General features: G+C 63.5%; 43 protein-coding genes and 1 pseudogene. 12 read left to right on the forward strand and 32 right to left on the reverse strand.

Features of this window, described 5'->3' with window-relative positions:
- The 4 genes from infB to rimP form a co-directional block, all read right to left on the reverse strand.
- A partial coding sequence (gene infB / locus VKR55_RS21125) for a translation initiation factor IF-2 (protein ID WP_324406344.1) occupies positions 1–2,256 on the reverse strand: 2,256 nt, incomplete at its 3' end.
- A 55-nt stretch (positions 2,257–2,311) separates the two neighbouring features.
- Positions 2,312–3,034 (reverse strand): RNA-binding protein, encoded by a 723-nt coding sequence (locus VKR55_RS21130; RefSeq protein WP_324406346.1) that lies wholly within the window; start codon positions 3,032–3,034, stop codon positions 2,312–2,314.
- Between the two features lie 23 nt (positions 3,035–3,057).
- Positions 3,058–4,668, reverse strand: a complete 1,611-nt coding sequence (gene nusA / locus VKR55_RS21135) for a transcription termination factor NusA (RefSeq protein WP_324406347.1) — start codon at positions 4,666–4,668, stop codon at positions 3,058–3,060.
- Positions 4,669–4,670: 2 nt separating this feature from the next.
- Complete coding sequence (gene rimP / locus VKR55_RS21140; RefSeq protein ID WP_324406348.1) at positions 4,671–5,417, reverse strand: ribosome maturation factor RimP; 747 nt, start codon at positions 5,415–5,417, stop codon at positions 4,671–4,673.
- Between the two features lie 373 nt (positions 5,418–5,790).
- Here rimP and VKR55_RS21145 point away from each other — a divergent pair, with 373 nt between their 5' ends.
- Entirely contained in the window at positions 5,791–6,864 is a 1,074-nt protein-coding gene (locus tag VKR55_RS21145) for a DUF2336 domain-containing protein (RefSeq protein ID WP_324406349.1), read from the forward strand.
- Here VKR55_RS21145 and VKR55_RS21150 read toward each other — a convergent pair whose 3' ends face one another.
- The 15 genes from VKR55_RS21150 to murJ form a co-directional block, all read right to left on the reverse strand.
- A complete protein-coding gene (locus tag VKR55_RS21150) occupies positions 6,865–7,590 on the reverse strand; it encodes a tRNA (guanine(46)-N(7))-methyltransferase TrmB (protein WP_324406350.1) in 726 nt (241 codons plus the stop codon).
- Positions 7,587–8,714 carry a M20 family metallopeptidase gene (locus VKR55_RS21155; RefSeq protein ID WP_324406352.1) on the reverse strand — a complete coding sequence of 376 codons (1,128 nt, stop codon included), beginning with the start codon at positions 8,712–8,714 and terminating at the stop codon, positions 7,587–7,589. Before VKR55_RS21155 ends, VKR55_RS21150 begins: the two co-directional genes overlap by 4 nt.
- Before the next feature lie 76 nt (positions 8,715–8,790).
- Positions 8,791–9,207, reverse strand: coding sequence for a helix-turn-helix domain-containing protein (locus tag VKR55_RS21160; protein ID WP_324406353.1), 417 nt, complete (start codon positions 9,205–9,207; stop codon positions 8,791–8,793).
- A 410-nt stretch (positions 9,208–9,617) separates the two neighbouring features.
- Entirely contained in the window at positions 9,618–11,231 is a 1,614-nt protein-coding gene (gene lnt, locus VKR55_RS21165; RefSeq protein WP_324406355.1) for an apolipoprotein N-acyltransferase, read from the reverse strand.
- Positions 11,228–12,340: a hemolysin family protein gene (locus tag VKR55_RS21170; protein WP_324406356.1), complete on the reverse strand. Its 1,113-nt coding sequence runs from the start codon at positions 12,338–12,340 to the stop codon at positions 11,228–11,230. The genes lnt and VKR55_RS21170 overlap by 4 nt, the downstream gene beginning before the upstream one ends.
- A gap of 1 nt (position 12,341) precedes the next feature.
- Positions 12,342–12,851, reverse strand: coding sequence for an rRNA maturation RNase YbeY (ybeY, locus tag VKR55_RS21175; protein WP_324406357.1), 510 nt, complete (start codon positions 12,849–12,851; stop codon positions 12,342–12,344).
- A gap of 50 nt (positions 12,852–12,901) precedes the next feature.
- Complete coding sequence (locus tag VKR55_RS21180) at positions 12,902–13,894, reverse strand: PhoH family protein (protein ID WP_324406359.1); 993 nt, start codon at positions 13,892–13,894, stop codon at positions 12,902–12,904.
- Positions 13,895–13,958: 64 nt separating this feature from the next.
- Positions 13,959–15,359 (reverse strand): tRNA (N6-isopentenyl adenosine(37)-C2)-methylthiotransferase MiaB, encoded by a 1,401-nt coding sequence (gene miaB / locus VKR55_RS21185; RefSeq protein ID WP_324406360.1) that lies wholly within the window; start codon positions 15,357–15,359, stop codon positions 13,959–13,961.
- Between the two features lie 144 nt (positions 15,360–15,503).
- On the reverse strand, positions 15,504–16,211 hold the full coding sequence (locus tag VKR55_RS21190; RefSeq protein WP_324406361.1) for an HAD family hydrolase: 708 nt from the start codon (positions 16,209–16,211) through the stop codon (positions 15,504–15,506).
- Positions 16,212–16,241: 30 nt separating this feature from the next.
- The gene (locus tag VKR55_RS21195) at positions 16,242–16,697 is read right to left on the reverse strand and encodes a Fur family transcriptional regulator (protein WP_324406362.1); all 456 of its coding nucleotides are present in this window, start codon (positions 16,695–16,697) and stop codon (positions 16,242–16,244) included.
- A gap of 43 nt (positions 16,698–16,740) precedes the next feature.
- Positions 16,741–17,223, reverse strand: a complete 483-nt coding sequence (gene rimI, locus VKR55_RS21200; protein WP_324406363.1) for a ribosomal protein S18-alanine N-acetyltransferase — start codon at positions 17,221–17,223, stop codon at positions 16,741–16,743.
- Positions 17,223–17,945: a tRNA (adenosine(37)-N6)-threonylcarbamoyltransferase complex dimerization subunit type 1 TsaB gene (gene tsaB, locus VKR55_RS21205; RefSeq protein ID WP_324406365.1), complete on the reverse strand. Its 723-nt coding sequence runs from the start codon at positions 17,943–17,945 to the stop codon at positions 17,223–17,225. Before tsaB ends, rimI begins: the two co-directional genes overlap by 1 nt.
- A 170-nt stretch (positions 17,946–18,115) precedes the next feature.
- Entirely contained in the window at positions 18,116–18,685 is a 570-nt protein-coding gene (locus tag VKR55_RS21210; RefSeq protein ID WP_324406367.1) for a NifU family protein, read from the reverse strand.
- Positions 18,686–18,853: 168 nt separating this feature from the next.
- Complete coding sequence (gene trpS, locus VKR55_RS21215) at positions 18,854–19,906, reverse strand: tryptophan--tRNA ligase (RefSeq protein ID WP_324406369.1); 1,053 nt, start codon at positions 19,904–19,906, stop codon at positions 18,854–18,856.
- 51 nt (positions 19,907–19,957) lie between these two features.
- Positions 19,958–21,499, reverse strand: a complete 1,542-nt coding sequence (gene murJ, locus VKR55_RS21220) for a murein biosynthesis integral membrane protein MurJ (protein WP_324406371.1) — start codon at positions 21,497–21,499, stop codon at positions 19,958–19,960.
- A 71-nt stretch (positions 21,500–21,570) separates the two neighbouring features.
- Between murJ and VKR55_RS21225 the strand changes: the two genes are divergently transcribed.
- Positions 21,571–22,572 carry an adenosine kinase gene (locus tag VKR55_RS21225; protein WP_324406373.1) on the forward strand — a complete coding sequence of 334 codons (1,002 nt, stop codon included), beginning with the start codon at positions 21,571–21,573 and terminating at the stop codon, positions 22,570–22,572.
- A 103-nt stretch (positions 22,573–22,675) separates the two neighbouring features.
- Here VKR55_RS21225 and VKR55_RS21230 read toward each other — a convergent pair whose 3' ends face one another.
- The gene (locus VKR55_RS21230) at positions 22,676–24,370 is read right to left on the reverse strand and encodes an AMP-binding protein (protein ID WP_324406375.1); all 1,695 of its coding nucleotides are present in this window, start codon (positions 24,368–24,370) and stop codon (positions 22,676–22,678) included.
- 148 nt (positions 24,371–24,518) lie between these two features.
- Positions 24,519–25,712 carry a serine hydrolase domain-containing protein gene (locus VKR55_RS21235; protein WP_324406376.1) on the reverse strand — a complete coding sequence of 398 codons (1,194 nt, stop codon included), beginning with the start codon at positions 25,710–25,712 and terminating at the stop codon, positions 24,519–24,521.
- Between the two features lie 350 nt (positions 25,713–26,062).
- Between VKR55_RS21235 and VKR55_RS21240 the strand changes: the two genes are divergently transcribed.
- The 3 genes from VKR55_RS21240 to VKR55_RS21250 all read left to right on the forward strand — a co-directional run bounded on the left by VKR55_RS21240 (position 26,063) and on the right by VKR55_RS21250 (position 29,185).
- The gene (locus tag VKR55_RS21240; protein WP_324406377.1) at positions 26,063–26,383 is read left to right on the forward strand and encodes a hypothetical protein; all 321 of its coding nucleotides are present in this window, start codon (positions 26,063–26,065) and stop codon (positions 26,381–26,383) included.
- Between the two features lie 192 nt (positions 26,384–26,575).
- Positions 26,576–28,072, forward strand: a complete 1,497-nt coding sequence (locus VKR55_RS21245) for an NAD-dependent succinate-semialdehyde dehydrogenase (RefSeq protein WP_324406378.1) — start codon at positions 26,576–26,578, stop codon at positions 28,070–28,072.
- 474 nt (positions 28,073–28,546) lie between these two features.
- Positions 28,547–29,185, forward strand: a complete 639-nt coding sequence (locus VKR55_RS21250) for a response regulator transcription factor (RefSeq protein WP_324406379.1) — start codon at positions 28,547–28,549, stop codon at positions 29,183–29,185.
- A gap of 259 nt (positions 29,186–29,444) precedes the next feature.
- Here the strand turns inward: VKR55_RS21250 and VKR55_RS21255 are convergent, their stop codons facing one another.
- Together VKR55_RS21255 and VKR55_RS21260 are read right to left on the reverse strand one after the other, a co-directional pair.
- Complete coding sequence (locus tag VKR55_RS21255; protein WP_414642405.1) at positions 29,445–32,597, reverse strand: PAS domain S-box protein; 3,153 nt, start codon at positions 32,595–32,597, stop codon at positions 29,445–29,447.
- Complete coding sequence (locus tag VKR55_RS21260) at positions 32,578–32,985, reverse strand: response regulator (RefSeq protein WP_324406381.1); 408 nt, start codon at positions 32,983–32,985, stop codon at positions 32,578–32,580. The genes VKR55_RS21255 and VKR55_RS21260 overlap by 20 nt, the downstream gene beginning before the upstream one ends.
- A 237-nt stretch (positions 32,986–33,222) precedes the next feature.
- Between VKR55_RS21260 and araD the strand changes: the two genes are divergently transcribed.
- Both araD and VKR55_RS21270 read left to right on the forward strand, forming a co-directional pair.
- Complete coding sequence (gene araD / locus VKR55_RS21265) at positions 33,223–34,968, forward strand: L-arabinonate dehydratase (protein WP_324406383.1); 1,746 nt, start codon at positions 33,223–33,225, stop codon at positions 34,966–34,968.
- 110 nt (positions 34,969–35,078) lie between these two features.
- A complete protein-coding gene (locus VKR55_RS21270; RefSeq protein ID WP_324406385.1) occupies positions 35,079–35,798 on the forward strand; it encodes a ribonuclease activity regulator RraA in 720 nt (239 codons plus the stop codon).
- Between the two features lie 113 nt (positions 35,799–35,911).
- On the opposite strand, the gene VKR55_RS21275 is transcribed toward VKR55_RS21270, so the two are convergent.
- The 6 genes from VKR55_RS21275 to VKR55_RS21300 form a co-directional block, all read right to left on the reverse strand.
- Entirely contained in the window at positions 35,912–36,472 is a 561-nt protein-coding gene (locus tag VKR55_RS21275; protein ID WP_324406386.1) for a flavin reductase family protein, read from the reverse strand.
- 244 nt (positions 36,473–36,716) lie between these two features.
- Entirely contained in the window at positions 36,717–38,834 is a 2,118-nt protein-coding gene (locus VKR55_RS21280; RefSeq protein WP_324406387.1) for a S9 family peptidase, read from the reverse strand.
- A 330-nt stretch (positions 38,835–39,164) separates the two neighbouring features.
- Positions 39,165–40,352 (reverse strand): pyridoxal-phosphate-dependent aminotransferase family protein, encoded by a 1,188-nt coding sequence (locus VKR55_RS21285; RefSeq protein WP_324406388.1) that lies wholly within the window; start codon positions 40,350–40,352, stop codon positions 39,165–39,167.
- Positions 40,353–40,535: 183 nt separating this feature from the next.
- Positions 40,536–41,300 (reverse strand): LssY C-terminal domain-containing protein, encoded by a 765-nt coding sequence (locus tag VKR55_RS21290; protein ID WP_324406404.1) that lies wholly within the window; start codon positions 41,298–41,300, stop codon positions 40,536–40,538.
- A gap of 96 nt (positions 41,301–41,396) precedes the next feature.
- The gene (locus tag VKR55_RS21295; protein ID WP_324406390.1) at positions 41,397–42,122 is read right to left on the reverse strand and encodes a thermonuclease family protein; all 726 of its coding nucleotides are present in this window, start codon (positions 42,120–42,122) and stop codon (positions 41,397–41,399) included.
- Positions 42,123–42,212: 90 nt separating this feature from the next.
- Entirely contained in the window at positions 42,213–43,940 is a 1,728-nt protein-coding gene (locus VKR55_RS21300) for a hypothetical protein (protein WP_324406392.1), read from the reverse strand.
- A 478-nt stretch (positions 43,941–44,418) separates the two neighbouring features.
- On the opposite strand from VKR55_RS21300, the gene VKR55_RS21305 reads away from it, so the two are divergent.
- Complete coding sequence (locus VKR55_RS21305; RefSeq protein WP_324406393.1) at positions 44,419–45,276, forward strand: caspase family protein; 858 nt, start codon at positions 44,419–44,421, stop codon at positions 45,274–45,276.
- Between the two features lie 275 nt (positions 45,277–45,551).
- On the opposite strand, the gene VKR55_RS21310 is transcribed toward VKR55_RS21305, so the two are convergent.
- Complete coding sequence (locus VKR55_RS21310; protein ID WP_324406394.1) at positions 45,552–46,448, reverse strand: efflux RND transporter periplasmic adaptor subunit; 897 nt, start codon at positions 46,446–46,448, stop codon at positions 45,552–45,554.
- Between the two features lie 207 nt (positions 46,449–46,655).
- On the opposite strand from VKR55_RS21310, the gene VKR55_RS21315 reads away from it, so the two are divergent.
- The 4 genes from VKR55_RS21315 (at position 46,656) to VKR55_RS21330 (ending at position 53,233) form a co-directional block, all read left to right on the forward strand.
- A complete protein-coding gene (locus tag VKR55_RS21315; RefSeq protein WP_324406395.1) occupies positions 46,656–49,403 on the forward strand; it encodes a class I SAM-dependent DNA methyltransferase in 2,748 nt (915 codons plus the stop codon).
- 183 nt (positions 49,404–49,586) lie between these two features.
- Complete coding sequence (locus VKR55_RS21320; RefSeq protein ID WP_324406396.1) at positions 49,587–49,874, forward strand: BrnT family toxin; 288 nt, start codon at positions 49,587–49,589, stop codon at positions 49,872–49,874.
- On the forward strand, positions 49,846–52,050 hold the full coding sequence (locus tag VKR55_RS21325) for a DEAD/DEAH box helicase (protein ID WP_324406397.1): 2,205 nt from the start codon (positions 49,846–49,848) through the stop codon (positions 52,048–52,050). Before VKR55_RS21320 ends, VKR55_RS21325 begins: the two co-directional genes overlap by 29 nt.
- A complete protein-coding gene (locus VKR55_RS21330; protein ID WP_324406399.1) occupies positions 52,043–53,233 on the forward strand; it encodes a GIY-YIG nuclease family protein in 1,191 nt (396 codons plus the stop codon). The genes VKR55_RS21325 and VKR55_RS21330 overlap by 8 nt, the downstream gene beginning before the upstream one ends.
- A gap of 780 nt (positions 53,234–54,013) precedes the next feature.
- On the opposite strand, the gene VKR55_RS21335 is transcribed toward VKR55_RS21330, so the two are convergent.
- Positions 54,014–55,501, reverse strand: a complete 1,488-nt coding sequence (locus VKR55_RS21335; protein ID WP_324406400.1) for a murein L,D-transpeptidase family protein — start codon at positions 55,499–55,501, stop codon at positions 54,014–54,016.
- A gap of 440 nt (positions 55,502–55,941) precedes the next feature.
- Positions 55,942–56,226, reverse strand: a pseudogene (locus VKR55_RS21340) (acetyl-CoA carboxylase carboxyltransferase subunit alpha); the annotation flags it as partial.

Raw genomic sequence — 56,226 nt, forward strand, 5'->3', positions numbered from 1 at the left:
GCCGATGATCGCGGCACCTGACGAATGCGACAGCGTGACGTCGGATTCGGTGATGCCGCCGACGCCGGAGTGGATCACCCGCGCCGCCACCTCGTCGGTGCCGAGCTTTTCCAGCGAGCCGACGATGGCTTCGAGCGAGCCCTGTACGTCCGCCTTGATGATCAGCGGGAATTCCTTGCGGCCCGAAGTCTTGAGCTGCGACATCATCTGCTCGAGCGAACCGCGCATGCCGGAGGCGCGCGCCGCCTGCTTCTCGCGTTTCTGCCGCGCGCGGTAATCGGTGACCTGGCGCGCCCGCGCTTCGCTCTCGACCACCGCGAGGCGATCGCCTGCTTCCGGCGTGCCGTTGAAGCCGAGCACTTCGACCGGCACCGACGGGCCTGCGCTGTCGACGGTCTCACCGAGGTCGGAGATCAGCGCGCGAACGCGGCCCATCTCGGCGCCGGCGACGACGATGTCGCCGGTGCGCAGCGTGCCGCGCTGGACCAGTACGGTCGCCACCGGGCCGCGGCCGCGGTCGAGCTTGGCTTCGATCACGGTGCCTTCGGCCGGACGGTCCGGGTTGGTCTTGAGATCGAGGATTTCGGCCTGCAGCGAGATCATCTCGAGCAGCTTGTCGAGATTTGTCTTGTTCTTGGCCGACACTTCGACGTCGACGACCTCGCCGCCCATCGATTCGACCTGCACCTCGTGCTGCAGCAATTCGGTGCGCACCCGCTGCGGGTTCGCTTCCGGCTTGTCGATCTTGTTGATCGCAACGATCATCGGCACCTTCGCCGCCTTGGCGTGGTTGATCGCCTCGACCGTCTGCGGCATCACGCCGTCGTCAGCCGCAACGACCAGCACGACGAGATCGGTGACCTTGGCGCCGCGGGCGCGCATCGCGGTGAACGCGGCGTGGCCGGGCGTGTCGATGAAAGTGATCTTCTTGCCGCTCTCGGGCGAGGCCACCTGATAGGCGCCGATGTGCTGGGTGATGCCGCCGGCTTCGCCGGAGACCACGTTGGCGTGACGCAGCGCGTCGAGCAGCGAGGTCTTGCCGTGGTCGACATGGCCCATCACGGTCACGACCGGCGAGCGCGGCTCGGTGTCGGTGGAATCGTCGACGACGTCGAACAGGCCTTCCTCGACGTCGGATGCGGCCACGCGCTTCACGGTGTGGCCCATTTCTTCCGCGATGAGCTGCGCGGTGTCGGCGTCGATCACGTCGGTGATCTTGTGCATCGCGCCCTGCTTCATCAGCAGGCGGATCACGTCGACCGCGCGCTCGGACATGCGGTTGGCGAGTTCCTGGATGGTGATTGCCTCGGGGATGATCACTTCGCGGACCAGCTTTTCCTTCGGTTCGTTGGAAATATGTCCCTTCAGGCGCTGGGTGCGGCGGCGGAACGAGGCGATCGAGCGCTCGCGCACGTCGTCGACATCGAGAGCGGTGGTGACGGTGAGGCGGCCGCGCTGCTTTTGCGGCGCCGGCTTATGGGTGGTCTTCGGAGCCGCAGCTGGACGCAACGCGCCGCCGGGGCCGCGGCGAATCTGACGCGGACCTTCGTCTTCATCGGGCTCGGCAGCGATGCCGGGCGACCGTACGTTCGGTGCGGGTGTGCGCGCGCTTGGCGTGGGCGCACGCGTGCTGGGTGCCGGTGCCTTTGCCGTGGCGGGCGCAGCCGCCGCAGCCGGGCGCGCCGCCGCCGCGGCGGCTTCGGCTTCGCCAAAGCGCTTCTTGGCTTCGAGCTCGGCCTTGCGCTTGGCTTCTTCTTCCTGGCGATGGCGCTCTTCTTCCGCCTTGCGGCGCGCTTCAGCGGCCTCGCGCTCGGCCTGCTCGATGCCCTCGCGGCTGGCGCGGCGCTTGGCTTCTTCCTCGGCCTGACGGCGCTCCTCGATCTCGCGGGCGCGGGCGTCCGCCAGCGCGCTGACACGGGCGGCGTGCTCGTCCTCGGTCAGCGTCTGCAGCACCACGCCGGAAGGCTTGCGCGCCGGCGCAGCCGGCTGCGGGCTCGCGGCCGGACGGCCGCCGAGCGGGGCTTTTGCGGTTGCGGGTGCGCCGCCCTTGGCCGGCTCGGGCGCAGCGTGCTGGGCTTCCGTCATCGGCCCGTCGCCGCCGACCCTGCGCTTGCCGCGTTTTTCGACCACGACCTGCTTGGTGCGGCCATGCGGAAAACTCTGGCGCACGGTGCCGGTCTCGACGCGCGGCTTGAGCGTCAAGGTCTTGCCCTGGACACTCAATTTCTTGTCGCCGGGAGTATTCTGGTCGGCCATTCAGTCGTCCTAATCTGGTGGTGCGCGGACGCACCGTCGTTTGAAGCGATCGTTGTTAGCCCGAAAGCGAATTCGAATGCGAGTTCGTGTTCCCGGCTGCGGTTCCGGCAGTCTTGTCGGCGTCGGCCAGCCGGTATCGGACCAGAATCTGGCTGCGCGACAGGAATGTCTTGCTCGCCGGGCCCGCGAGCAGGGCAGCATGTACCACATTTGACCGGCCCAATGCCAAATCCAATTCTGCCGAACTCAGCACGGTGATGATCGGCAATTCCGTCATTTCAACCCTGTTCCCGGGATTTTGCCGTGCCAATGCGTTCAGTTTCCGGATTCCGTCCACCCCGCCTTCGGAGGCATGGATCAGGGCCTGAACCGCACCCCCGCTTCCCCGCGCCGCTAGCGCGGCCTCGACCTTGGCAAAGCCGGAGACGACCTGGCCCGCCTTGGCAGCGATGGCCAGCGCCTCGACCGCGCTTTGGGAGAGCAGGTTTTCGGTATCGGAGGCAAGCGTCGCCGCCACGCGGACGTCGCGCTTGAACCCCCTCGTGAAGTGGTAACGCCGGACGGCTTCCGCAACCATGTTGCGCGAGGCAGAGACCCAGAGGCCGCGGCCGGGAAGCTTGCGCTTGAGGTCCGGCACGACCTTGCCATCCGGCGAGACGACGAAGCGGATCAGCTCACTGGTCGGCCGCTGCTTCCGGCTGACCGCGCACATGCGCAACGTCGCGGACTTGCCGGTCCGCGGTCCGTTGTCGAGTTCGGGGTCAGCGAAAGCGAGCATGCGTGGGGCATCTCCTTCGAGCCTTAAGCGGCCTGGCCCTCGGAGGCCTCGGCCTCCGAGGTCTGCTTGGCGAGGTCGGCCTCGCTGATCCAGCCGGCCTTGACGCGCGCCTGCATGATCATTGCCTCGGCGTCGTCGCGGGAAATCTCGATGCCGTCGAGGATGCCGGCGTGCTTGGTCGGCTCGCCGCCTTCCTTGCGCTCGGTCCACCCGACCAAATCGTCGGTGGCGCAGCCGGCAAGGTCCTCGAGCGTCTTGATATCGTTCTCGCCGAACTTCACCAGCATCTTCGAGGTGACGCCGGGCACCGTCTTCACGGCGTCCTCGACGCCCAATTCCTTGCGCTTGGCCTCGAGCTCGGCTTCCTGCTGATCGAGATATTGCTTGGCGCGGTTCTGCAGCTCGTTCGCGGTGTCCTCGTCGAACCCTTCGATGCCGGCGAGGTCCTTGACGTCGACCAGCGCCAGCTCCTCGACCGAGGTGAAGCCTTCGGAGGCGAGCAATTGGCCGACCACCTCGTCGACATTGAGCGATTCCATGAACACACGAGTGGAGTTCTCGAAGTCGGCCTGGCGGCGCTCCGATTCCTCCTGCTCGGTCAGGATGTCGATGTCCCAGCCGGTAAGCTGGGAAGCGAGGCGCACATTCTGGCCGCGGCGGCCGATCGCCAGTGAAAGCTGGTTGTTGGTGTCGGGCACCACGACCTCGATGCGCTCGCGGTCTTCGTCGATGACGACCTTGGCGACTTCGGCGGGCGCCAGCGCGTTGACCACGAAGGTCGCGATATCGGGCGACCACGGAATGATGTCGATCTTCTCGCCCTGCAGCTCGTTGACCACCGCCTGCACGCGCGAGCCGCGCATGCCGACGCAGGCGCCGACCGGGTCGACGGAGGAATCGCGCGAGATCACGCCGATCTTGGCGCGCGAGCCGGGATCGCGGGCTACCGCCTTGATCTCGACGATACCGTCGTAGATTTCCGGCACTTCCTGCGCGAACAGCTTGGCCATGAACTGCGGATGGGTGCGGGAGAGGAAGATCTGCGGGCCCCTCGTCTCGCGCCGGACATCGAAGATATAAGCGCGGACGCGATCGCCGTTGCGGAACACCTCGCGCGGCAGCATCTCGTCGCGGCGGATGATGGCCTCGCCGCGACCGAGATCGACGATGACGCTGCCATATTCGACGCGCTTGACGATGCCGTTGACGATGTCGCCGATGCGGTCCTTGAACTCCTGATATTGCCGGTCGCGCTCGGCTTCGCGCACCTTCTGCACGATCACCTGCTTGGCGGATTGCGCGGCGATGCGGCCATATTCCAGAGGCGGCAGCGTGTCGGCGATGGTGTCGCCGATCTGCGCGCCCGGGTTGGCGCGGCGGGCGTCTTCCAGCGAAATCTGATTGGCGGAGTTTTCCACCTGCTCGACGACCAGCATGTGGCGCGACAGCCGCAGCTCACCTTTCTTGGCGTCGATCTCGGCGTGGACGTCGGTTTCGCTGCCGTAACGCGCCCGCGCCGCCTTGGCGATGGCATCTTCCATCGCCGCGATCACGATGCCGCGGTCGATCGATTTCTCGCGCGCGACAGCATCCGCAATCTGCAGCAGTTCGAGTTTGTTGGCGCTGACGGCCATGGCTAGTCTCCTTCGGGTGGATCGATCTCGCCCCTGCGCGCCCTTTCCGCGGCGAGGCGATGTTGCTTGGTATTCCTCGGGGCCGGTTTCTTGTGCGGCTTGTTTCTGGCCTTCTCGTTCTTCGCGTGCGGTGGTTGCGGCGGCTCGAGCCCAAGCTCTCGCTTGAGCTCGCGTTCCGCGGCCTTGCCGCGCCGCATCGATTCCGCGATCAGCTCGTCGGTCAAAACGAGGCGCGCGTCGGCGATGTCTTCCATCGTGAGCAGGATATCGGCGTCTTCGCCGGCCGGCACGTCGTCGCGGCGAATGCGGACCTTATCACCGTCGACGCCGGCGAGCACCCCACGAAAACGCTTGCGGCCCTGATGGGCGATCGCCATCTCGATCTTGGCGAGATGGCCGGCATGGCGCTCGAAATCCGAGCGGCGCACCAGCGGCCGGTCGATGCCCGGCGAAGAGATTTCCAGCCGATAGGCGCGGTCGATTGGGTCGGCGATGTCGAGCACGGGCGAGAGCGCCCGCGAAATCGCCTCGCAATCCTCGATCTGCATCGAGCCGTCGGGCCGTTCGGCCATGATCTGCACAGTGCAGCCGGCCTCACCCGAAATCCTGATCCGCACCAGCCGATACCCCATCTGCTGCAGGACCGGGCCAGCTACCGCCGACACGCGCGCCGCCACCCCGGGCTCGACCACAAGCCGCGGTTCGGCCAGAAGTTCGGCATCCATGGACGGCGCAATCGGATCAGTCATGTCCAGCGTCAAACGGGCTCTTGCTTGCTTTGAGTTGGCCGGGCCGCCACCGCGGTTCCGGATAAACCCTTGCCGGTCCTCACCAAAATGATGGGGGCGGCTCAGGTAATAAAAAAGAGCGGGTCCCGAGGGGCCCACTCTCAATACGCGTTTCGTATGAGACAGCTAAGTTGGCGTCGATATAGCCCTTTTCGGACCTAACGGCAAGGCCGGCACAGATGAATTTGCGCGTCTGGCGGCAGCCCAAAGTCCATAACCCTTCCTTCACCAAGACCCTTTAAATTGCCAGGCGCCGGCCCACCGCCGCTTCGGGACGGGCCTTTCGCGTAGCTCGGGCGCGGTCGATCGCGACGCGTCGGTTTGAGCCAACTGGATGACGGTCGCCACCACGCTAATTCCTGGACTTGATGACATCGTCAGGAATGGCGACCCGAAGCTCCGCGCCGAGGCGGCGCGCCGCATCGCCGAATTGTTCCTGCAGGACGCCGCGCATCTGCGGCCCAAGCATGTCGATCTGTTCGACGAAATCCTGGTCGACCTCGTTCCGCATGCCGAACTGGTCGCGCGTGCCGAGCTCGCCGAGCGGCTGTCGCTGATCGCGAACGCGCCCCCTGTGCTGATCGGAAGGCTCGCACGCGAGAACGAGATCCTGGTGGCGGGGCCGGTGTTGCGCCGCTCGCCGGTCCTCGGCGAAGATGCCCTGCTCGAGATCGCGCGGATCAAAGGGCAGGGCCATCTGCTGGCGATATCGGAGCGGCCAAAGCTCTCCGCCGATCTTACCGATGTCATCGTCGAGCGCGGCGATCGCGAGGTGGTGAGGCGCGCGGCCGGCAATGCCGGCGCGATGTTCTCCGAGAGCGGATACAACGAGCTGATCAAGCGTGCGAGCCAGGACGGGGTGCTGACCCTCGCCGTAGGTCAGCGCGGGGACCTTTCGGATGTGCGGCTGAAGCAGCTTCTGGCGGGATCGATCGACGTGGTTCGCCACCGCCTGCACGACGTGGTCAAGCCCGAGCGGCGGAACGCCATCAAGCTGGCGGTCGCGGAAATCACCGGCGTGCCCGAGCGATTCGAGAGCAAGCGCGATTTCGTGCCGGCCCAGCGCATCATCCTCGCGCTGCGCGAGGCCGGCAATCTCAATGAGGCGGCGCTGCTCGGCTTTGCCAAATCCCATCGCTACGAGGAATCGGTCGCCGCACTCGCGGCGATGTCCGGCGTGAAGATTTCCACCTTGGACAATCTCGTTTCCGGCGACCGTTTTGATCCGATCCTGATCGTCGGCAAGACCATCGGTCTCGAATGGGCAACCGTGCGCGCGCTGATCCTGATGCGGCTCGGCCCGAACCGCGTGCCGGCACCCTCGGACATCGAGAGCGCACGGGTGAATTTCGCCAGATTGATGCCCTCGACCGCCGAGCGCGTGGTCGGCTTCTGGAAAACGCGCTAGCTAACCGATCCTCTCAAACCTGAGATAATTCGCTACACGCCCTTCGCGCTCGGCTTTGCGGCCGTAGCGCGTCATGGTGTAGCCGTCCCATGGCAGGCGCCAGTCGTCGGCGCGCTCCGCCAGCCAGCGAAAATCCGGCGAGCGCAAGAGATGCGCCAGCGTCCAGGCGCAGTAATCATCGATGTCGCTGACAAAGCGGAATTCGCCGCCGCGCGTGAGCACGCGCGCCATCGCCGCAACGGTCGCGTCCTGCACAAAGCGCCGCTTCCAGTGCCGCCGCTTTGGCCACGGATCGGGATGGATCAGATCGATCCGCGCCAGCGACGCCTGCGGCAGCCACGCCAGGAGGTCGGCGGCGTCGCCTGCGAACAGGCGGATATTGCCGATATTGTGCGCCTCGATCTGCGCAAGGATTTTCGCCATCCCGTTCACGTAGGGCTCGCAGCCGATGAAGCCGGTGTGCGGAAGCTTTTGTGCTTCGGCGGCCAGATGCTCACCGCCGCCGAAGCCGATCTCGAGCCGGACCGCGTTCGGCGGCGGATCGAACAATTCCGTGAGCGACGAATGCACCCCCGCCCCAATATCGAGCACGAGTTGCGGCAGCAAATGCGTGATCAGATCGGCCTGGTGCGCCCGGAGCCTGTGACCCTTGCGTCGGCCGAAGAACGAGCCTTGCGCATGCCGCGCCGCCGCGCCGTCGCCGCGATCGCCGGAAGGCTGCTTCATCGCAGGGTCTGGAACAGCCGGTAGAGCAGCCGCGCGCGCGGTTCCAGCGAAGAGATATAGAGCTGCTCGTAGTGGGTATGCGCGCCCTTGCCGTCGACGCCGAGGCCGTCGAGGGTCGCGGTATGGCTCGCCGTGAAATTGCCGTCGGAGCCGCCGCCGGTAAACATGTCGACCAGCTCAAAGCCGAGCTCGGCGGCCAGCGTCCTGGCGTGCTCGTAAAGGGCCGCGCCGGCATTGCCCTTCTCATAGGGCGGCCGGTTCAAATCGCCGATGACCTTGATGCTGACGCCTTCGCCTCGTGATTTCAGACTCAGGATCTTCGGCACCAGCTCGTCGGCTTCCGCAATTCCCGGCACGCGGAGATCGACTTCGGCATAGGCCTCTTCGGCAATCACGTTCGGCCGTGTCCCGCCTTTGACCACGCCGACATTGACGGTAATGCCGCGCTTGGTGTCGTTCATCGCTTCTAGCGTCTGGATCACGTTGGCGAGCTCGCGCACGGCGCTGCGGCCGTCCTCGGGTCGCGAGCCGGCATGGGCCGGCACGCCCTTGATGAAGACTTCGAAGCGCCCGACACCCTTGCGACCTGTCACGATCTTGCCGCCGTCGCGCGCGGGCTCCGTTACCAGCACATATTTGGCCTTTTGCCCCTCGGCCTCGATCAGCGCGCGCGACGTCGGGCTGCCGATCTCCTCGTCGGAGGTGAAGATATGCGTGATGCCGAGCGGCGACTTTTGCCCCGTGGCACAAAGTTGCCGGAATGCGTGGTGCGCGATGTAGGCGCCGCCCTTCATGTCGTAGATGCCGGGACCGAAGGCGCTGTCGCCTTCGACCTTGAACGGCAGGCGCTGGATGAAACCCAGGGGATGCACGGTGTCGAGATGACTGAGCACCAGGATGCCAGGCGCATCCTGTCCCCATGACGATCGCGTCACCAGATGATCGCCGCAGCCATTCCTGCCGGCGATGCGCTCGACACTTGCCGGAAGGCTGGAATAGCGATCGGCGACGAGCGTCGCGAGCTTGTTGACCTGTGAGGGCGCCTCTGTCGGCGTCTCGATTTCCACCCAGCGGCGGATGCCGTCGAGGATGGTCGCGGAATCGAAGGGATTTTGTGTAGTCATTGCCATGCCAAGGTGAGATGAGCGCCCCTTGTCATGCGCTCGTCCCTTTGGCCCCGTCAATGGGAGAGGACGACCTTTACGGTTTCCCGGGCGCTTCGCGCGCGGCGATCTGCTCGACCAGGTCGACAATGCTGCGCCGGAGCTTGGTGTCGGCGATGCTGGTGAAGGCCCGCGTCAGCGCCAGTCCTTCCGAGGTCGCGAGAAAGTCGGAGATGTAGGAGGGCGAAGCCTCTTCGCTGAAGCCTTCGGCGTTTGCGGTCCCGGTCGGGCCACCGTCGAACAGAAAGGACACCGGGACCTGGAGGATTTCCGAGATCTGCTTGATGCGGCTGGCACCGACGCGGTTGGTGCCCTTCTCGTATTTCTGTATCTGCTGGAAGGTGAGGCCCAAGGCTTCGCCGAGCTTCTCCTGACTCATGCCCAGCATAATGCGGCGCATCCGCACCCGGCTGCCGACATATTTGTCAACAGGGTTCGGTGCTTTGGTCGACATTTCCGACACTCCTTGGGATCAGGCTGACGTCCCGGTCCTGAAACTCACAGTCTCCCGGCCAGCATCCGTCGTTTGACGCAGTGCCGAGAGGTCACCCGCAAATATGGCCAGCGTGCGCTTTTGATGTGACACTCGCGAGCCACGGTCAGCAAAGACGATCGAGGCGAATGCCAAGGCCAGCGCACAGGCGGGAAGAGACGAACGAAGGGCGTTCGTCCCGTGCGCCAACCCGTCAAATCCTGCCCGATATCCAGAGGCGGATAAACGGACATGAACTAACTGGTTCACTGATTTGTACAGAATGCGAAGTGACGCGCCGATCTGTCAACTGGCGGAAGCTCGCAACGCGGAATATTTCTGCCGGACATCGAAAACTGAATATGAATCCGCAATCGGAAAAATGGACGATATCATGCCGCCCATTTTGTCATGCGCCGGCGAACGACGAAGACCAACGCCACGGCGATCAGGATTGCGGCTGGAATGTCGCCGGTGCGCGCGTAAATCGTTGGCGGGATGGCCGACGGCAGCGGCGAATCGAGCACGCCCTCGAGGCCGAGACCGAGGCGCGCGACATCCCGCCCCAGCGGATCGATGACGGCGGAAATGCCGGTATTTGCGGCACGGACCAGGGGCAGCCCCTGCTCGATCGCGCGCAGCCGCGCCTGCTGCAGATGTTGATACGGTCCGGTGGAAATTCCGAACCAGCCATCATTGGTCAGGTTGACGATCCAGCCCGGCCGATCATCGCGCGTCGCAACGGCGTCGGGAAAGATCGCCTCATAGCAGATCAGCGGTAGCGCGCGCGGCGCGTTCGGAATTGCCATCGTGCGCCGCACCGTGCCCGGGATGAACCCGCCCACGACCTTGGTGAGCTGCTGGAATCCCAGACTCTCCATCCAGTTCTGGAATGGCAGGTATTCGCCAAACGGGACCAGGTGCAACTTGTCGTAGACGGAAAGCACGTTGCCATCGTGGTCGATGACATAGATCGAATTGTAGGCCCGCGTGATGCGGGTGCCGGGCGGTTGATCGGGTGCGCGCACCGAGCCCGTGATCAGCACGCTGCCCTTCGGCAGCAGAGCTGCGATCTGCGCCATCGCATCCGGCTCGCGCGTCAGGAAGAACGGGAAGGCGGATTCGGGCCAGATCAGCACCGAGACGTCGCGCACGCCGGTCGACTGCGGTCCCGAGGAGCGGTCGGACAAGGTCAGGTATTTCTGCATCACCGCCGCCTTGGCGGAATAGTTGAATTTCACGTCCTGCTGCAGGTTGGGCTGCATGATCCTGAGCTTGACCTTCGGCACCAGATGCGTCGGCGTGCGCGACAGGCGCACCGCGCCAAAAATTCCCATCGCGATCAGCACCGACAGCGCGGCGGCCGGCGCCCTCCACCGCTTGCGCCCGCGCGAGGTGCCCTCGATCAACACGGCTGGCGAGGCGAAGATCGCAACCGTGAGAAACGTCAGACCCCAGATGCCGATCAGCGAGGCGGTTTGCGCGAATGCGAGCGGCTCGGTGAGCGCGTAGCCGAACGTGTTCCAGGGAAAGCCTGTCAGCACCTTGCTGCGCAACCATTCGCCTGCCGTCAGGCTGATCGCGAGCGCAAGGATCCGCGACGCGTCGCGGGTCCAGAGCAGGCGGGCGAGCGCAAAGCCGATCGCGGTGAAGAGCGAGAGATAGGCGGGCAGGCCAAGCACGGCGAACGGCATCAGCCAGGCAAATGTATCCGCGTCCACCAGGAAGGCCTTGCCGATCCAGTAAAGTCCGACGACGAAATAGCCGAGCCCGAACCACCAGCCGGTCCAGGCCGCTGCCGGCACGCCGCGGAAGCGGCCGGCGCCTGCGCCGTCGATCAGCCAGACCGCGACCGGGAAGGTGAGAAACAGTACCGGCCAGGCATTGAATGGCGCCATGGCGAGCGTCGATAGCGCGCCGGCGACAAGGGCGATCGCGGCCCGTTTCCATCCCCATGCCAGGACGATTGCGAGGCCGGCTGCGCGAACTTTGTCGGTGATCTTCACTGCGGGCCGGCTCCGTCGGCGGGCGGCGGAGCCGTGTTGTCATTGGCCTGCGGCGGGTTGGGGTCGGACGCGGCTTCGCGGCGGCTGCGCTGGGTGCGTGGCGCCTGGCGTTCCTTTCGCGTGGTGATGCGCAGCCGCTTCACGCGGCGCGGGTCGGCATCGAGCACCTCGACCTCGAAATTGCCCGGGCCGGAAATGACCTCGCCGCGCACCGGCAGGCGGCCGACATGGCTGACCAGATAGCCGCCCAGCGTGTCGACGTCCTCGCCGGCCTCGCCGGTGACAAACTCGTTGCCGATCACCGCGCGGACATCGTCCAGCCTCGCGCGCGCATCCGCGATGAAGGAATTGTCCGCCTGGCGTACGATCGCCGGCGGCTCGTCGCTGTCATGCTCGTCGTCGATCTCGCCGACGATCTGCTCGACGATGTCCTCGATCGAAACCAGGCCGTCGGTGCCGCCATATTCGTCAACCACCAGCGCGAGATGAATGCGCGAGGCCTGCATCTGCGCCAACAGGTCGATCGCGCGCATCGAGGGCGGCACGTACAGCAGCTTGCGGATGATGTTGGCCTCCGACAGCGGCATGGCGAGGTCGATCGCGCGCAAATCGAGGCCGGCCGGCGGCGGCTTCTTGCGCCGCGTCTTTGCCGCGCTCGAAACCCGCGCGTTCGCGGTCATGAAGGCGAGCAGGTCGCGGATGTGGACCATGCCCTCGGGATCGTCGAGCGATTCGTTGTAGACCACGAGCCGCGAATGCCCCGCGCTCTCGAAGACATCCATCAACTCTCCGAGCGGAATGTCGCGCTTGACCGCGATCATGTCGGCGCGGTGCACCATCACGTCGGCGATGCGCCGCTCATGGAGCGAGAGGATGTTGCGCAGCATCGTGCGCTCGACCGCGGTGAAGCCGACCTCGTCGGGCTGCGAGGCATCGAGCACGACTTGCAGATCGTCGCGGACCGATCCGGCCTTCCAGCCGAACAGTGTGCGGATGATGCGCAACAGCCAACTGTCGGCTCCGGCACGCGTGACCTCGCCGGGTGGCACCACCGCGGGCAGGTTGCGCGTATTGCGCGGATTGTCGTGGATCGGTTCGGAGTCCGCCATCTCAGTCCATCCGTTCCCGGTCCGCATAGGGGGCGGGAATCCCGAGCTGGGCCAGAATCTCCGTCTCCAGGGATTCCATCGCTTCAGCGTCGTCGTCGTTTTCGTGATCGTAGCCGATCAGATGCAGGAAGCCATGCACCGCAAGGTGGCTCAAATGATGATCAAACGGCTTCTGCTCTTCGTCCGCCTCCCGCCGCATGGTCTCATAGGCGATCGCGATGTCGCCCAGCATGCGCGGCGCATCGCCCGGCTTCTGCGCACCCGACGGCTGCAGCGCCGGAAAGGAAAGCACATTGGTCGGCTTGTCGATACCGCGCCAATTGCAGTTCAGGGTGCGGATGCCGGAATCATCGGTCAGCATCACCGCGAGCTCGGCGTCCGCAACATCGGTATCGACGGCATCGGCCGCGGCCGCGATCGCGCGCTGGATCACGGCATCGGCTTCCGGCTCGTTCCGCCAGCAGTCGGCGACAACGAGAACCTCGGTGATGGGGTGGGTGAGCTGCGACATCGTCTTGAGAAACTTCCCGCGCCGGGCCGGCCCGCGCGCGATCATTGACTTCACTTGTTGCCGGCCGGCTTCTGCGGCGTGCCTTCGTAGGCCGCGACAATGCGTGCCACCAGCTCGTGACGGATCACGTCCTCGGCGGTGAACCACACCTGCGCTGTGCCCTCGACGCCGTTGAGCAGCCTGGTTGCCTCCGCAAGCCCCGACATCTGCCCGTTCGGCAGGTCGACCTGCGAGGGATCGCCGGTCACGATCATGCGGCTGTTCTCGCCGAGCCGGGTCAGGAACATCTTCATCTGTATCGACGTGGTGTTCTGCGCCTCGTCCAGGATGATCGCGGCATTGGTTAGCGTGCGGCCGCGCATGAAGGCAAGCGGCGCGACCTCGATCTCGCCGGTCTGCAGCGCGCGCTCGACGATACGCGCATCCATCACGTCGTAGAGCGCATCATAGATCGGGCGCAGATAGGGATCGACCTTTTCGCGCAGATCGCCCGGCAGGAAGCCGAGCCGCTCGCCGGCCTCGACCGCGGGCCGCGACACAATGATGCGGTCGACCTCCTTGCGCTCGAAGAGCTGGGCGGCATGCGCGACCGCAAGCCAGGTCTTGCCGGTGCCGGCGGGGCCGACGCCGAACACGAGCTCGTGGCGCTTCAGCGCGCGGATATAGGAGTCCTGCGCGGCGGTGCGCGCCCGTACCGGGCGCTTGCGCAGATTGATGATCTCGAACGCGGCCTTGGCCGCCTTGGCGTCATATTCGAACAGCGAGCCCTGCGCGATCACGGCGCGGATCGCGCCCTCGACGTCGCCCTGTGCGATTTCGTGCCCCTTCACGGCCTGGGCGTAGAGGGTCTCCAGCACGCGCCGACCGGCGTCGCAGCCGTCGCGCGAGCCGGCGATGGTGATGTGGTTGCCGCGCGAGTCCACGACGATGCCGAGCCGGCGCTCGATCTGCGCGAGATTCTGGCCGTAGGGGCCGACGAGGGCGGAAGCCGCGCGATTGTCGTCGAAATCGATGACGACCTGCGTCTCGGGCGGTACTTGCATGTCGCGGTCAAACTTGCGGCTGGGAGCGAGCGAGGGCGAATCCGATGCACTTTTTGGCAAGGGTTCAGGCTCCAATGGTCGTTTGAGAAGACGCCCGCGCTGCTCGCGCGGGCGCCGCCGCGGCGAGCTCGCCGAGCAGGCTGTAGCGTTCGAGGCCGTCGATCCGGACCGGCAACACCTGTCCGATGATGTCGGCCGAGGCCATCACATGCGCAGGCTGCAGATAGGCGGTGCGGCCGACGATCTGGCCGGGATTGCGCGCGGGCCGTTCGAACAGCACGTCGACCGTGGCGCCAATCGCAGCCCTGTTGAAGGCCGATTGCTGGCTATCGATCAAGTCCTGAAGCCGCGCCAATCGCTCGTCCATGTCCGAAGCTTGCACCATCTCCCGCATTTCCGCCGCCGGCGTTCCCGGCCGTGGCGAATATTTAAACGAATAGGCCGCAGCGTATCCGATTTGCATGACAAGTGCGAGTGTGGCGGAAAAATCGTCCTCGGTTTCGCCGGGGAAGCCGACGATAAAATCCGATGAAAATGCAATATCTTGGCGCGCCTGCCGGAAACGGTCGATGGCGTCGAGATAGTCGCGGACGGTATGCTTGCGGTTCATGGCCGCCAGAATCCGATCGGAACCGGATTGCACCGGCAGGTGCACAAACGGCATCAAAGCAGGGACATCGCGATGCGCCTCGATCAGGCTGTCCTCGACGTCCCGGGGATGGCTCGTCGAGTAGCGCAGCCGCGCGATGCCGGGAATGGCGGCGAGCCGCTGCAGCAATTTGCCGAGCGGCCAGGGGCGGCCATCGGGACCCTCGCCGTGATAGGCGTTGACGTTCTGCCCGATCAGCGTGAGCTCGCGCACGCCATTGTCGGCGAGCCGCTTCACGTCCTCGACGATCTTGTCGACCGGACGCGACACCTCGGCGCCGCGTGTGTACGGCACCACGCAGAACGTGCAGAACTTGTCGCAGCCTTCCTGCACGGTGACGAAAGCCGAGATGCCACGGGCGCGGATCGCGTCCGATTTCGGCTGCGGCAGGAACGCGAACTTGTCTTCCGCGGGAAACTCGGTCTCGATCGCCTTGCCGCCCTGCGCAGCGCGGGCGAGAAGTTTCGGCAAATGATGATAGCTCTGCGGGCCGACCACGACATCGACGACGGGCGCGCGGCGGATGATCTCGTCGCCCTCGGCCTGCGCGACGCAGCCCGCGACCGCGATACGCATATCGCGACCATTCCGCGCAGCTTCCTCCCGCGCCACGCGCAGGCGGCCGAGCTCGGAATAGACTTTCTCCGACGCCTTTTCGCGGATGTGGCAGGTATTGAGGATGACGAGATCCGCTTCGTCCGCATTCGCCGTCTCGACAAAGCCTTCACCCGCGAGCGTATCCACCATGCGCTGCGCATCGTAGACATTCATCTGGCAGCCATAGGATTTGATATGCAGCTTGCGCGGCGGTGACATGGATCCCTTGTTTGGTAGCGGCAACAGCGGCGCCAATGCGGCGCGGCACTCAATTGAGGCTCAGATATAGGCTAAAGGGGGGAAAATCCAGCGCGGCACCGGTCATTCCGGGGCGCATCGTTCCGGAATGACCACGCGGGAGGCTTAGTCCGCAAGGGTCTCAGTCCCGATCCGCTCAATTAACGCCGGCAACTGCCGCATGTCGTCGAAAGTCGCATGGGCGCCGGCGGATTTCAGCCTCGCCGCATGTTCCACGGTGCAGTGGCTGCCGCCGTGAAAGCCGAGCACGCGCATCCCGGCGGCACAGGCGCCGGTAATGCCGGCAACGCTGTCCTCGATCACGATGCAGCGCTCGGGGCGAACCTTCATTTGTTCCGCGGCGAACAGGAAGAGATCGGGCGCCGGCTTGCCGCGCTTGACCTGCACGGCCGAGAAAAGATGCGGCGCCAGCCGCTCGTAGAGCCCCGCGCAGGTCAACCCGTGGCGAATCTTCTCCGGCGTCCCGCTCGATGCCACGCATTTCGGCCAGGTGAGCGTCGCGACGGTCTCGGCGACATGCGGGATCAGGCGCAGATGATCCTCATAGAGGCGCAGCTCGGCGTGCTTCATCTGGACGTCGAAATCATCCGGCAGCCTGCGCCCCAGCTCGGCCTCGACGGCAAGCCGTGCCTCCCGGTCGGACACGCCAAGGAAGCGCTGCAGCACCTGGTCCGGCGTGATCGGATAGCCGTGACGCGTCAATGTCTCCGCGTGCGCACGTGACGAGATCACCTCGCTGTCGACGAGCACGCCGTCGCAGTCGAAGATAATGAGATCGACGGCCCGGACTTTGCTTGGATGCGTTTTCTTCACGCGAACCGGCGTCCCCTTCGCTCGAAAACGCTATCGGTCGCTTTTGTCATCGTCGAGCGGTACGCAATAGAGCTCGAGCCGGTGATCGACCAGCTTGTAGCCGAGCTTGCGCGCGATCTCGGCCTGCAGCTTCTCGATCTCCTCGGAGGTGAATTCGATCACCTTGCCGTCGCGCAGGTTGATCAGATGGTCATGATGGCTGTCGCGCATCTGCTCGTAGCGGGCGCGGCCCTCGCGGAAATCGTGCCGTTCGATGATGCCGGCGTCCTCGAACAATTTGACCGTGCGGTATACCGTCGAGATCGAGATCTTGTCGTCGACCGCGACGCAGCGCCGGTACAACTCCTCCACGTCCGGATGGTCCAAAGCTTCGGCGAGCACGCGCGCGATCACGCGGCGCTGCTCGGTCATGCGCATGCCGGTGGCGGCGCAGCGGGCTTCGATGCCGGTGGCCTTTGGCGCCGGCGGAGGTTTCAGGGCGGTCATGGGGTTCGTGCCTTGGGGTGCGCGGTCTGTCACCTCTTCCATGTTACGACAAGTCGCGGCGCATCAGAAGCGCATTCAACTGTTCCCCGTCTGGTGCGCGATAATAGCGTTCGCGGCGTCCGACCGCGGCGAAGCCGGCCCTTTCATAGAGCCGCCGTGCCGGCGCGTTGTTTTCCTCGACCTCCAGAAAGATGCGCCGCACGCCGTGGCCGGCGAGATGGCCGAGATGGGTGATGAGGAGTTCGCGCGAGAGCCCGCGGCCGCGATAGGCGGGGTCGATCGCAATCGAAAGGATCTCGGCCTCGTCCGCGCCCAACCGCGAGACCGCAAAGCCGATGGTCTTTCGTCCGAGCCGCAAGCGATGCACCAGCGTGTTGCGCTCGGCAATCATGCTTTCGAACTCGCCCTCGCCCCAGCCGCGATGAAAGGAGGCGCCGTGAAGCTCAGCGAGCCGCGGCGCGTCGCGCAAGGTCGCCGCTTCGATCGATGGCTTGCCGCCGGAGAACCAGGAGGTCCACCACGCCATCACGAGGCCGCGGGCTGCGAGCCGATCACGTCCTGCGACGGCTTTTCCTGCGAAGGCTTGTCTTGCGAAGGCTTGGCGTCAGGCGCGCGCAGATAAAACGGCTTTGCCGGCGCGGTGGGAGGATTGACCGCGGCGCCGAGCCACGCCACCCAGGTGATGTCGGGCGCGGGCAGCGCATCGACCTTGATCGGTGGGGCCGCATCTTTCGGCCAGCGCTCGGCGAGACTATTCGCGGCGTTGCCAACAAGGTGCGGTGCGCCGAAACGCGAGGCTTCGAGCGCTTCCAATATCGGCGCCACCTTCGGCCGCACCAGCGAAGAGCCATTGCCGCTGACGACCTGGAAATACACTTGGTCATGCCGCGCATCGATCGCCGAGATCACCGGCGGCTCACCGCCTTCGCTCACGATCGGCGCGGCATAGGCGGAAAGCGTGGTCAGTCCCACCACCGGCTTGCCGGCGGCGAGCCCAATGCCGCGCGCCGCCGAAAGCCCGACGCGCAGCCCCGTGAAGCTGCCGGGACCGGTGGTCACCGCGACGCGGTCGAGCGCGGCAAAGGGCAGGCCGGATTCCTTCATCACGCGCGCGATCAGCGGCATCAGCGCTTCGGCATGCCCGCGCTTCATCGCCTGCGACTCCGTCGCGATCAATTTGCTGGTGCCGGTGTCGAGCACGGCCGCAGCGCAGGCGTCGAGCGCCGTATCGATGGCAAGGATCAGCATCGGTGGAACGGCAAGTGGCGAACAGTGGGTGAAGTGTCAGACCCAATGGCCGTTTTCGCCGTCACCATTCGCCCCCTTGTAGGGTGGGCAAAGCGAAGCGTGCCCACCATCAAACTTTGCAAACCAGACCGTGGGCGCGGCGCTTTCGCGCCTTTGCCCACCCTACACCATCACATCGGCCGCACTTCGACCACGTCGGGCACGAAGTGGCGCAAGAGATTCTGGATGCCGTGCTGCAGCGTCGCGGTCGAGGACGGGCAGCCCGAGCAGGCGCCCTTCATGTTGAGATAGACGACCCCGTCCTTGAAGCCGCGGAAGGTGATGTCGCCGCCGTCATTGGCGACTGCGGGCCGCACCCGCGTCTCGATCAAATCCTTGATTTGCTCGACTGTCTCCGCATCGGCTTCGTCGAAGAACTCGCCTTGCTCGTCCGCAAGCTCGTCGCTCGCCGCAGAGCCGTCCGCGAGCAGCGACGCGCCGGACATGTAGTGCTCCATGATGGCGCCGAGGATCGCGGGCTTCAGGTGCTGCCAGTCGCTGCCGTCCTTGGTGACCGTGATGAAGTCTGAGCCGTAGAACACGCCGGTGACACCGGGCACGTCGAACAGCTTTTCGGCGAGCGGCGAGCGCGCGGCGGCTTCGCGGCTGGCAAACTCCATGGTGCCGCCGTCGAGCACGAGGCGGCCTGGAATGAACTTGAGCGTGGCAGGATTGGGGGTGGCTTCGGTCTGGATGAACATGGTTTTCTCCGGCGTCGCCGGTTCAAGGCCGGCGCGTTGGGTTCCCTTTAGCAGATGGCGACGAGAAACGCACCGTTCAAGCCGCAAATCGGTGGTTCCGGCTCCGCAAAGCGTCATCCCCGTCGCCGCAAGCCCCCTCCATTCGGGGAGGGCTTCGTGTTGCAGCAATTACGTCTTGCGGACATAGCCGACGATGTCCTTGGTCAGCTTCATGGTCTCGTCGGCGATCACCCGCGCCCGGTCGGCGCCGTCGACAAGGATCGCGTCGATGTGGCCGGGGTCGGCAACCAGCCGTTTCATCTCGCCGGCGATCGGCGAGAGCTTGGTGACGCACAATTCCACCAGCGAGTTCTTGAAACTCGAGAATTGCCCGCCGCCGAAATCCCGCAGCACCGCGGCCTTGCTCTTGTCCGCCAGCGCCGCATAGATGCCGACGAGATTGTCGGCCTCGGGCCGCGTCTCCAGTCCCTTCTCCTCGGTCGGCAGCGGCTCCGGATCGGTCTTCGCCTTGCGGATCTTCTGGGCGATGGTGTCGGCATCGTCGGTGAGATTGATGCGCGAATAGTCGGATGCGTCCGATTTCGACATCTTCTTGGTGCCGTCGCGCAGGCTCATGACCCGCGTCGCGGGCCCGGTGATGAATGGCTCCGGCAACGGGAAGAACATCCCGTCATTGGTGCCGTGCTTACGGATCGAGTCGCCGAAGTCGTTGTTGAACTTCTGCGCGATGTCGCGCGACAGCTCCAGATGCTGCTTCTGGTCCTCGCCGACCGGCACGTGGGTCGCGCGGTAGAGCAGGATGTCGGCCGCCATCAGCACCGGATAGTCGTAGAGACCGATCGATGCATTCTCGCGGTCCTTGCCGGCCTTCTCCTTGAACTGCGTCATGCGGTTCAGCCAGCCGATCCGCGCCACGCAATTGAAGACCCAGGTCAGCTCCGCATGTCCGGCCACCTGGCTCTGGTTGAACACGATGTGCTTCTTCGGATCGATGCCGCTGGCGATGAAGGCCGCGGTCACCTCGCGGGTGTTGCGCGCAAGCTCGGTCGGGCCGCCCCAGACGTCGAGCGGCATGGTGATAGCGTGCATGTCGACGACGCAATAGATGCAGTTGTGCGTCTTCTGCATCTTCACGAAGTTGACGATCGCGCCGAGGTAATTGCCAAGATGCAGATTGCCGGTCGGCTGGACGCCCGAAAAGACCCGTTCAACGAATGCCATCGTCCGTTCCCGCTAAGCTCGATTTTGGGGAAAGCGTTTGCCACGCAGGGCTTAACTGCGCAAGTCGCGAGGCGGCCTGATCGCGTTAACCAGCTCGCGCCAGGGCGTCACTTGAAGCGTCGCCAGAAGCCCGCCATAGGCCGCAATGGCGACGCCAATCAGCACAAGCAGGACGACGGCTTGCGCGAGCCGATGCGCGTGGCCGCCCGGCATGAATGGGGTTGCCAGCCATAGCAGGCAGCCCATGACCAGCGCGGCCGCGACGATGCGCGGCAGCCGCCGGCGCGCCGCCTGATCCAGCGAAAAGCCGAAAGCCGTGCTACCCAGCCGGATCAGGGAGAGCGCGTTGCTCCAGGCGCCGAGCGCGATGCTGGCTGCAATGCCGCTGGCGCCGAAGAAATGGCCAAGCAGCACCGCGAGGACGATCGCGACGAGGAAGGCGTTCAGCGTCGCGAGCAGCGGCGCCATGGTGTCTTCGCGCGCAAAGAAGGCCGGCGCCAGCGCCTTCACCAGCACGTGGGCCGGCAGGCCGATCGCAAGCCACATCAGCGCGCGCGAGGTCGACTGCGTGTCGGCCGCCGTGAACGCGCCATGCTCGAACAACAGCCGCACGATCGGTTCACGCAAAGCGATCAGCCCGAGCGTGGCGGGCAGGGCCAGTCCCACGGCGAGCTCCAGCGCGCGCGATTCGGCGCTTGCGATCAGGCTTTTGTCGCCGCCCTGCACTGCGCGCGTCAGTTCCGGGATCATCACCGTTCCCATGGCGACGCCGACAATGCCGAGCGGCAGCTCGATCAGGCGGTTGGCGAAATAGAGCCACGACACCGCAGACGGCGAGGACGAGGCGATGATCGCACCCGCGACGATCAGGAGCTGCGGTGCGGAGCTTGCGACCATGCCGGGGATCGCGCGCGCGAGAAAGCCACGCATCTCCGCATCGAAGCTGATGCGCAACGGCGCAGCGAGGTGTTCGCCACGGCTGAGCACCAGGATCGCGAGCTGCAGAAATCCCGCTGTCCCGACGGTCGCGGCCAATGCGAGCGCGACGATGCCCGGCTCCCTCGGCACGATGAAAAGCGCGGTCATCACCGCAATCAGTGTGATGTTGAACAACAGCGGCGAGAAGGCGGTGAGAAAGAATCGTCCCTGCGCGCTCGCCAGCGCCAGCAACACGGCGGCAGGACCGGCGAAGGCGAGATAAGGCAACATCAGCCGCGCGTTGGTCACGGCAAGGTGCACCGTCTCGCCGGCAAATCCCGGCGCGAGCAAGGCTATCACCAGCGGCATCAGGAAGCCGATCAGAATCGCGGCCGCAAACAAGGCTGCGCTGATGGTGCCGAGCACGCGCCCTGCGAAAGCCGCCGCTGCGGCAGCATCGGCCTCGCGCAGCCGCAGCCACGCCGGCACCAGCGCCGCGTTCAGCGCGCCTTCAGACAACAGCCGCCGTGCGATATTGACGAGCTGGAACGCGGCCAGGAAGGCGTCCGCGACCGGACCGGCGCCGAGCAGCGCCGCGATCATGGAATCGCGCAGGAAGCCCAGGAGACGCGAGGCCAGCGTGCCCGAAAAGACCGTGAGGAAGGAGCGGATCATCGGGCTTCTATAGCAGCGTTGGCTGTGTTAGGCCGCGTGCCTTGCAGTGATCCCAACAGGGTTTTGACGGAATGGCTGACGCAAAATACGACGTTCTCGGCATCGGCAACGCGCTTTTCGACGTGCTGGTCAGGACCGACGAGAAATTCCTCGCCAACCACGGCATGACCAAGGGCAGCATGGCGCTGATCGACGAGGCCCGCGCGGCCTCGATCTACCGCGACATGGGGCCGGCCACCATGATGTCCGGCGGGTCGGCCGCCAATACCATTGTCGGGATCGCAGGCTTCGGCGCCCGCGCCGCCTATGTGGGCAAGGTCAAGCAGGACGAGATCGGCGGGCTCTACATCCACGACATCCGCGCCGCCGGCGTTGCTTTCGACACCAGGCCTGCGGCCGATGGCCCGGCCACCGGCTGTTCCTACATCCTGGTCACGGGCGACGGCGAGCGCACGATGAACACCTATCTCGGCGCGGCGCAGGAGCTCGTTCCGTCCGACATCGATCCCGCCGAGATCGCGGCGGCGCAAATCGTCTATCTCGAGGGCTATCTCTGGGATCCGAAGGACGCCAAGGACGCCTTCGTGAAGGCGGCAACGATTGCGCATGGCGCCGGCCGGCAGGTCGCGCTGACGCTGTCGGATGCGTTCTGCGTCGATCGCTACCGCGATGAGTTCCTCGATCTGATGCGCAAGGGCACGGTCGATCTGGTGTTCGCCAACGAGGCCGAGCTGCACTCGCTGTACCGGACCTCGGACTTCGACGCCGCGCTGAAGGAGCTGCGCAAGGACGTCAAGCTTGGCGTCGTCACCCGCAGCGAAAAGGGCTGCGTGGTGGCGTCACGCGACGGCGTCGTCGCGGTGCCGGCCTCGCCGATCAACGAGCTGGTCGACACCACCGGTGCCGGCGATCTGTTCGCCGCAGGTTTCCTGTTCGGCCTCGTTCGCAATGCCGGCTACGAAAACGCCGGCCATCTTGGTGCGCTCGCCGCTGCCGAAGTGATCCAGCACATCGGCGCGCGACCGCAGGTGTCGCTGAAGGAGCTGGCGCAGCAAGCGGGACTGCCGGTGTAGAGTTCATTCGTCATTCCGGGGCGCGTCGAAGACGCGAACCCGGAATCTCGAGATTCCGGGTCTGGTCCTTCGGACCATCCCGGAATGACGGCGCAACAAGTCCTCACGCCGTCTTCGCGGCCTTCAGCCCGAGCCGCGCCTCGACCGCTTCGCGCATCAGGAATTTCTGGATCTTGCCGGTGACGGTCATCGGGAATTCGTCGACGAACTCCACATAGCGCGGGATCTTGTTGTGCGCGATCTGGCCGTCGCAGAATGCGCGCACCTCTTCGGCGGTGAGCGTTTCGCCTGGGCGCATCCGGACCCAGGCGCAGAGTTCCTCGCCGTAGCGGTCGTCGGCGACGCCGAACACCTGCACGTCCTGGATTTTCGGGTGGCGATACAGAAACTCCTCGATCTCTCGCGGATAGAGATTCTCGCCGCCGCGGATCACCATGTCCTTGATGCGGCCGACGATGTTGCAATAGCCCTCGGCGTCGATGACGCCGAGGTCGCCGGTATGCATCCAGCCGGCCTCGTCGAGCACCTCGGCGGTCTTTTCGCGCTCGTCCCAATAGCCGAGCATGATGCTGTAGCCGCGGGTGCAGAGCTCGCCGCGCTCGCCGCGCGGCACGATGCGGCCCTCGAGATCGACGACCTTGACCTCGACATGCGGATGAATGCGGCCAACCGTCGACACCCGCCGCTCCAGGGGATCGTCGACCGCACTCTGGAAGCTCACCGGGCTGGTCTCGGTCATGCCATAGGCGATCGTCACCTCGCGCATGTTCATCTCGCTGTTGACGCGCTTCATCACCTCGATCGGGCAGGGCGCGCCCGCCATGATGCCGGTGCGCAGCGATTTCAAATTGAAGCGCGAGAACTCGGGATGGTCGAGCTGGGCGATGAACATGGTCGGCACGCCGTAAAGCGTCGTGCACTTCTCCTGCTCGATCGTTTTCAGCGTGATCAGCGGATCGAAGCCTTCGCCCGGATAGACCATGGTTGAGCCGAGCGTGACGCAGGCAAGATTGCTCATGACCATGCCGAAGCAGTGATAAAGCGGCACCGGCGTGCAGATGCGATCCTGTTCGGTCAGCTTCATGGCACGGCCGGTGAAATAGCCATTGTTGAGGATGTTATGATGGGTCAGCGTCACGCCCTTGGGCGAGCCCGTGGTGCCGCTGGTGAATTGAATGTTGACCGCATCGTCGAATTGCAGGATCTCGCCGAGCGCGGCAAGCTGCTCGCGATGCCGCGCGCCGCCCATCCGCGTGACCTCTTCGAACGGAATGGCGCCCGGAGCGGCCGGCCCGCCGATCTGGATCACCGCGCGCAATTTCGGCAGTTTCGCCGAACGCAAATGCCCGGGCTCAGAGGCCGCGAGCTCCGGAATCAGCGTGTTCAGCATGCCCATGTAATTGCTGGTCTTGAACGCGGTCGCGGTGACGATCGCGGCGCAGCCGACCTTGTGAAGCGCAAATTCCAGCTCGCTCAGGCGATAAGCGGGATTGATGGTGACCAGGATCAGCCCGGCCCTGGCGGCGGCAAACTGGGTGAGCGTCCATTCGGGCCGGTTCAGCGACCAGATGCCGATCCGCTCGCCGCGCTGCAGCCCGAGCGCAAGGAAGCCCGCGGCCAGCGCATCGACACGCTCGGCAAATTCCTTCCAGGTCCAGCGCACATCGTGGCTGGGCGAGACCAAAGCTTCGCGATTGCCCCAGCGCTCCACCGCCTTGTCGAGACTGCGGCCGATCGTCTCGCCGAGCAGCGGCACATCGGAAATGCCGGAAACATAACTGTCGACCCTATTGGCCATCGCTGTCCTCCCTCTCGTGCGCGTGTGCTTGCGTTCGCGCCATCCTAGTGAATTGGCGCGCAGCCGGACAGGCCCGACTTAGGGCGAGGACGGGGGAACGTCCCTCCCCCGCAAAGGGGGAGGGAAGACCACTCACGGTGTCAGCGCGTTACGCCGCTTTCTGGCCGCTGCCGGCGTCGAGCCCGGCATAGACGCCGCGTTCGAAGCCCGCAAAGGCCTCGAGGCACTTGCCATCTGCGAACGGCAGGACCTGCATCAGGATCACACCGCAGACATCGCGCGACGGGTCGATCCAGAAATAGGTGTTGGCGAGCCCGGCCCAGGCGAGGCTGCCGGGGCTGCGGCCTTCCGGTGTCTTCGCGGTGTTGATCAGGAAGCTCAGACCCCACTTCTTCACCTGGTCCGGATAGAGATCGACGTCGTTGGTGTAAATCGGCGCCGCCGAGATCATCTTGGTCACGCTGAGCTCACCGATGTGGTTCTTGCTCATCATCTCGACTGTGTCGGCCTTGAGCACCTGGTTGCCGTTGCCTTTGCCCTTGTTCAGGATCATCTGGCAGAACTTGATATAATCGGCCGCGGTCGAATAGAGCCCGCCGCCGCCCATGTGGAACTCCGGATTCTGCTCCAGCTCGAACGGAAGCGGCGCGAGCTTGCCGTCCTCGCCGCGCACGTGCATGCCGACCAGGCGCTTGCGCATGTCATCGGTGATCTTGAAGCCGGTGTCGCTCATGCCAAGCGGCGTGAACAGTTGGTCGCGCAGATACGCATCGAGCCGCTTGCCGCTCACGGCTTCCACCGCCTTGCCGACGAAGTCGATATTGGTGCCGTATTCCCAGCGCGTGCCGGGATCGCTCGCGAGCGGCGCTTTCAGCGCAGCATTCTGGCAGGTGGTGATTCCGGGAGTGCCAGTTTTCTCCAGATAGGTCGCCTTGTCGCTGTTCCACAGCTCGTAGCAGAAGCCGGCGGTGTGGGTCATGAGCTGGCGCAGCGTGATCAGCTTCTTTGCCGGCCGCAGCTTCGGCTGGCCACTCGCATCAAAGCCTTCGAGCACCTGGGGCGTTGCCAGATCGGGCAACACCTTGCCGATCGGCTCGTCCAGGGAGAGCTTGCCCTGCTCGACGAGCTGCATCGCGCCGGCGACGGTGACCGCCTTTGTCATCGAGGCGATCCAGAACACACTGTCGGCGGTCATCGGATCGGGCTTGGACAGGTCGCGCTTGCCGAACGCGCCTTGGTAGATCACGTCCTTGCCGCTCGCGGCCATCGCGACCACGCCGGGGATTTCCTGCGCGTCGCTTTTTTGACGCAGAATCTGATCGATCTGAGCCTTGCTCTGCATGGGGTCTCCTCCCGCTTGTATTTTTGGAAGTGGCGCGATCATCCACCCGCGCGCGGCATCCCGCAAGCAAGCTCGAATGGTCGACTTGCTACGGTCGCGATGTCGTGATGGATGCCCGCGTGGGAAAAAGTCTTGAAACCGATACAGAATTGCAACACTTCGCCACAATTTCCGGTGAATAGCCGGCGGCGACGGTGACCCCCGAAATACCAGACGATATGCTTATTTTCGGCAGGGGCCTGTCGAACTATCTTTTCAGTAAAGCGTTGAGAACGCGGTCAAATCGGCGTTTGTCGATCGCATCTTTGATTCAAAATGTTTGCGGCCGACGATGCCGCTAGGGGAAGGCAATGATTTCGACCTGGAGTGAATGGAAGCGCTACCCCCGTTCGGGGCGCGGCGAAAATCTCGAAGCGCCGATCTCGCCCGGTATCTATGAAGTTCGCTTTGCCGGTACGGGCGCGCTGCACTCGTTCGGCGCGGTCGATAACGTCGCCCAGGCGCTCTCGCTGCTGCCGGTCGGCGCGAAGTCGTGGTTCGGCCGCCGCGATGCAGCCGAAACTCCGGATCTCGAATACCGCACTTGCGCCACCTCGACCAAGGCGGATGCCAAGGCGGCCGCCGAACGCATGATTGGCCGGCGTGAAACCTACATGAGCGGCGCGGCCTGAATTTGTCATTCCGGGGCGATGCTCGGCATCGAACCCGGAATCTCGAGATTCCGGGTCTGGTCTTTCGACCATCCCGGAATGACGAAGATCTCTCAAGATTGCTGAAGGCAGCCCAGCGTTAGCGCCCGGTGCATGGCGGGTGGATTGAGCCTATATTCGGCCCAACACCCGCAAAACCTTGGGAGCAATGCCATGACCCCGACCGCCGCCGCACGCGCTTCGCACGCCTCCGCCCCCTCGCTTCGTGATCGCCTCAAGGACGCCTCGCTGCTCCGCGACCGCTGCTACATCGATGGCGCTTGGGTCGGCACGCCGTCGCGGCCGGTGACCAATCCGGTCAATGGCGTCGAGCTTGCCAAGGTGCCGGTCATGAGCACCGCGGAGACGACGCAGGCGGTCGAAGCCGCCGAGCGCGCCTTTCCGGCCTGGGCCAAGCTCACGGCAAAGCAGCGCTCCAATACCTTACGCAAATGGTTCGAGCTGATCGCGGCCAACCGCGAGGACCTCGCGCTGATCCTCACCTCCGAGCAGGGCAAGCCTCTGACCGAGTCGCTCGGCGAGGTTGACATCAGCGGCGCCTATGTCGAGTTCTTCGCCGAGGAGGCGCGCCGCGTCTATGGCGAAACCATTCCGACCCAGCGTGCCGATGCGCGTCTGCTTGCGATCAAGCAGCCGATCGGCGTCTGCGGCGCGATCACGCCGTGGAATTTCCCGAGCTCGATGATCACCCGCAAAGTGTCGCCGGCGCTCGCGGCCGGCTGCACCGTGGTGCTCAAGCCCGCCAACGAGACGCCGCTCAGCGCGCTGGCGCTGGTTGCGCTCGCCGAGAAAGCCGGCGTGCCCAAGGGCGTGTTCAACGTGCTGACCGGCAATTCGTCGGCGATCGGCAAGGTCCTGTGCGAGCATCCCGCCGTGCGCTTCGTCGGCTTCACCGGCTCGACCGAGGTCGGCAAGATCCTCTATCAGCAGGCTTCCGTCGGCGTGAAGAAGCTCGGGCTCGAGCTCGGCGGCAACGCGCCCTTCGTCGTGTTCGACGATGCCGATATCGACGCGGCGGTCGAGGGCGCCATCGTCTCGAAATACCGCAACATGGGTCAGACCTGCGTCTGCGCCAACCGCATTTACGCGCAGGACAGGATCTACGACGAGTTCGTGGCAAAGCTCTCCAAGAAGGTCGCGGCGATGAAGGTCGGCGACGGCGCCGAGCAGGGCGTGGTGCAGGGGCCGTTGATCAACATGGACGCCGTGCTGAAAGTCGAAAAGCATATCGACGACGCCTTAAAGGGCGGCGCCAAGGTCATCACCGGCGGCAAGCGTCATTCCCTTGGCGGCACCTTCTTCGAGCCGACCGTGCTCGCCAATGTGAAACCAGATGCGCTGGTCGCCCATGAAGAAACATTTGGTCCGCTGGCGCCGGTGTTCCGCTTCAAGGACGAGGCCGAGGTGATCGCGTTGTGCAACAAATCGCCGTTCGGTCTCGCTTCGTATTTCTACGCGCGCGATCTCGGCCGCGTCTGGCGCGTCGCGGAAGCGCTGGAATCCGGCATGGTCGGCGTCAACACCGGTCTCATCACCACCGAAGTCGCGCCCTTCGGCGGCGTCAAGGAAAGCGGGCTGGGCCGCGAAGGCTCGCATCACGGCATGGAAGAATATGTCGAGATCAAATACGTGATGATGGCGGGCGTGTAGCCGTCGCGCGTCGTCGCGCGGCCTTGGAACCGTCGGTTCTCTTTCATAGGTGCGGGGGCCGGCGCGGGCGATGTGCGCGAGAAGCTGTGCGGCTCCGGAGCAATCGGAGGCGGTGGTCCGCTTGACGATGCGGCGAAGGTTCCGGTCGGACGGCAGGCGCGTCGGAACCCGGTGAGACCTGAACGTTTTGCGCTGCGGAAAGGCCAGAGATCGCGGCGTCGATGCGGCGCCGATCGGCGTGATGCCGGTCTGGACTTGCTCGACCATCGACTTCAGGTTTCATTTGCCATGATCTGTCGTCGGCTCCCGAGCGGCATCTTGCCTGGTTGTTCACCTTGTGAGTAGCCTAGGTATCACGCTACTTGTGGGTTAAGTGCTTGTCCCCTACAAATATGCGAGCGTCGATTCCGGGCCGGACATGCTTGGGGTCTGACGAGTGCGCGTCATGATCAACTTGGCTCGGGATGATGGCACATGACTGAAAAAAGTGCGCCGCGTGGCGAGATCTTTGTGGTCGACGATGATCCCGCAGTCCGCGATACGTTGTCCATGGTGCTGTCCGCGGGCGGCTATGAGGTGATCTGTTTCGCCGATGGCGCAGCGCTGCTTTCGGTGACGCGCAACCGCACGCCGGCGGCCATCCTGCTCGACGTGCACATTCCCGGAAAATCCGGTCTCGATATCCTGAAGGAACTGCATGGTGAGGATTATCCCGCGCCGATCTTCATGATCTCGGGACAGGGCGACATCGCGATGGCGGTCTCTGCCATCAAGAGCGGCGCGCTCGACTTCATCGAGAAGCCGTTCCGCGGCAGCGAGATCGTGGCGCGGCTGGATGAGGCGATCGGCGCCTATGCACGCCGGCAGAAGCAGAACCCCGGGTCGAATATCGCCACGTTGCACTTCCCCGGCCGTGAGCCGCTGACGCGCCGGGAGCGCGAGGTGCTGGAACAATTCACCTCGGGTGCTTCCAACAAGGAGGCGGGACGGACGCTGGGGATCAGCCCGCGCACGATCGAGGATCACCGCGCCAACATCATGAAGAAGCTGGGCGCGAAAAATGCCGCCGACCTCGTGCGCATCGTGATGACGGCGCAGCAGCGCGCGTCGTGATTTGATGCCGAATTAATTGAATCGCTCGCCGCGAATTCGGTTCACCTCTCCCCGGCGGGGAGAGGCATAGGCTGCCTCTGGCAGCCGTTCCCAAGAACGCCGAAGCGAAGCTTCGGCTATGTTGCGAAGCAATCCGGGTGAGGGGTTTTTGCTCTCACGATAGACCGTAACCCCTCACCCGATTTGCTGGCGCAAATCGACCTCTCCCAAAGGGAGAGGTGAGGACGTCCGATGCCGTACCAGGTGAACCTAATTTCACTCAGCCTTCGAGCGCCCTGCGGATCATTCGCGCGAGATCGGACTTGCGGTAGGGCTTGGCGAGCAGCAGCACGCCGGAATCCAGCCTGCCGTGATGCACGATGGCATCCTCGGTATAGCCTGACGTGTACAGCACTTTCAGATCCGGCCGATCCTTGCGGATCGCATCGGCGAGTTGCCGCCCGTTCATGGAGCCCGGCATGATCACGTCGGTGAACAACAGATCGAAGCCCGGGTTTTTCGCCACCAGCGCGAGTGCCTGGACGGCATTGGCTGCGTCGAGCGTGGCGTAGCCGAGCGTACGAAGCTGCGTCAGCACGTAGTCGCGCACCAGCCGGTCATCCTCAACCACGAGAATCGTTTCGTGACCGCCCTGGAGCTCGCCATCTGTTTCCGCGCCGGTTGCCGGTAACGTGCCGCTGCCCGGCGGCAAATACATGCGGATCGTCGTGCCCTGGCCTTCCTCGCTGTAGACCTTGATGTGGCCTGCCGACTGCTTGATGAAGCCGTAGACCATGGAAAGCCCGAGGCCGGTGCCCTTGCCCGGCCCCTTCGAGGTGAAGAACGGGTCGAACACGCGGTCGAGGATCGCCGCGGGAATGCCGTGGCCGGTGTCGCTCACGGCGATCATGGCATAGGCGCCGGGCCGAACATCCTCGTTCATGCTTGCATAAGCCTCGTCGAGATAGGCGAGCCCGGTTTCCAGGATGAGCTTGCCGCCGTCCGGCATCGCGTCGCGCGAGTTCAGCGCAAGATTGATAATGGCGGTCGCAAGCTGGTTGGGGTCGACGATGGCGATGCAGGGATCGTCCTTGAACAGCAATTCGATCTCGATGTGTTCGCCAAGCGTCGGCCGCAGCAGCTTTGCGGTGTCGACGATCAGGAGGTTGGTGTCGGTCTCGCGCGGCTGCAGCGGCTGGCGTCGCGCAAATGCAAGCAGATGCTGGGTCAGATCGGCGCCGCGTGCGGCGGCCTCGTCGATCATCTTCGTGATCGCAGTAAGCTGCGGCTGGTCGGCCACCGCGGTGGCGAGGATTTCGATGGTGCCGGTGATGACGGTCAGGATATTGTTGAAGTCGTGGGCGATGCCGCCGGTAAGCTGGCCGATCGCCTCCATCTTTTCCGACTGCCGGATGCGCTCCTCCGCGGCGATCTTGTCGGTCAGGTCGCGGACGAAGGCGTTGAACAGGAAGCCGTCGCGGCGCCTCAATTCGGTGATGCTGAGTTCGACCTTGATGTCCGTTCCGTCGCGGCGCAGTGCGTCGATCTCAACGCGGCGGCCGAGGATGGCGGCTTCACCGCTGCGCAGGAAGCGCTGCAGTCCGGCCGTGTGTGAGGTGCGGTGCCGCTCCGGAACGATCAGCGCGCCGAGCTTTTGCCCGATCGCCTCACTGCGGCTCCAGCCGAAGACCTTTTCGGCCTGCGAGTTCCAGTCAGTGATCGTCCCGCTGTCGTTCATCTGAATGAAGGCGTCGAGCGAGGTATTGATGATGCCGCGTGACAGCTCCGCGCTCTCGCGCAAGGTTTCCTGCGCGTACCGGCTTTCGGTCATGTCGCGACCGACGAAGAAATAGCGCTTGACCGGTTCGGACCAGGTGCCGAGCCACGACAGCCACACCTCGCGTCCGTCCTTGTGGATGCAGCGCGTATCCGACAGGTTGTTTCTTTGTCCGCGGCGCGCGGCGCGCATCTCCTCGCGCGCCTGCGCGAGATCGTCGGAGTGAATGAAGTCGACGCCGCCGCGGCCGGTCACCTCCTCCGGCCGATAACCCAGGATCGTCTCGCAGCTCGGGCTGATCTGCACGATATGGCCTCTGGCATCAAGCACCACGATCAGGTCCTGCGAGGTCTCGAAGATACGCCGGCGCTCTTCCAGCGCGGCTGCCTGGGCATTGGCTTCGCCGATCGCCCGCGCGAACGCGCGCGCAAGCACGCCGGTCTCGCCGCCGGCATCGACGGGGATCGCCGGCGCATTGCTCCGGCCGAGGCCCTCGACGGCTGCCGTCAGGCGCAGGATCGGCCGGGTCAGGGAGCGCGCGACGAACACGGCCACCACCCCCGCGAATAGCGTCGCCACCAGGCCGACGAGCAGCGCGGTATTCCGGATCGTCGTCTCCACCGCCGTGAACACCGAATTCGGCACCGTCTCGATGATGCCAAGCCACTGCTTGCCGGCGAGGACGGCGGGCGCCAGCGCGGCGCCGCCGGCGCGTCCATCCTGGTCCGCGACGATCCGCGCGCCGCCTCCAGCCGCATTGAGCAAATGAGCGAAGTAAGGAAAGTCCGCCTGCCAATGGGCGGGCTTGCCGAGCTGCGAGCCGAACTCGCGCCTCGGATCGGGATGAACGAGATAGTCGCCGGTCGGGCTGACGACATAGACCTGCTCGCCGGGACGCGCCGGCACGCGGATACGGGCAAACACCGGTCGCATGTCGACATTGATGACGACAATGCCAAACAACTTGCCGTCGGGCGCATAGAACGGCGCGGCGATGCGCAGAGTCGGCACATGCGGGGTTTCGAGGACGCCGTTCTCCCGGTTGAGCTCGACGGGCGAAACATAGATGTCGTTGGCGGGTGCCTTGAGCGTCTCGTTGAAGTAGCGCTCGTTGGCGGTCTGCTTGAGTTCCGAATCGGGAGCGACGCGGACCGCGCCGTTTGGTCCGGAACGGTCGATGCGGATGATCTCACGGCCGCCGTCCTCGATGCCGATGAAGCGGAATTCCGAATAAGCCGGCTTGGCGGCAACTTCAGCGGACATGCGCCTCTGCAGGCGCTGGCGCCACCGGGCTTCGCTGACGTGATCCACCGGATCGATCCCACCATTGAGATGGGCGGTGACAATGCCGTTAGCCGCGGCGCGCGAGCGGAAGGTCGTGACGTCGGCGCGCGCGCCACGCACATAGGATTGCAGATCGGCCGCCAGCAGCTTCGAATGGTTTTCGACGCGATCGAGGATGCGGGGCAGCAACGCCTGTTCAAGACTGCGGTAGCTGAGCCAGCCGACGGCGGACACCGCGATCACCACCAAAAGGATCATGGCGGTTGCGAGCCGGGTGGTGAGTGTCGGTGCGAAGGTGACGCCGTGATGCCCTACCGCATCGTCGGGCAAAGCCGGTAAAGCCGTCCTGGCGTCAACGTTGAGAGGCGACATTGCGATCCCGCGCGGCCAGGCAATTCCCGACCAATTCGAGCAGGGCTGCCGGCTTGAACGGTTTTGGCAGGCTGGAGACGGCGCCCAGCTTGATCGCCATAGCGAGAAAATCGGGCTCCTTGGCGGCGTCCTGAACCAGCGGCCGGCCCGAGATCACGATGATGGGAACCTCCGGCCGTTGCCGGTGGATGTGGCGCATGGTCTCGATCCCATCCATCCCCGGCATGAAGATGTCGAGGAACAGGAGATCGAAGTCGCCATTCTCGAACGCCGCAACGCCCTTCTGGCCGTCGCTTGCAACCACCACGCCGTGTCCGGCCCGCTCGAGCAAGAGGCGGATGGTTATCTGTACCGCGGGGTCGTCGTCGACGACCAGGATCCTAGCCAAGGCTCGTCCCCCACCCCGTCGTTCGAATCGCAGGCAACGGCAGGTTGCAGAACTAACGCTGAATCTCGCAATTTTCGCAAGCCTCGATTTCGCCGCGGTCTCTCCTCGTCTGGAACGCAATTCGACTTGTTCCATATGCCTATTTCCGGGCAGATAGCGGCATCGCCCGTCTTGGGCTTGCCCGCTTTGGATCGCCCGTGACATGTGGCCTGACGATGTCTCAACAGGTGCTTAAGGATGACAGTCAAAACCGACAGGAAGAAGCCGGAAACGCTCCGCAGCGCGCGCTGGTTTGCGCCGGATGATTTGCGCGCCTTCGGCCACCGCTCGCGCGCGATGCAGATGGGTTACGCGCCGGAGGAGTGGAAGGATCGTCCGGTGATTGCGATCCTCAACACCTGGTCGGACGCGCAGCCCTGTCACATGCATTTCAGGAGCCGCATCGACGACGTCAAGCGCGGCGTGCTGATGGCGGGCGGCTTTCCGATCGAGCTGCCGGCGCTGTCCCTGTCGGAGTCGCTGCTCAAGCCCACCACCATGCTCTACCGCAACCTGCTCGCGATGGATGCGGAAGAGCTGTTGCGCGGCCATCCGGTCGATGGCGTGGTGCTGATGGGCGGCTGCGACAAGACCACGCCGGCGCTTTTGCTGGGCGCCACCAGCATGAATCTGCCGGCGATCTATCTGCCGGCGGGTCCGATGCTGCGCGGCAACTGGAAGGGCAAAACGCTCGGCTCCGGTTCTGACGCCTGGAAATACTGGGACGAGCGGCGCGCCGGAAAGATCTCGGACAAGGACTGGATCGACATGGAGGCCGGCATCGCCCGCAGCTATGGCACCTGCATGACCATGGGCACGGCGTCCACCATGACCGCGATCGCGGAAGCGATCGGCATGACGCTGCCGGGCGCATCCTCGATACCGGCGGCCGATGCGAACCACATCCGCATGGCCTCCGAATGCGGCCGCCGCATCGTCGAGATGGTGTGGGAGGATCTGACGCCGAAACAGATCCAGACACGAAGAGCGTTCGAGAATGCGATCGCGGTCGCGATGGCGATGGGCTGCTCGACCAATGCGATCATCCATCTGATCGCACAGGCGCGCCGCGCCGGCCAGGACATCGGTCTCGACGATTTCGAGAAGGCGAGCCGCAAGGTGCCCGTAATCGCCAATGTCAGGCCAAGCGGGGACAAATACCTGATGGAGGATTTCTTCTATGCCGGCGGCCTGCCGGGCCTGATGGGCCGCATCAAGGACCATCTTCATCTCGATTGCCTCACGGTCTCCGGCAAGACGCTCGGCGAGACCATCGCGGGCGCCGAAGTCTACAATGACGACGTCATCCGCACCGTCCAAAACCCGATCTACAAGGAAGGCGCGCTGGCCGTGCTCAAGGGCAACCTCGCGCCCGACGGCTGCGTGATCAAGCCAAGCGCCTGCGACCCGCGCTTCCTCAAACACACCGGGCCGGCGCTGGTGTTCGACGATTATCCGGCGATGAAAAAGGCGGTCGACGATCCGAATCTCGAGGTCACCGCCGATCACGTGCTGATCCTGCGCAATGCCGGGCCGCAGGGCGGGCCGGGCATGCCGGAATGGGGCATGCTGCCGATTCCCACAAAACTCGTGAAACAGGGCGTGCGCGACATGGTGCGGCTGTCGGATGCGCGCATGAGCGGCACCAGCTATGGTGCGTGCATCCTGCACGTCTCGCCGGAATCCTTTGTCGGCGGGCCGCTCGCGCTCGTGCGCAATGGGGACATGATCACGCTCGATGTCGCCGCGCGCACCATCAATCTCGATGTGAGCGAGGCCGAGCTCGCCAGGCGCCGCGCCGCATGGAAGCAGCCCGCGCACCGCTTCGAGCGCGGCTATGGCTGGATGTTTTCGAAACACATCAGGCAGGCTCATGAAGGCTGCGATTTCGATTTCCTCGAGACCGGTTTTGGCAGGCCGGTCGATGAGCCTGCGATTTATTGATTCAACCCGTCGTTCCGGGGCGCCTCGAAGAGGCGAACCCGGAACCTCGAGATTCCGGGTCTGGTCCTTCGGACCATCCCGGAATGACGGTCAACCAGGACGAAGAGCAAATGCCCAAATTCAGCGACGCCAGCCGCAACAAGCTCAAGACCGTCTCCACCGCCACCGTTGCGACCGCGCTGTTCAAGCGCGGCTTTCGCATCCAGTGCATTCAGGACGTGCATCCCTTGAGCCCCAACCAGCCGACCATGGTCGGTGAAGCTTTCACGCTGCGCTACATGCCGGCGCGCGAGGATCTCAACAAGATCGACGTCTTTCGCGACCGCTCGCATCCCCAGCGCAAGGCGATCGAGGAATGTCCGCCGGGTGCCGTGCTGGTGATGGACAGCCGCAAGGATGCGCGCGCGGCCAGTGCCGGCGCGATCCTGGTGACACGCCTGATGCAGCGCGGCTGCGCCGGCGTCGTCACCGACGGCGGCTTCCGCGATTCCGGCGAGATCGCAAAACTCGGCTTTCCCGCCTTCCATCACCGCCCCAGCGCGCCGACGAATCTCACGCTGCATCAGGCGATCGAGATCAACGTCCCGATCGGTTGCGGCGACGCTCCGGTATTTCCAGGCGACGTCATCCTCGGCGATTGCGACGGCGTCATCGTCATCCCCGCGCATCTCGCCGATGAGATCGCCGACGAAACCTTCGAGATGACGGCGTTCGAGGATTTTGTCGCCGAAGAAGTGGGCAAAGGCCGCGGTATCTTCGGGCTATATCCGGCGACGGATGAGCAGACGCTGAAGGATTTTGCGATGTGGCGGAACATGAAGGGGAGGTAAGGTAAGAAAGGCCTCGTCATGCCCGGGCTTGACCCGGGCATCCATCAAAGCAAAAGACTCTTTGAAGTGATGGATTGCCGGGTCAAGCCCGGCAATGACGAACTACCTTAAGGTCATAGCATCCCCGGCCGGAACAGCCTGCGCCACTTCTTCGTCTCGCTGCCCGAGATCATGAACTCGCCGTCACCGCGATAATGGATCGTCTTCGGCAGTTTTGGCGATGTCGCCACATGAGCCTTCACCACCTCGAATACGAACACATTGTATTCCTTCGCCCAGCCGGCGTCCGCCAGCGTGCATTCGAAATTGGCGTAGCATTCGTCGATCAACGGCGCGCGCACATGCGTGCCGGGCTTCGGCGTCAGGCCGAACGCGAAGAATTTGTCGATTTCGCGCCCCGACGTATTGCCGATCTTCACCACGGTCTCTGCGATATCGACGGTGGGGATGTTGATCACGCATTGCCGGCTGTTGCGGATGAGGTCAAAACTGTGATTGCCGCTCGAGATCAGGCAGGCGATAAGTGCTGGTGAAAATTCCATCATCATGTGCCAGCCCATGGTCATGATGTTGACCTGATCCTTGTGGGCGGAGCTGACGAGGACGATCGGCCCGGGCTCGAGGAAACGGCGGATGTTGTGGGTCGGGAAGTCCTTCTTGGTGTAGCGGGGCATGGTTATCTCCGTCGTCCCCGGGCAAGGGAGCAAAGCGAGCGCGACCCGGGACCCATGAGCTCGTCATTGCGAGCCAACGGGTCCGCGCGAATGCGCGGCCCGATGACAGGCTCAATCCACGCCTCAGCCCGGAGCGCTATGGATTGCTTCGTCGCTTTCGCTCCTCGCAATGACGACAACATCGCTCCGTGGGTGCACGCGCGCGCGGGGACGACGGCGGAGCGTGTTCGCCGTCAGGGCAAGCTCAGACCCCAACCTTCTCCGCCATCCCCACCGCCCACAGCGCAAACGCATAGACGATCGCGACTTCATCGAGTCGCTTGAAGCGGCCCGACGCGCCGCCGTGGCCGGCGCCCATATTGGTGCGCAGCAGCACCGGGCCGCCACCGGTCATGGTGGCGCGCAGCCGGGCGACCCATTTCGCCGGCTCCCAATAGGTCACGCGCGGATCGGTCAGCCCGCCCATGGCGAGGATCGCCGGATAGTGCTTCGCCGCGACATTGTCGTAGGGCGAATAGGACAGGATGGTGCGAAAATCTTTTTCGCTCTCCGTCGGGTTGCCCCATTCGGGCCATTCCGGCGGCGTCAGCGGCAGCGAATGGTCGAGCATGGTGTTGAGCACGTCGACGAACGGCACTTCGGCCACGATGCCGGCAAACAAGTCGCCGGCGCGGTTGGCGACCGCGCCCATCAGCATGCCGCCGGCGCTGCCGCCATGGCCGACGATGCGCGTGGCGCTCGTGTATCTGGCGTCGATCAGCGCGCGGGCGCTGGCGGAGAAGTCATCAAAGCTGTTGGTCTTCCTCTCGCGCTTGCCGTCGAGATACCAGCCCCAGCCCTTGTCGGTGCCGCCGCGGATATGCGCGATCGCATAGACGAAGCCACGGTCGACCAGCGACAGCCGATTGGCGTTGAACGACGCCGGCATCGCCATGCCGTAGGAGCCGTAGCCATAGAGCAAGAGCGGCGCCTTGCCGTCGCGGACGAACTCGCGCCGATGCAGCAGCGAGATCGGCACCTCGGCGCCGTCATGCGACCTCGCCATGATGCGCGTCGTGACGTAATCGGCGGGGTTGTGGCCGGAGGGAATCTCCTGCCGCTTGCGCAAGGTCCGCGTGCGGCTCGCCATGTCGTAGTCATAGACTTCCGACGGCGTCGTCATCGACGAATAGGAAAAGCGCAAATTCGTCGTGTCGAACTCGTAAGCGCCCATGGTGTCGAGCGAGTACGCCGCCTCGTCGAAGGCGATCGCATGCTCCTCACCCGACTTGAGATCGCGGATGATGATCGCGGGCAGCGCATTGGCGCGCTCCAGCCGCACCAGATGGCCCGCGTAGAGATCATGCTCGAGGATGAAGACGCCGGCGCGGTGCGGAATCAGGTCGCGCCAGTTCTTGCGCTCCGGGGAAGCGAGCGGCGCGGTAACGATCTTGAAGTCGATCGCGCCGTCGGCATTGGTGAGGATGAATAATTCATCGCCGCGGTCGGCGATCGAATATTGCACGCCTTGCTCGCGCGCGGCGACGAGGCGCGGCGGCGCCTCGGGATTTTTGAGATCGATCAGCCGCTGCTCTGAGGTTTCGTGGTCGCCGCCGGCGATCACGCAATATCGTCCGCTGGTGCTCTCATGCAGATGCGTGAACCAGCCGGAATCCTGCTCCTCATAGATCAGGACATCGTCCGCCTGCTTGGTGCCGAGGCGATGCCGCCACACCTGCATCGGGCGATGGTTGTCGTCGAGCTTGACATAGAAGAAGCTCCTGGCGTCCTTGCTCCACACCACGCCGCCATCGGTCTCCTCGACGATGTCGTCAAAATCCTTGCCCGTCTCCCAGTCGCGCACGCGCAACGAGAAATATTCCGAGCCCTTGGTGTCGGCGCTCCAGGCCTGCAGTTTGTGATCGGGCGAATGCCGGCTGCCGCCGAACCGGAAATAGTCGCCTTGCTCCGCGAGCTGATCGCCGTCGAGCACGATCGTCTCCTCGCCGCCGTTGCGTGGCAAGCGGCCGAACATTTCGTGTTGCCCGCCCTCGCGGAACTTGCGGAAATAGGCGAAAGCGCCATCGGGCGACGGCACGCTGGAATCATCTTCCTTGATGCGCCCGCGCATCTCCTTGACGAGATTCTTCTGCAACGCGCCGGTATGGCCGAGCAGGCTCTCGGTGTAGGCATTTTCCGCTTCGAGATAGCGGCGAATGTCAGCATCCAGGATCAAGGGGTCGCGCAGCACCTCCTGCCAGTTCGCATCCTTGAGCCAGGCATAGTCGTCGGTGATGGTGACGCCATGAATCGTGAAGGTGTGCGGCCGTCTCGGTGCAACGGGTGGCAAAAGGGCGGAAGCTTTGGCGGCGGCTTGCGTCACGCGGTCCTCGCGGGGTTTGAAGGCTGACGCGTTATATCGGGATGGATCGGCGGATTGCCAGATGCAGCGAATCGCCGAATTGCCGCTGTCATTGCGAGCGAAGCGAAGCAATCCAGACTGCATCCGCGGATACAGCAAATGTGGGTGGGCAAAGCCAACGGGTCCGCGCGAGCGCGCGGCCCGATGACAGGCTCCGCGTGCCCACCATTCCGAGCTCGGTAGTGAATGGTGGGCACGGCGCTATGGCGCCTTTGCCCACCCTACGAATTCACTTCGCCCCGAACATCGCGACGTCGGGCGCGGCGATCGCAGCATGGTGCCGCTCTCAAATTACGCGCTCACATTCTCGCCGAGATAGGAGACCGCCGCCTCCAGGCCGCCCTTGCCATGCGGCATCTGGAGCGCGTTGAGGCCGACCTCGACGACGCCGAGCGTGCCCAGAATCATCGGCGCGTTGACATGGCCCATATGGGCGATGCGGAATGCCTGGCCTTGCAGATCGCCGATGCCCATGCCGAGCACGACGCCGCATTTCTCCTTGCAATAGTGCTGTAGCTTGAGCGGGTCGTAATCGCCGGACACGGTCACCGTGGTGACGGTGTCGGAGCGCTCGCCGGCTTCAGCGATGTTGAAGCCGAGCACCTGGCCCTCGGCCCACACCGCGACCGCGCGCCGCACCGCTTCCGCGAGCAGGCGATGGCGCTGGAACACGTTCTCGAGGCCCTCCGCAAACAGCATGTCGACCGCCTGGCGCATCGCGAACAACAGATGCACCGGCGCGGTGCCGGCATAGCGGCGGTAATGCTCGGTGCCCTCGCGCTCGGTCCAGTCCCAATAGGGCGTGCGCATGTTCGCCTTCTTGTGCACGGCCTGGGCACGATCATTCGCGGCGACAAAGCCGAGGCCCGGCGGCGTCATCAATCCCTTCTGCGAGCCGGACATCGCAACATCGATGCCCCATTTGTCCATCTCGAAGGGCATGCAGCCGAGAGAGGCCACCGCATCGACCATGTAGAGCGCGGGATGGCCGGCGGCGCGGATCGCCTTGCCGATCGCCTCGATGTCGTTGACGACGCCGGAGGCCGTGTCGACCTGCGCGATGACAATGGCCTTGATCTCGTGATTCTTGTCCTTGCGCAGCCGCGCTTCGACCTCGTCGGGGCGCACCGCGCGCCGCCAGTCGCCCTTCAAGACCTCGACCTCGGCGCCCATCAACTCCGCCGCGTGGCCCCAGCCGATCGCGAAGCGTCCACTCTCCAGCACGAGCAGCTTGTCGCCGCGCGAGAGCACGTTGGAGATCACGCTTTCCCAGGCGCCATGGCCGTTGGAGATGTGGATGTAGCATCTGCCTTTGGTCGCGAACAATGTGCCGAGATCGCGGTGCAGGCCGTCCGACAGCGCGATCATCTCGCGAGAGTAGATGTCGAGCGCCGGGCGATGCATCGCCTGCAACACTTCGTCGGGCATCACGGTGGGTCCGGGGATCGCCAGAAATTCCCGGCCGGCGCGAACGGTCATTGCTGATTGTCCTTGTTCCTAGAGCATGATCCGGAAAAAGCCCGCCCCGCACTTGATGCGGGGTGGATACCGGTTTTCCGATAAGATCATGCTCAAATCAAGAATCAGGAGCGCGGTGGTGTCATCGCGCTCCGCGCGTCATGGATGCAGGTTATTCGCGCGAATATCAAGCTCGCACCGGGCCTATTTCGGCAACGAAGTCGCGATCACATGCCAGATCTGATCTTTCAGTGCGGTGGCGGGCGGACTTGGCAGCATCCTGACAGGACCGGTCTGCTTCACGCAGTCCTGAACCAGGCGCAGGATCCAGACTTCGCCGTCGGTGTAATAGAGATCGCCGCCGCCATTGCGCCCCGTGAGCGTCAGCCCGACGCCGGTGACCTGATATCTGGCGGTCGCCATGCCGGCAGCCTCGATGTCGGTTGCGAGCAATTCGCGGTCGGCATCGAGATTGGCGTCGATGTGATGGGTGATGGCGCCGGTGAAATGGCTGACGCCGACGCCCTTGTCGAAGGTCACTGCCCCGAGCCACACCGGCCGCTGCTCCTCGCCCTTGTCCATCACCTTCCAGAAGCGCACGTGATGACGGCGGTCGGCGCTTTTGCCTGCGGGCTTCTCGAACGCCAGATCCTCGCGCCGGCCGAGATAGAACAGGTTGCTGACAGGCGCGTCGGGATAGGCGCGGTCGAGCAGCACGCTGCCGGCGATCTCGATCGAGGAGCGGAACGTCACGGGATCGGCGGGGAGCCACTTTGCCGCGTTCATCGCGCACAAGACTTCCTTCTCGCTGCCGATCAGCCCGACATTGATGGGATCGCCGGGAATGCCCTGCGCGGTGCGCGTCACCATCGGCAGATTCGCAAGGCGTTTCTGGTGCTCATAATGCGTCCAGAACGCCGGCAGCACGATATAGGCGAGCGCCGTGTAAGCCAGCACGATCGCCAGCATCGTGAGCAGCACGCGCTCCAGCCGCGCATGATGATGGGCATCGGGATGCGGAGTGATGGGGTGGCCGCTCACGGCGCTGCGCGCTTATCCACGAGCCTACCGCCTTGTTTCGCGGCAGCCGGCGGCTTCGGCTTCTTCCACCGAGCAGAACCAGCGCGTGCCCTTGGAAATCTTCATCTTGATCTGCGCGTACCAGCGGCTGGTCGGCTTGTGATAGATGCATTCGCCGGCGGAGTTGACGTTGCCCTTGATGGTGCAGTCGGGCGAAGGCGCGACCGGTCCGGAGGCCGACGCGAGCAGGATCGCATGCGCGTTCGGCGGCGGCTTGGTCGCGCCGAGGATTTGCGTCTTCTTGTTGCGGATGCGCCAGTCCCAGGGCGCGATGAAGGCGCCCTGCCACATGCCTGCCTTGGCGTCGCGCGCGACCTTCTGGTCGGCGTCGTAGTCATGCGAGACGCGGGCGACCGCCAGCGCCCAGCCGCTCGACACCATCCATTTCTGGATGTCCTCGCCGTCGACCTCGCAGCGCGCCACGGTGCGGCCATGTCGATCGGTCGAGCGGGCGTGGCAGGTCCAGCTTCGGTTGCCGGCCTGCTTGATCAGCGCGTCGCGCGACGCAACGCCGCAGGTCCAGCGCTCGCCCTTGGTGTTGAGGCAAAGCTGGTCGGTCGAGGGCGCGTCGATGCCGCCCAGGCGGATACGGCTGTTGCCGATCTGGACGATGTCGCCCTGGCGGATCTTCGGCACGCCGGTGATGTCGGCGGCGCGGGCCAGCGCGGGCAGCGCGAGCAGCAGGACAGCAGCGGTGAAAGTGCGGATCATTGCAAAGGCCTAACCGGAATCAAACGATCAATGTTCCGATTGTGGGCGGAAATTGCGACGCAGGCCAGCGGCGAAATCCGCATTGAATCCTCAACTTTGCGCTATCGCCCGCCGCGCCAGCGCAAGCCCCATCAGCACGAAGGCGGAGGTGACTTCGCTGCCGCCGACCAGGATCCGCGTCGGCGTCTTCATCTTGTTCCATTCATAGGCGCGGTAGGGGCCGCGGCGGCCGCCTTCGCCAAGCGAGCTCATGATACAATGCAGTGCGGGGACGAAGGCCGTAGCATCGGCGCCGAGATGGCCGAGCGCGATCAGCGCCAGCGCCGCGTCGAACGCGTTCATCTCGCAAGCGATCAACTCGCCCTCGACATAGCCGAGCACGCGCGCGCGGATGAGTTCGAACGCGCCCGATGGATCGATCGCCTTCCGCGCGGGCTCCGGCAGCGCCATGAACGCCGCATAGCAGCGGCCGAAATAGGCGCAGTACAATTCCGGCAGATAATAGATATGCGAGCGCGGATTGGCGAACGCGCCGCTCTCTGCGAGCTTCCGCTGGAAGCCGATGATGCGCTGGAGCGTTTCCAGCCGCGACGGCGTCTCCAGAATTGTCCAGCGCTTGAGATTGCGGAAGCTCACCTCCAGAATATCGAGATTGAGCGTCGGGTCGAGATCGTTGCCATAGGGGCGCTGGCCCGCGAGGTTGTCGATCCAGGTCGCAACGCCGCCCTCGAAATCGATGTTGTCGTTGAGCGGCACGGTGACCTTGGGCTCGTTGGCGCCCTCGCGCACCTGGTAGCCGGCATAGAAATCGACGAGCGGCTGATCGAGAATCGGATCGGAGGAGCCGGCCTGCGTTGCGGCCGAGAACGAGCAGGCCGTGGTGTCGCAATCCGGCACATAGATGCCAAAGCCCAGGTCCTGCTTGATCTGCTGAAAGAAGCGCGAGAAGCGCGGATGCGGCGGCGGCGCCAGCGCCGTGATCACGGCGACGCGCGCGCCGTCATGCGCGCGCACCTCCTCCCGGCTGATGCCAATGCAGAAGTCGACCATCTCGGCGATCGCCTTGCGCGCTTGCGCGGTCTCCGCTGGGCTCGCGAGGCCGGTCTCGAGAAAACTGAGCAGCGCCTCGGTGAAGAATGCGTCGTAATAGGCCGAGCGGTGGCGGATCTGCATCGGCTGCCACATCGGTTCGGCAATGCCGCGCCAGGGCGGATTGATGAGGTCTTTCGCGTTCGAGCGGGCGATGAAGACGCGCGCGAGGTTGAACAGAAGCGTCGAGTTCTTGTAGCCGCGCGCGTTGAGCCCGGTCAGCGCCATCTGGAATTCGCGGCCGCGCACATCCGGGTCGCCGATCAGGTTGAAGGCGGCATAGGTCGGGATGAAGCCGTGCTTACGGAACGAGCGGAGCAGATGCGCGGCGCAGGTGTGGATCACCTGCTCGATCTCGGCGCGGTTTGGCCCCGCGCCGTTCGGCGGCGCCGGCGAAGGTCTGGGGTGCGACAGTTCGATCGTGTCGAGCAGTTCCGCGATCGGCGCGCCGATCGCCTCCCAATCCGGCTCGGCGTCGTCGCGGGCGCGGATCAGCGCCTCGCGCAACCCCGCCAGCCGGGACGGCTCGGACAGTTCCGGCAGGCCGGCGCGGCGGAGCAGCGCCCGCAGCGCCGGGTTGCTGATCGCCGCCTTGTAGAATTTTGCGAGATGGTCGTCGCCGCCGTGCCCGTTCAGGAGCACGGGGTCGCAGACGTCATACAGCGAGGGGCCGCGCTTGTCCGCCGTCAGCGCGCGGTAGGCGGCACCGGCGAAATGGTGAAAATTCATGAAAACTCGTCTCGCGCGATACCGTCGCCGACTTCTAAAGCGGTTAGGTCGAATTGGTTCGATGTTGAGGTCGGACCTCCGACGCCGTTCCAGTCAGACCTGATCTCACCCCCTCTATTTCGTCCGCGCCCGCCCCAACCATGAAAAGTGCTCGGAAGCTGGCATGACGGGGTGTCAAACACAAATGTGACCAAGCTCACAGCCAGGGGCGGCAATTTGACGCCAGGATGGCGGAGATGGTGGCCGTCACGGGGGTTCCCATCTCTGGGACTGTAAAATTAATCAATCTTTTCAATGGTCTGGGAGGTTAGTCGCGATCCATGTTGCGCCACGGGGTGTGGCAGGTTAAGGGTTTGTTTGTTGCGACGCCGCAAATTGCGCGCAATTCGGCGACACACGCAGCCTCAACTCCTCAAACCTCGAACACCTCGAAGCGACTAACCACCGCGTCTTGGGCCACGGGCAGGAAACGATTGTGATGAAAGTACCGCACCTTCACATCTCCCGGCGCACGTTCGCGATTGCCGCGGCCCTGATGGCCACGGTGTCGCTCGCGATCGGCGCGCATGCGGCGTTGAACCTGCGGGCGCTGGATGCCGCGAAGGCGGTCGCGACCGATCTTGGCACCGAGTCCGTCCACAAGGTGTCGCGCGTCGCGCTCATCATCGGCAACGGCCATTATCCCGACGCCGACGCGCCGCTGACCCAGTCGATCGACGATGCGCGCTCGCTGTCCGCGGCGCTGCGCCATGACGGTTTCGATGTCGACGTCGTCGAGGACGCGAGCAAGGACGACATGACGCGCGCGCTGCGCCGCCTGCGCAACAAGATCCGTTCCGACTCTGTCGTGCTCTTGTTCTTCGGCGGCTACGGCATCCAGGTCGGCCGCGAGAGCTACATGATCCCGGTCGACGCCACGATCTGGAAGGAGCGGGATGTCAAGCGCGAGGGCGTCAGCGTCGAATCCGTGCTCGACGTGATGAAGTCGCAGGGGGCGCGCGCCAAGCTTGTGGTGCTGGACGCCTCCCGCCGCAACCCCTATGAGCGCCGCTTCCGCGAATATTCGCATGGGCTTGCGCCGATCGCCGCGCCCGACAATGCGCTGATCCTTTCCTCCGCCACGCCGGGCAAGGTCGTCGAGGACGGCAAGGGCGAGCACAGCGTGCTGGTCGGCGAATTGCTCAGTCACCTCAACAAGGGCGAGAGCGCCGAAGCCATCTTCAACAAGACCCGCGCCGCCATTACCAAAACCTCCGACGGCGCGCAGGTCCCCTCCGTGTCGTCCTCCCTGCTCGAAGACATCCGCTTCGCCGCGGCGGATGCGAGCGGGGGTTAACGGACCCGTCATCCCAATGACGATTTCAATTGGCTGTCTTTAAACAATTCACGCAGGCGCCAGCCGCGAACTCCGCGTCACCTCTCCCCTTGTGGGAGAGGTCGCATCGCATCGTAGATGCGATGCGGGTGAGGGGTCTGTCTCCGCCAACTCCACGCCCGCGGGGGGCAACCCCTCATCCGGCGCGGATTGTCGAATTGGCGATCTCCATCGCCTCTCCCGCGCCTGTCCGCCGAAGCCTTGGCGAAGGCGGATGCGGGGGAGGGAGAAGGAAGTCACTTCGTATTCGCCGCCGTCGCCGTCACCGGGCGCACCGGATCGCCTTCGCGGAGCAGCGCGCCGGCGCGGGCGACGACGTCGTCGCCTTCGCTGATGCCGTCGCGAATCTCGATCTGCCCGCCCGACATCAGCCCGATCTCGACCCGCCGCGTCTCGACGCGGTCGCGCTTGACCACCTGCACCACGGTGCCGGCCGAGCCATATTGCACGGCGGTCAGGGGGACAGCGATGTTGCAGCTCTGCCCGGTCTTGATCAGCGCGCGGCCCGAGGCATTGACCAGCAGCCGCTTGTCGGTCTGGTTCAGCGCGATGAAGACCTGGCCGAGCTGGCTGTCGGCCTGCACGGTCGGCGCGATGCGGTGGACGCGGCCGGTGACGTCGCCGGTGCCGATCACGTGCACGGCGGCGGGCTGGTTGACCGCGAGCTTGGCGAGGTCGGTGACCGGAACCAGGCCCACCACGTCATATTCGCCGCGCGCAATGATGGAGAACAGCGCCTCGCCCTTGGCGCCTGCCATGGCGCCGATGACGGCGGTGGAGGTCAGGACCACGCCCGCGACCGGCGCGGTGACGTTGACGAAGCCGCCGTCGGGCAGGTTCAGCCGCGCCAGCGTCTGCCCGGCGCCGACGGCATCGCCGGGCTCGGTCATCACCTCGGCGACCTTGAGCCCCGGCCGCTCGGGCCGGACGGAGACCTCGTCGCGGGCCATGACGATACCCGACACCTCGACAATATTGGCAAAGCACGCCTTCGTCGCCTTGATCACCGTGACCGTCTCGCCCTTGGGAGTTTCCTCGTCCGCCGCGCGGGCGGGGAGGGTGAGGGAGAGGGCCGCTACGGCGACGGCGGCCGCGAGCTTGGGCAAATAGTCGAACGGGTTGAAATGGTTCATCGAAAATCCGCGGGATCGTGGGCCCATGAATAACAGATGGGGGGGATTTGGGCCAGCGCGCCGGCTGTGATTAAAGCGCTTGAAAGAGTGGGAAACGCGGACCAAACAGCCGTGGGCAGACTTAAGAGACCTTCGGTTTCGACGAGCCATTTGGTATTGCAACCTGGGAGAAGCCATTCCGCTGAGGCGGGAGAGGTCTAGGTCAATATGAACGCTGTTGAAATCGAAGAGGCCATATCCGCTCTAGCCGAACAGCCGTTCGACAAAGACCACTTCCCCTTCGCCTTCCTTCAAGCCTTCGGAAACAAGGAAACGACCCTTAAGCGTCTCCGCAAAGGAGAAACGAACAAGTCAGATCTGGGCGGCGTTCTTCAGACTAGCAACATTCATATCGCAGTCGCCCCGGTCGGTGAGGTGACGAAGACCCTTGCAGCCTTAAAGGCCAGTCCAGCGACGACCAGGGCCAAGGTAAAATTCGTTCTCGCGACTGACGGAGATACACTCGAAGCTGAAGAGTTGACGAGTGGAGAAACGATCGCCTGCGCTTACACCGATTTCCCTGACCACTTCGGGTTCTTTCTGCCGCTCGCTGGCATCACGACCGTCAAGCAAGTCCGCGAAAGCTCGTTCGATATCCGAGCAACCAGCCGTTTGAACCGACTTTATGTCGAACTCTTAAGGATCAACCCGGATTGGGGAACCGCCGAGCGCCGCCACGACATGAACCACTTCATGGCACGGCTGATCTTCTGTTTCTTCGCCGAGAGCACTGACATTTTCAATGGCGACGACTTGTTCACATCAACGGTCGCGCAGATGAGCGATGGTACGAACACGCACGACGTGATAGGCGCCGTGTTCCGCGCCATGAACACGGCGATCGCGGATCGACCAGTCGCGAAATTGCCGCGTTGGGCCGATGCCTTTCCGTACGTGAACGGCGGCCTATTCTCGGGCGGCCTCGACGTACCGAGCTTCAGCCGGATCGCGCGCTCTTATCTGCTGCATATCGGCAGCCTTGATTGGAAAAAGATTAACCCGGACATCTTCGGCTCGATGATCCAGGCGGTGGCGGAGGACGAGGAGCGCGGCGCGCTGGGGATGCACTACACGAGCGTGCCGAACATCCTCAAGGTCCTCAATCCGCTATTCCTTGACGACCTGCGCGAACGTCTCGTCGAAGCGGGGGACAATTCCCGCAAGCTCCTGAACCTCCGAAACCGAATGTCGCGACTCAGGGTCTTCGACCCCGCCTGTGGTTCGGGCAACTTCCTTGTCATTGCCTACAAGGAAATGCGTGAGATCGAGGCTGAGATCAACCGGCGGCGCGGCGAGCCGGAGCGCCGGAGTGAAATTCCGCTAACCAACTTTCGTGGCATCGAGCTCCGTGACTTTCCGGCCGAGATCGCGCGGCTGGCGTTGATCATAGCGGAGTTTCAGTGCGACGTGGTCTATCGTGGGCAGAAAGAGGCGCTGCGAGACTTCCTGCCGCTCGATGCCGAAAACTGGATCACCTGCGGCAATGCAATGAGATTGGATTGGCTCAGCGTCTGCCCTCCAACCGGCCCCCGGGTGAAGCATCATGCCGATGACCTGTTTCACACACCGCTCGATCAGGCGCAGATCGATTTTGAGAACGAAGGCGGTGAGACCTACATTTGCGGGAACCCGCCTTACGTTGGAGACAAATTTCAAACCAAAGAGCAGAAGGAAGAGCTTCGATCGCTCAAGATGGGGCGGCAGGATGTCCGCGCAATCGACTACATTGTTGGCTGGTTCTGGAAGGCTTCCGACTACATAAAGCGTGGTGGAAGGTTTGCTTTCGTCTCCACCAATTCAATCTGTCAAGGCGTTCAAGTTCCGCTCGTTTGGCCTAGAATTCTGAACAACGGTCAAGCCATCTTCTTCGCCCACGAAAACTTCCTGTGGGGGAATAACGCCGCGAGGAATGCACAGGTGACTTGTGTGATTGTCGGCGTAGCAAATCTCCAAGAGCGAAGGAAATTTATATTCGCCGACTCCACGCGGAAGGAAGTAGGAAACATCAATCCCTATCTAGCAGCGGGCGCGAATGTGATAGTGGAAAGGGCGTCCGATCCGCTTGCGAACATCGCAACAATGTTTGGCGGGAATATTCCCAGAGATCGCGGAAACCTGCTCCTGACGGCTGATGAGAAGAACGAGTTATTGAAGTCGTTCCCGCAAGCTCGATCACTGATTCAACCCATACTAGGGTCCAACGAATTCATTAACGGATTGCGTCGGTACTGTCTTTGGATTTCAGACAGCCAAGCAGAATTGGCTTACTCTATACCCCCGATCGCAGAAAGGCTCGCGCATGTTCGGGAATATCGTCTGCATGGAAGCGACCGAGGACGCGCCGGACTTGATACGCCATATAAATTCGAACGTACTATCATCGGCCACGAGCAAACGATCATCGTTCCCAGCGTATCGTCTGAACGCCGGGAGTACCTTCCTTGCGGACTGTTGGATCCAGATGTCAGAGTATCCAATCTTGCGCTTGCGATTTACGACGCCCCCCTTTGGAACCTCGCTCTCATCGCCTCCCGCCTTCACCTAGTCTGGATCGCAGCGGTCTGCGGGAAGCTCGAAACGCGATACCGGTATTCTAACACGCTCGGCTGGAATACATTTCCCGTGCCTACGCTCACCAAAAAAAACAAAGACGATTTGACTCGCTGCGCCGAAGACATCCTCTTGGCGCGCGAGGCGCATTTTCCAGCGACGATCGCCGATCTTTACGATCCCGAGAAGATGCCGGACAATCTTCGCGAGACGCACGAGCGCAATGACGAGGTGCTGGAACGCATCTACATCGGTCGCCGGTTCCGCAACGACACCGAGCGGCTCGAAAGATTGTTCGAGCAGTACACTAGAATGACAGCGGGGGAGGCCAAGGTTAAGAAGCGGAAGGAGGGGGCAAGCGCATGAACCGAGAGGGCGAGTCAGTCCGCTCCGCCGTGGTCACTGCTTTTCTTGCTCGGCTCAATGATAATCACGTGCTCGGAATGAGGCCGACAAAGAAGGTCGCTTACGACGGGCGCAGTGAGCTGTATACTAGCTTGCGTTTCTTGAAACCGAAACTTCCGTGAAACGATCCCACTAGGTGGAGCAATGACCGCATTTGAGTGGGACGAAGCTAAGAATGTACTGAATTTGGCGAAGCATCGCATCAGCTTTGAAGAGGCGGCTAAGATCTTCGAGGGGCCAGTGCTGACGTATGAGGATCAAGATTCGGACCAAGAGGTACGAGAGCGCAGCTACGGTCTCTTGAACGGGATTGTCGTAGTTTGCGTAGTCCATACGCTACGCGGCGAAAAAACACGGATCATCAGCGCTCGAAAGGCGACCAAGCAAGAACGGAACCTGTTCCATGCCTATCTCAAAAAAGCGTGCAGCTGAAATAGGAGCGATCCGTGACGACGACATCGACACTACAGATGTCGCCGAAGCGGGCGAGGATTTTTTTAAGAACGCTAGAGTGGTTCTCCCCGAGGGCTTCAAAGCGGCTGATCTGAAGCGCTTCGTTGGATGGTCGACCGTGCCGGCGGTCTCCGTCACGTATGCGCGCAATGGTCGCTCGACCAAGGCCAATGAACTCGGCATGCGGCCGATGCAGGAGCGCGCTTATGCGAAGCGTGGTGAGCAATATCTGCTGATCAAATCTCCCCCGGCCTCGGGGAAGAGCCGAGCCCTGATGTTTATAGCGCTCGACAAGCTCCACCATCAGGGGGTCAGGCAGGCAATTATCGTTGTGCCCGAAAAGGCAATTGGCGCGAGTTTCAATGATGAGCCGCTAACAGAATTCGGCTTTTGGGCGGACTGGACGGTGCGGCCAAAGTGGAATCTCTGCAACGCTCCTGGCCCCGACAATGGAGGAAAGGTCAAAGCGGTCGAAGCATTTCTTGAAAGCGATGACAAGGTGCTGGTCTGCACACACGCAACCTTCCGATTCGCTGTCGACCAATTCGGAGTGGAGACCTTCGATGGAAGGTTAATCGCAGTTGACGAGTTTCACCACGTTTCGGCGAATCCCGACAATAAGCTCGGCCTACATCTTGGCCAATTCATCGCGCGCGATCGAGTACACATTGTCGCTATGACCGGCTCTTATTTTCGGGGAGACGCCGAGGCGGTCCTGGCTCCGCATGATGAGGCCAAATTCGACACCGTCACCTACACTTACTACGAACAACTGAACGGCTACGAATATTTGAAGCAACTCGACATTGGCTATTTCTTCTACTCCGGCTCTTATGCCGATGACATTCTGAAGGTGCTTGACCCGGCCGAAAAGACGATTGTTCACATACCGAGTGTCAATTCGCGAGAGAGCACTAAGGATAAGATTAGGGAAGTCGAGCACATCATTGAGGAATTGGGCGAGTGGCTGGGTGTAGACCCTGTGACCGGATTCCAGCTGGTCAAGATGGCTAACGGTGATGTGCTTAGGATTGCCGATCTGGTCGATGACGACCCAGCTAAGCGCGACCGTGTCTCTGCGGCGCTGAAGGAGCCAGCCCAGAAGAGTAATCGCGATCACGTGGACATCATAATAGCGCTAGGCATGGCCAAAGAGGGCTTCGACTGGGTTTGGTGCGAACACGCCCTGACGGTCGGTTATCGATCGAGTCTTACGGAGATCGTGCAAATCATCGGCCGCGCGACCCGCGACGCGCCGGGGAAAACTCGCGCGCGGTTCACCAATCTGATTGCCGAGCCGGACGCCTCTGAGGAGGCTGTTACGGAGGCGGTGAACGATACACTAAAGGCAATTGCGGCGAGCCTTCTGATGGAGCAGGTGCTTGCGCCACGATTCAACTTCACGCCTAAGAATCCGAACAGCGGCCCGATTGAAGGGTTCGACTACGGCGAAGCGGGCTATCGTGCCGACAAGTGCAACGTAGGATTTAACAAAGAGAGGGGTCAGTTCCAAATCGAGATCAAAGGTTTGGTAGAACCCAAGAGCAAGGAAGCGGCACGCATTTGCCAAGAGGATTTGAACGAGGTGATCGCTGCCTTCGTTCAAGATAAGCCCGCTATCGAACGGGGTATCTTTGATGAGGAACTGGTCCCCGAGGAGCTGACCCAGGTTCGTATGGGCAAGATCATCAAAGACAAATATCCGGAACTCGACGCTGAGGATCAGGAGGCGGTGCGTCAACACGCCGTCGCAGCTCTCAACTTGACGCAAAAGGCCAAGCAATTCGCAGTGGAGGAAAGTGAGACCGAGTACAGGGCCAATACGGCCCTGATAGATGGCGTACGCAGATTTGCTATGGATGTACGCGAACTGGACATTGACCTCATCGACCGGATCAATCCGTTCGGCGAGGCCTATTCCATTCTCGCCAAGACGATGAGCGAAGATAGCTTCAAGCAGGTTGCAGCTGCGATTGCCGCAAAGAAGACTGCCATAACGCCTGAGGATGCAAAAGTAATTGCAAGGCGTGCGGTCCAGTTCAAACAGGAGCGTGGACGGCTACCATCTATAACGTCCCCTGATCCCTGGGAAAAGCACTTGGCCGAAGGGGCTGCCGCTTTTGTCCGCTTTAAGGATGAAGGACGATATGAGTGATTTCGATCTCGAAGCCCTCCGTGCCGAGCTCGATGAGTTTGCTCAAACGGAGAAAAAAAGTGAGAGCTCGCCGCGCGAGGAACGCATAATTGCTGGGTTTGAGGAAATCCAGCGGTTCGTCGAGGAACACGGACGACCACCCCAACACGAGGAAGATCGCGATATCTTCGAGCGGCTCTATGCGGTGCGTCTTAATCGTCTGTGCGCGCTCGAGGAGTGCCGAGCGTTGCTCAAGCCGCTGGACCGTCAAGGGCTCTTGGGTGAAGGCAAAACCAGTGTGCCGGCGGTGGATGCAGAAGGGATGAATGAGGAAGAGTTGCTCGCCGAATTGGCTGGCGCAGCCGGGTCATCAGATATAACGGAGCTTCGTCACGTCCGCGCAAGCGCAGATAAACGCGCCGCGGAAGAGATCGCAAATCGGGATAAGTGTGAGGAGTTCGATCGTTTCAAACCACTTTTTGATAGGGTTCAGAACGATATCGATGCTGGTATTCGCCAGACACGCCCATTTGAGCACAAAGCCGAAATTCGTCCGGGCAGCTGGTTCGTCGTCGGCGGTCAAAAGGCCTATGTCGCGGAAATGGACGAAATATTCATAAATGCGCAGGGAAAAACTGACGCGCGACTTCGTGTGATCTTCGACAACGGCACCGAAAGCAACTTGCTCATGCGGTCGTTGCAAAGAGCGCTTAACAAAGATGAAGCTGGTCGCCGCATCACCGATCCCGTTGCCGGCCCGCTCTTTGCTCGTGAAAGCGCCGACGGTGATTGGGCAAGTGGCACGATCTACGTTCTTCGTAGCAAGTCCAACGATCCGGTTGTCGCAGCAAATCGGGACGTGTTGCACAAGATCGGTGTGACAGGCGGGGACGTACAGCAGCGCATAAATGCCGCGAAACTGGATCCTACGTTCTTGATGGCCGATGTGGAGATCGTGGCAACTTACGATCTGTATAACGTCAACCGCACCAAGCTCGAAAATCTCATTCATCGCGTTTTTGATCCGGCGAGGCTCAATATCGAGATCAAGGATCGCTTTGGAAATCCGGTGGTCCCGCGAGAATGGTTCTTGGTGCCACGCTTCGTTGTCGATGAGGCGGTTGATCGCATCAGGGACGGAACAATCACCGATTACATATACGATCCCAATAAGGCGGCATTGGTGCGCTTGGAGAAAGCGTAAGAATCGGTTTGTTTCTGGCTGCCGGTGCCCTGCGCCCAAAACTTAATTTCCCCAGCAATCTCAGTCTGTTTCTACCTGTCCAGCCTTTTCGCAAAAAATATTTCGCTTTATCAGAAACGCAAATCATGCGCATCTTGCGTCCATCCTGATTCCATTCGGAGGGGCGACCGCGCACCGCCACGGACGTGGGTTTTGGGATGCGATGGACGCGGACGGCGCCGCCTGGCGGGCGGCACTGGCGCGGACGAGCGAAATCGTGTGGGCCTGGCCCCCCGACGCTGGGGTCAAGCCCCGGGTCATCAGCCCGGGGCGACGGTGGCTTAAAAGCCCGGTACACCGGGGCGAGCACGTATAAGCCGTAAACCATCGCGCAGGGAATGCCGGTTGTTCTGGCTGCCCTGTTGTTGCTTGCGTGCGTAAGTGCACTTTCTTTTGCACGCAAGGCTCGCGGGTGCGGCCTGCATCCGGCATTCCCTGCGCCCTCTGAATTCTCAGGAGGGGCAACGACGAGGCATCACTCGGGCGATTTGTGCCGCGGGAATGCGGACGTGTGTCCTCCGTCATTGCGAGGAGCGAAGCGACGAAGCAATCCATACTGTATCCGCGGCGGCGGTATGGATTGCTTCGCTTCGCTCGCAATGACGACGTAGCGGTGGATGTTTGAAAATCGAATCGGAATGCAGCGTGAGACGCGCTTGTGGCGAAAGCGCAAACCCGGCACTTCGAGATCCCGGGTTCGCGCGTTGCCCGCCCCGGGATGACGCTTCGCTTGGCGAAGCGTCACTTCAGCGCGGAGAAGCGGCTGTCGAAGGAATTGGACTGCACGATCGGCTGCGCGCCGGCCATGACGTTCTCCTTTGGAGCGCTGGAGTCCGTGGCGGGCGCATCGCTCACCGAGGGTTTTAGCGGCGGATGCGGCGCGGGCCTGGCTTCAGGTTTGGCCTGGGCCTCTCTGGTCTCGACCGGCTTGAACGCCTTCGGCCGTGGCTTGGCTGCGACCTTGGGCTTCGCCGCCGGCGCGGGCGGCGGCGTGGAGGCGGTGGTGTCGGCGGTGGCGCTGGCAAAGCCCATCTTGTGGGCGAGGCTCGAGAAGAAGCCTCCGGATTGCTCGCTCTGCGCGGGCGCCGCGGACGCAACGCGTGTGCTCGGCGCGGCGGGTGCGGCTTGAGCGGGGCCGGCCGCCATCACAGGCGCATCCTGCTGCTGCCACGGCGCGTGCGGTGGGTTGACGTCGCCGGGGATGGTGCCGGGCATGCGCGACATCGTCATCAGCGACAGGCCCTGGCCGTCGCCGCCGTCGGAGAGACCGGTCGAAGCGCCGGGCACATGCGCGGCAAAGATCTCGTTCATGCCGCCGTCGATGCCGGTGTTGAGCTTCGCCACGGCAACGCCCTTGGCGACGAGCTTGTTGAACGCGGCGTTGTCGGCTTCCTGCTTCTCCTTGACGGCCTGCTCGAGATCGGCGTCGATTGTGTAAGGCGGGCACTTGGCCGACGCATTGAACACGGGATCACGCGTGGCGTTCGGCGCGCGCTGCGCATCGAACACGTAGTGCTTCTCGCAGAAGTCGACCTTCGGCTCCTGGTGCGACACTTCGAAATGATCATTGCCTTCCTTGATCATCTTCCAGAAGGCCATGTTCGGGTTGTTGCGATGCCTCGCCAGATTCGCCGGCGTCATGTGAAAAGGATAGGCCTGGAACTGGAACGCCTTCTGCCCGCCGAAGAAGGACTCGCGGCCGAGTGCATAAATCTCCGCGATCTGCTCGTCGGTCATCGCGTAACACCCGCGCGAGGAGCAGTCGCCGTGCACCATCAGCTCCGAGCCGGTGTGGCCGAGCGCGCGGTCATAGGCGTTGGGGTAGCCGGTGTTGAAGGAGAGATAATAGGCCGACTGCGGATTCATCTGCGCCGGCGAGATCGAGTAGAAACCCTCCGGCGCCTGGCGGTCGCCTTCGCGCACCTTCGGCCCGAGGTCGCCGGACCATCGGCAGATCGGATAGGTCTTGAGCAGCTCGAATTTGCCGGAGCGATTCTGCTTCCAGACCTCGAGCTCGGCTTCCTCCTTGAACAGGCGGACCAGGATCGGCGACTGCACATCCATGTCCTTGTCGGCGATGGTCTGCAGCAGTTTTGGCGGGATCGGCTGATTGGCCTTGGCGTTGGCGGCGAGCGAAATCTCGTCGGTGTTGCAGCCGGCCATCAACACACCGGCGGCGGCAAGCGCAACCGAGGTGATAAGCGCGCGGACCAGCGTGCGTTTATTCAAGCGAGAAGCTCCACACCCTCCGGGTTAGTCCGCCACCCCCATAAGTCGACAGCGAACGCCCTGAAGCCATTAGCTAAAGTTGTATCCCTTAACCCTATTGGCGGCAACCGGACGGGGGCACCGCGGCACAGCGCAAGGGCAGCATGGTCAACAGAGGTTAAATCTTCGCTCAGGGCCGAATTGCGGCGGAACTGGGGCCGTTGTTCACTTTGGGTTGCAGATGTTGTGGCCTTTGGGGGCGCCGGGCAGCGTCGGACGTCCACCTCTCCCCTTGTGGGAGAGGTCGGAATTCAAGCGCAGCTTGAATTCTGGGTGAGGGGTCTGCCTCCACAGCGGCGCTCGCGGATAGAACCCCTCATCCGGCGCGGAGCCTGTCATCGGGCCGCGCTTCGCGCGGACCCGTTGGCGCCACCTTCTCCCACAAGGGGAGAAGGGACGACTCACCCGAGCTTGCGGCCGATCTCGAGAAACTTCTGCCGCCGCTGCTTGCGGATGGCGTCCGCATCGAGGCCCTTCAGCTCGTCAAAAGCCTGCGCGATGGCATCGCCCGTGGCCTTGATCATGGCTGTGGGGTCGCGGTGGGCGCCGCCGGCGGGTTCCTTGAGGATCGAGTCGATCACGCCGAATCGCAGCATGTCCTGCGCGGTGATCTTCATGCTGTTGGCGGCTTCCTGGGCCTTGGTGCCGTCGCGCCAGAGGATCGAGGACGCCGCCTCCGGCGAGAT

The sequence above is a fragment of the Bradyrhizobium sp. genome (assembly GCF_035309285.1).
In the GTDB taxonomy this organism is placed as follows: Bacteria; Pseudomonadota; Alphaproteobacteria; order Rhizobiales; family Xanthobacteraceae; genus Bradyrhizobium.

Coding starts and splice junctions, on each gene's coding strand:
- VKR55_RS21320 (WP_324406396.1), top strand. CDS start 49,587: ATGACCGCATTTGAGTGGGACGAAGCTAAGAATGTACTGAATTTGGCG.
- VKR55_RS21155 (WP_324406352.1), bottom strand. CDS start 8,714: ATGACTACACAAAATCCCTTCGATTCCGCGACCATCCTCGACGGCATC.
- ybeY (WP_324406357.1), bottom strand. CDS start 12,851: ATGTCGCAGCTCACCCACCCCATCACCGAGGTTCTCGTTGTCGCCGAC.
- VKR55_RS21250 (WP_324406379.1), top strand. CDS start 28,547: ATGACTGAAAAAAGTGCGCCGCGTGGCGAGATCTTTGTGGTCGACGAT.
- araD (WP_324406383.1), top strand. CDS start 33,223: ATGACAGTCAAAACCGACAGGAAGAAGCCGGAAACGCTCCGCAGCGCG.
- miaB (WP_324406360.1), bottom strand. CDS start 15,359: ATGTCACCGCCGCGCAAGCTGCATATCAAATCCTATGGCTGCCAGATG.
- VKR55_RS21290 (WP_324406404.1), bottom strand. CDS start 41,300: ATGCTGGCGATCGTGCTGGCTTACACGGCGCTCGCCTATATCGTGCTG.
- rimP (WP_324406348.1), bottom strand. CDS start 5,417: ATGACTGATCCGATTGCGCCGTCCATGGATGCCGAACTTCTGGCCGAA.
- VKR55_RS21325 (WP_324406397.1), top strand. CDS start 49,846: ATGCCTATCTCAAAAAAGCGTGCAGCTGAAATAGGAGCGATCCGTGAC.
- VKR55_RS21235 (WP_324406376.1), bottom strand. CDS start 25,712: ATGCAGAGCAAGGCTCAGATCGATCAGATTCTGCGTCAAAAAAGCGAC.
- VKR55_RS21195 (WP_324406362.1), bottom strand. CDS start 16,697: ATGACCGCCCTGAAACCTCCGCCGGCGCCAAAGGCCACCGGCATCGAA.
- VKR55_RS21210 (WP_324406367.1), bottom strand. CDS start 18,685: ATGTTCATCCAGACCGAAGCCACCCCCAATCCTGCCACGCTCAAGTTC.
- VKR55_RS21150 (WP_324406350.1), bottom strand. CDS start 7,590: ATGAAGCAGCCTTCCGGCGATCGCGGCGACGGCGCGGCGGCGCGGCAT.
- VKR55_RS21285 (WP_324406388.1), bottom strand. CDS start 40,352: ATGACCGTTCGCGCCGGCCGGGAATTTCTGGCGATCCCCGGACCCACC.
- murJ (WP_324406371.1), bottom strand. CDS start 21,499: ATGATCCGCTCCTTCCTCACGGTCTTTTCGGGCACGCTGGCCTCGCGT.
- VKR55_RS21180 (WP_324406359.1), bottom strand. CDS start 13,894: ATGCAAGTACCGCCCGAGACGCAGGTCGTCATCGATTTCGACGACAAT.
- rimI (WP_324406363.1), bottom strand. CDS start 17,223: ATGGCGTGGTGGACCTCCTGGTTCTCCGGCGGCAAGCCATCGATCGAA.
- VKR55_RS21330 (WP_324406399.1), top strand. CDS start 52,043: ATGAGTGATTTCGATCTCGAAGCCCTCCGTGCCGAGCTCGATGAGTTT.
- nusA (WP_324406347.1), bottom strand. CDS start 4,668: ATGGCCGTCAGCGCCAACAAACTCGAACTGCTGCAGATTGCGGATGCT.
- VKR55_RS21300 (WP_324406392.1), bottom strand. CDS start 43,940: ATGAATTTTCACCATTTCGCCGGTGCCGCCTACCGCGCGCTGACGGCG.
- VKR55_RS21145 (WP_324406349.1), top strand. CDS start 5,791: ATGACGGTCGCCACCACGCTAATTCCTGGACTTGATGACATCGTCAGG.
- VKR55_RS21170 (WP_324406356.1), bottom strand. CDS start 12,340: ATGGCGGACTCCGAACCGATCCACGACAATCCGCGCAATACGCGCAAC.
- VKR55_RS21225 (WP_324406373.1), top strand. CDS start 21,571: ATGGCTGACGCAAAATACGACGTTCTCGGCATCGGCAACGCGCTTTTC.
- trpS (WP_324406369.1), bottom strand. CDS start 19,906: ATGGCATTCGTTGAACGGGTCTTTTCGGGCGTCCAGCCGACCGGCAAT.
- VKR55_RS21310 (WP_324406394.1), bottom strand. CDS start 46,448: ATGAACCATTTCAACCCGTTCGACTATTTGCCCAAGCTCGCGGCCGCC.
- VKR55_RS21160 (WP_324406353.1), bottom strand. CDS start 9,207: ATGTCGACCAAAGCACCGAACCCTGTTGACAAATATGTCGGCAGCCGG.
- VKR55_RS21240 (WP_324406377.1), top strand. CDS start 26,063: ATGATTTCGACCTGGAGTGAATGGAAGCGCTACCCCCGTTCGGGGCGC.
- VKR55_RS21130 (WP_324406346.1), bottom strand. CDS start 3,034: ATGCTCGCTTTCGCTGACCCCGAACTCGACAACGGACCGCGGACCGGC.
- VKR55_RS21305 (WP_324406393.1), top strand. CDS start 44,419: ATGAAAGTACCGCACCTTCACATCTCCCGGCGCACGTTCGCGATTGCC.
- VKR55_RS21245 (WP_324406378.1), top strand. CDS start 26,576: ATGACCCCGACCGCCGCCGCACGCGCTTCGCACGCCTCCGCCCCCTCG.
- tsaB (WP_324406365.1), bottom strand. CDS start 17,945: ATGCTGATCCTTGCCATCGATACGGCGCTCGACGCCTGCGCTGCGGCC.
- VKR55_RS21270 (WP_324406385.1), top strand. CDS start 35,079: ATGCCCAAATTCAGCGACGCCAGCCGCAACAAGCTCAAGACCGTCTCC.
- VKR55_RS21255 (WP_414642405.1), bottom strand. CDS start 32,597: ATGTCGCCTCTCAACGTTGACGCCAGGACGGCTTTACCGGCTTTGCCC.
- VKR55_RS21295 (WP_324406390.1), bottom strand. CDS start 42,122: ATGATCCGCACTTTCACCGCTGCTGTCCTGCTGCTCGCGCTGCCCGCG.
- VKR55_RS21230 (WP_324406375.1), bottom strand. CDS start 24,370: ATGGCCAATAGGGTCGACAGTTATGTTTCCGGCATTTCCGATGTGCCG.
- VKR55_RS21315 (WP_324406395.1), top strand. CDS start 46,656: ATGAACGCTGTTGAAATCGAAGAGGCCATATCCGCTCTAGCCGAACAG.
- VKR55_RS21275 (WP_324406386.1), bottom strand. CDS start 36,472: ATGCCCCGCTACACCAAGAAGGACTTCCCGACCCACAACATCCGCCGT.